The sequence below is a fragment of the Stenotrophomonas sp. SMYL41 genome (assembly GCF_036319965.1).
In the GTDB taxonomy this organism is placed as follows: domain Bacteria; phylum Pseudomonadota; class Gammaproteobacteria; order Xanthomonadales; family Xanthomonadaceae; genus Stenotrophomonas; species Stenotrophomonas maltophilia_R.
Map to the genome: position 1 here is coordinate 264,183 of NZ_JAWIRX010000005.1, position 52,589 is coordinate 316,771.

Consider the following 52,589-nt stretch of genomic DNA (forward strand, 5'->3'; position numbering starts at 1 on the left):
CTGGTCTCCCCGAAATGGTCGAATGATGGCCACCGCCTATGCCAAAAGCGACATCCACCACCCCACGGTCGTCCAGCCCATCACAGGTCAACTAGCGGCACCTGGAGACCCCTTAAGGCACAGACCCGCCAGCATGGCGCCTGCCGACGTACTAGAGGCGGGGAAGCTTCAGGCCAAGTTTCTCAATAGGCCTGGAATGCCAGCGTGGGCGGGGGGAGACCTATTGTGCGCGGTCGTGAACAAGGATGAGGTCACAGTGCGCAACTTGGGCGCGATCTGAGTCGTGCTCGTTGTGTGAATGGCATGTTTGCGCCGACGGAGACAAGCCTGGTCAACGCCGCGTCGACGTCAGCACCTCCAAATGGTCAGGGGAAATCGTCAAGTATGGTCATGGGTCAGCATCCTCAGATACCAAAGAATCGGCTGGTGGAGCGCCAAGGCTTGCGGGCCGCGGCCGATCTATTTGAGCGGCGTCATCACGTCTTCCAAGAAGTGCCGCTGCAACACGACTTTGGGCGAGATGCACTCGTCGACTTTGTCCATGAGGGTGAGATGACAGGCCTATCGATCGGACTGCAGATCAAGTCCGGGGCCTCCTACCGACGGTCGGACGGAGACTACTTCATACCTGTCGGCGCTCATGGCAGTGTATGGCGAGATTCCACGGTACCCATCTTTGGGATCGTCTTCGACCCCGACTGTGGTGGCCTGTTCTGGGCCGACATCACGCGTGTGCTGACGGAGACTACTACGCTTCCAGCGGCGATTCAGGTCTCAAAGGTGCAGCGGTTGGACAGCGCCTTGGGGTATCAGGGGATGCTGGATGCTGTAAAGCGGCACGCGCAGCAGCCCACCAGGGACCTGGGGGCACGCCTGCTCAGCCAGGACCAGGCTACTCAGATCGCGGCCGTTGCCGAGTCTTGGGCGCTTGCCAGACACGCTCCGCATTCTCTGGTACTGCTCAGACGGCTCATCACCGAGCTTTCCCCGGCGGCGACTCGTAACGCCATCTGGCTGCTGGCGCTCGCACTAGGCAATCCGGACGTCTACTACGACAGCAAGACCTGGCTGCCCGCTCATGTTAGAGATCGCTTGAGCAGAGCATTGGGCTTCAGCGCGCAGGAGCTGAAGCATCTGCTTTCCTCTGTAGACGTTGAGGAATGGCAGCGAGGCGGACTGGGGCAGGCGCTAGATGTGATGCTTTTCCATGATCAGGATATTTCGGAGGAGATAGTGCAGATGGCCTGCCGCCAGCTGTCCGCCCAGGGCCTAACTCGCGAGGCTGTTCGTCTGATCGGATCATTCGCATGTCGGCTCAGCGATCCGTCCGGTGCTCTGGACAGACTCTCAGTCCTTCTACCAAACCTTCTTGAGGACCCGCTGATGGTGATGTGGCGCAACGATGTGGCACAAGGATATGGAATTGCGCTGTACTGATCTTGGATAGTCGCGGCTGCGCGTGTTGTCGCCCCAGAGCGTGTTCACTGAAGACGAACTAGGATATGGGGCTGCGAAGGCATAGAATCGCGCTCTCAGAGCTGCCTGGTCGCGTTAGCCATGTCATCCAAGTACATACCAAACACTACCCTGAAGGACGGAAGAGAGGTCTATCTGGAAGCTTGCGATGTTGATTGGTCATCCACAGCTTTCAGCGATCAGGGTCTTGAAGTCGGAAAGGCAGTTTTCACGCCATTGGATGCTGACAACGAGGAGTTCCTTGTCACCAACATCGAGGTGATCGTGGGTTATCAGGGACAGGGCCTTTCCGTAGCGTTGATCAAGGAGTTTGCGTCGGAAACTGGTGCCGGCATATGGTTTGAGAACAGGGTCGGGGTCGCCCTTGACAGCGGGGCCCATCTCACTACCGATGGACAGGGGGTGGCGGCGGCGCTTGTCAAAAAGGGCATTGCTCGCTGGCACTTCCCAGACTGAGACTGTGCCGCCAGTAGCGGCTTTGGGTGTGCCTTGGCCGTACAGCGCTATGCGGCCCTTGCGTGCGCTTGAGTGGACATCTCCTTCCAGCGTCAGGGGCATCAGGATTCGGTGGCCCTACTAAAGGATAGGGCGCACTCGCCGATACCTGCTGGATATCTCTGCTCATTGAGAGCAGTTGAAGGAGAGAGGCTTATCCATGGATAAGACGCAGTTCGATACGCTCCCGCTTGGGCAGAGCGATGAGCCGGAACCGGCCTGCATGAAGTTCGTCTATATCGACGAGAGCGGGCACACGGGCGACCTGGTCAACACCGGTCGGTCGTTCGAGTTCGGTGAGCAGCCTCACTTCGTGCTGGCGGCCGTTGGGCCCATGAGCAGCGAACAGGCGTCCCGATTGCTCGATGACATCGTGGCCAAGCACCGTCTGCATCAAATGCGAGAGCTCAAATCAGAGCTGCTTCACCGGCGCCCTGGAGTCGCGCGCGATCTGGCACGAGGATTGGGGGAGCTGGATATCCCCATTTTCATTGAGGTGGTGGATAAAGCGTTCTATCTGATCGCCTCCATTATCAACTCGCAGATCATTCCGCCAGGGTCGGGTCCTGAGCTTGACGAGGGCGAGGTATACCTGCGAAACCGTCTGGCAGACTACCTCTACGCAAACCTGCCCGATTCAGTGCTAGGGGTCTATGTCGACGCCTGCAAGCTAAGTTCTCCAGAAGCTGTGCGCGCCAGTCTTGTCACCTTGCAGGCATGGGCTGAAGAGGCGGCGCTGGAGGACGACCCAGAAGACCGTCAACTCCTGTACCTGCTGCGCCAGAGCATGGGTCACTCCCTGGAGGTATTCGACTTCGCCATGAAGCACGATCCGCAGGGGCACCACACCTACTTGCCACTGCCAGATGAGGGCAAGCAACACGCGACCTACTGGCTGCTTCCCAACTACTCGTCGCTGACCAATCTATACGCCCGGATCAACAAGTGCTGTGCAGGTCGCCTTTCGGATGTCACCTTAGTGCATGATGAGCAGACGCAGTACGATGAGGTCCTTCGTGCTGCCAAGGCGAAGGTAGAGACCTTTGTCGATACCTCTGGCTATGAGCACCCCGGTGCCGACTACTCATTTGTCGAGCATGCCGGCCTGGCCTTTGAGTCCTCAGCCCAGACTCCCGGGCTGATGATTGCCGATGTCATTGCCGGACACGTCAGGCGGGTCATGCGCGAGCATGCTGCGGAGTCGGATATCCACCCACAAGCTTGGGATGCGTTCCTCCAAGTATGGGACGCCGGTAATCTTGAACGAGGCACAGGCATGAATTTGGTGTTGCCTACGGCGACGGTGGAACGCCTGCATCATCGAGTACTTCTACGCCGCCACGAGCGAGCTCGAGAGACGGTGGCTCCGCACTTACCCAGGTCGAAAAGCGACTCGACGGCCTAGCTCTGTCCAGAATCCAGCACACGCCTTGCGCTCCACCGGCATGGGCGGCTTGGATGCGCCCCGGGGCTCCAGCAGTACTGGCCACCGCACAGAACCTGACGCCGTATCCATTTGCGCTGCTGGTTGCCGGCCCCGCTATCTTCAAGGCTATGTTGCGTCTTGTTGAACGTGGTCCGCAAATTTATGATCCAGAGGACGCCGAAAATCTAAGACGCGCGTCATTTTCAGCGAGCCATCTGGCTCGGCCATACACACCGAAAAAGGGAACACGTTGTGGAATTCAAGAACGATGACGTTGTAGGGATCAAGAAGGCGGACGCGCTCTCCTACATCCGCTCTGAACTGAGCGTGCTCGAGCAGATGGGGAGCAAGGAGGAGTTCCTCAAGTACAAGGCCCGCGTGGAAGGCGAGCTCTTGATGATGCTACGCCTGGGTATCATCAGTAACGCAGAGAGTCAGGCACTGGGCGAAGAGCTATCGCAGGCTCGTGAGCGCGCGGCAGCGAAACTCGGCCAGTAAGCCCGTTCGTCAACTCCTCTGCGCGGGCAGGTGGCCCAGTCTGCGCAGGAAATTTCAGTCACCAGTGCTAGTCGTTGGTGTCCACAGCAAATCCAACACCGCCACAGGGGGAAATGCCATGGCTACGGTTCCAAGTCCTGAGCAGAGTGCACGGAAGATTCTGAAGCTGTTTGTCGAGCACTTCGAGGCTCGAGCGGGGAAGGTCCTGCGTCTGAGCAACTTCAACTCGGTTATTTATGACTACGACATCAAGGCATCAGACTTCAACGACGGCTTGTAGTACGCACTTGAGAAGGAATGGATTGAACACTCGCAGGGGCAGTCCTACATCTTGACACAAGCGGGCTTCGACGAGGCCTGAGTGTCGGTGCCGGGAGGCGGAAGCTCTCATCGCTGCCTATGAGTGCGCGCTACGCCTTGCCGTTGCCGATAGCCGGGGTGCGAGCGGATACTCCGGCTGTCGGCCTTTAGGGTATCGGTGGAGACCGGTCCAGAAGATGGATGTTGTGTGGAGCCGCGTGCGCCTACTCTGTGTTGACCGCCGCGGCGAACCTCTCCATGCTCGCAACCCTTAGCCCGATTGCCATCAGCATGACCAGCGAAACCACCACCAGGACCATCTTCTACTCTTGGCAGAGCGATCTGCCCAATGCGACCAATCGCCAGCTGATCAAGAAACAGCTGCGCTTGGCCATCAATGCTGCCGAAGAAAAGCACTCTGGCCTATCCATTACGTTGGATGAGGCAACTCGCGATACCTCTGGTAGCCAGAACGTTCCGCTGACGATTCTGGAGAAGATACGCAAGGCAGATTACTTCATCTGCGACGTATCTACGATCAACAAGAGCGCCGCACCATCTGACAGGAGGGTGCCCAACCCCAACGTGATTTTCGAGCTTGGCTATGCGGTCGCCATGCTGGGCTGGGGGCGCATCATCCTGCTTGTAAATGAGGAGTTCGGTCCGCTTTCAGATCTGCCGTTTGATATTGATCGGCAACGCGCCTCTGGCTACAAGGCGAGCGAGCCTGTTACCAAGAATCAGAAGGATAGCCTCCTGTCGCTATTGAGCGTTGCTGTTGATACGTTGATCAGCTTGGCACCAGATAAGCCCGGTGCGGAGAAGTCGCCGGAGCAGCTGAGGCGCTCTCGCGACCTGGCCGCGCTGAGAAGGGTGATATCTACGCTTGATTTGAATGTTCTGGATGTTCATATGCAGTGGGCGCCTCGCGTGCTCACATCAGACACGGTGGATATGTATGAGAGTTTCAGCGGCGTGCTTGCGGCAAGCTCGTTTCATCTCCATGACGCAGCGGCTCATGAGCTTCTCATTCAATTCGAAGAGGAATTTGCCGAGACCGTGCGCTACTGGCAGGTCTATCGCCCTGCGCCGGACGGAAGCCGATATTTCTTCTCCAATCCTGGAGATGCGTCTCTTTCCCCAGATCAGGAGATCGTCTGGCAGAAGATCGAAGTCGCGTTGGACCGGATGCGTCTGCTACTTCCGAAACTCCTCAGCCATGTTCGTCACGAGTACGTCGAGATTGACATCTAGGCGACGTAACGGTCGCGGCACTCATTTACCAGCGCAGGAAGCGCCGGCCCAAGGCCGAGCCGAGCGCAGCTATCAGCAGCACGGCCAAGCTGTACCACACAGCGACAAATCCGGCGCCATCGTTCACACAGGCGACTGTATAGCCAAGTGCGCCAAGCGCACCGGCGAGAAGGCCGCATAGTGCGCCTGCCAAGGCGGGGCGTGTTGGAATCGCCTGGCGCAGGATGACCAGGGTGATTGCCAATGGCGGCAGTGACGCCAGCACGATAGTGCCTACGCAGCGTGCTACCGACCAATGCGAGGTTCCAAGCAGTGGATATCCAGAGCCGTCCAGTATCACGCCGACAAGCAGGAGCGCAGTTACCAGGATCAGCAGCTCGGCTCCCAAACGGTCGCCGGGTCGACCGGCACGTTGGACCATTTACTGCCGCCGTCAGAGCCAACAAGGACATGCAGCCTACCTTGAGGGCGAAGAGCCACGTTCCCACCACGCGCTCCAAGTCGGGCCCCCGGTCAACCGGCTCTTGCCCGCGTTCCTGCTCGTCTGCAGTTACGTGGTGATGCAAGTAGAGGTGAAGCAGCAGCCACCAATCTTCCGACGCCCTAGGCGGCCTATAGCTTCGGACGGAGTGGCAATTCCAACCTCTACCGATTGCACACTGGCGGCCTCAAGGCCGCCAGTGCCTTCAAGTCGGGCGCTTGGCCGTGGCTCAGAGGCCTCGCTCGATCAGTGTCGCTTGCAGGGCGTTGTACTGCGCGACGACCGCTGCTGAATCGTAGATCGCCAGCAGTTGCCTCAGCGCCTCCTCCTCGACAGGGCCATGGTAAATGCCCATTTCCTTGAGCCCTGAGAGGGCGGTCAAGAACACTTTGAGCCCAAATCCCTCTTCAGCGACGCCGTCAAAGTACTGATCGAGCATTATGCATGTGGCAAGAAGACGCTGGGCGCCAGGTGGGTGCGTCTGATTGGCCGGAACATCCCAGCTGCGGTCGAGGTGGATACTGTCGATGGCGGCATTTGCGATCACAAGAAGGACAGCACCTGCCTGCTTGATCGCGTCCTGCTCCGATTCATGCCCCGTGGCCAAGCTGTGGGCCCACGCATCCACGATATCAAGCCCATGAAGGATTGCTCGACCATCGGCCGATATCTCCTCGCCGAGCTGAGCCTCCTGCTTTTGGCCGGCAATGCTGTGCACGTTGTGCCGGTCCATTACGTGGCCCACTTCATGACCGAACAGGGCCGCCAAACCAAGCATCTGCGCGGCCTCGCCCAACCTGTTCCGCGGTACGTCAATAGCGTCGTGGAACGGACGCATCCGTTCACTGTTGCTTATCCAATCGTGAGTCGCAAAAAAATTTCCTACGCGCGCGAGCCGAACGCAAGCGCCACGAGTGATGACGATGCTTGAACAGCCATTGAGGGTACTCACAAAGGCGTTCTCGTCGTAGGAGTTTTCAATCCCCCACACGCCGTGAACCTGTGACGAGCGATAGGCAAAAAAGCTGCGGCAAAGCTGATCGACGATGGCAACGGATGTAGAGAGCACCTCATCCGAGCGCGCCTCTTCAGGAGAAACAAACGTCAAATCCGGAAAGAAGTTGACTAACTGTGCATGGCTCTCATCAAAACGCTTAAACATTCCGTGTCCACTCCCTTCTGAGTCTATCGAGTGTTGCGTTGCCATGCTTGGTTCAGCATGGTCTGTAGACCCTGTGGGTCCATGCGGACGGTAAGTCATAGCGCAGGCCAGGTCAAAGTAGAACTGTACGAGTCCAGCAGCGCTGAATCGACAGGGGCGAGTACGCAGCCTGCGGCGCGAATAGGAGAATCTTCCCTCTGCCCAAGCCATGAGGAGAGCTGTAAAGTTCGGCGACGGACAGCCGATAACTCGCAATGCGAAAGTAGGCGAAATGGCGCCCCATCGATCCAGATGGGGCTAGAGATGTTGGGGCGGAGGAGTACCCATGGAAGGCAAAGAACTAGTTGCACTCAGCGGTGCGATCATCGCAGCGATCTTGGCTATCGCCAAGCTGATCGCAGACAAGGAATCGCGCACGTCTGATTTCCGGAAGGACTGGATTGGCTCCTTCCGAAGCGCTCTGGCTGAACTCCTGGGCGAAGCCTATGTTATCTCTGGCCGCATCTGGATTCGGGTTCAGCACGCCCAGGTGGATGCGGAACGCTCGGGAAAGTCCGTGGGCGCTCCGCTGTTGGGCAAGGCTGACACTGAGGTGCTCGAGGAACAGCTGACCAGTCACTGGAACACGTTGAGGAAAGCTCATCGTACGGTGCTGCTACATCTGAACTTTGGGGAGACAGCTTGGGGGCTGCCCTACATTACCCAAGACATCTCAGTTGAGCAGAAGGTGGAGGAGAGGTGGAAGCTTCTGATTCGCAACAGCCAGTTCAGTCCGGCGCAGCAGCCAAGTGACATCTATCAGACCAGCCAGAACGGTAGCCCGTCAGGTGCCGCAGCGTTGCTGGTGTCTGAACTGGAAAGGCTGATCGGTGCAATGCTCGGTCCGTACGAGAAAGTCGGTACCAAGGAGCAGTACGCGCTCATCAAGCGGTCTATTGACGATGCAACGCTACTAGGCAACCTGGTGATCAAGCCGGAGTGGAATCGAATCAAGAAAGGCGAGCGGAACTATCGCAGCGCGATGGGCTTTCTGAAATGTTTCGGCGCAATCGGGGTCATCATCTTGTTGATCGTGAGTGTGGGCGAATCCAAGCCCACAGCGCCTGCCGGCGGCTCCACGATCAACGTCAGTGTGAGCGGCGCGCCACAAGCAATCCGCTCGTCATTGTCACCTACGACTAGCTCGCCTACATCTGGGCTGATGGAGTCTAGTCTTGAGCGGGTGCCTTCGCCGCCTTCTTCGCACGGGTCTTCTTCGCAGAAGCCTTCTTGGCCGCCGCAACAGGGGGCGTCCCGCTGGTCTTACCCGGAGCGTTGGTTACCACCTTCCGAGCCGACTTCGACGAGGCCTTAGCTACTTTCCGCGGGCGAGATTTGCGGGAGGAACTGGGCGGCTTGCCGGCATCGGCGGGCTGCAGAAGGGATTTGAAATCGGCAGAAACATTGCGTGGACCGTCCTCAGGCATGCCAACGGCCAACTTCTTCAGCTCAATGTTCGCTTCCCGGTCGGTGAACTGCTGGTGGAGCTTCTTGATCGAATCAGTGAGGCTCTTTTCAAACTCTTCGTATGCCGGCGGGCATGAGCCATCCAGGAACTCCAGCATCGAGCAGAACCGGGTGGGGAACTCGGTGATCAGCGCCGTGGTGAACTCGTGGATCTGTCGCGGCGTTGGCTTGGGCCTGGCGCTGAGGACATCCTCGGTGACGTGGATTCGTTTTGCCGGCTCAACATCGAGCCAGATTAGCGGATAGGGCGTGCCGTTGAGCACGCCTTTGAGAGCATTGCGTCCGTCGTAGTGAAAGGTGAAGCTGCGGACAGGGAAGGCACCGATTCGGTAGGGATCAAGATCCAAACGTTCGCACTCCATGCTGAGCATGTGCGCAAGTTCCACCGACAACATGAGCTTACGCGACGACGCCGCGGTGCTGACGCGGAAGCCGGTGTCGATCGACTGGCCAATGAAGTCGCGTGTTACCCCAGGCAAGCGTGCCTTGTAGCTGTCGAACAGACTGTCATTTTCCCACTCCAGATCCTCCGTCGGGTCGTTGGAGCGGTCGGCGACATCAGTCTGAGGCGGAGGGTCGTTCTTCGCGCCATCGTCGGTCTTGGTCGGCGCGCCGGTGTGCAGGAAAATCTCCCGATTGCGAATCGGGAAGTCAGCGAGCCAGGCCGAGGACTTGACGTCCAAACCGCTCTTATCGAGCAACTGACGCAGATCTTCCAGGACCTGCAGCCAGATGCTCATGCACATCGTGGCTTCCGAGGGATGGGCGATCTCTTTGGTAAAGAGGACTTCATCACCCACGGTCTTCCACAGCTCGGGAGCGGCGTCGCCAAAGAGCAGCGGGCGTTCTGCGTCCTGATACCTATCCTTGGCCAAAGACCAGCGGAACGCGAAGTAGCGCTCCGCCATCATGTAGAAGGTGCGTACCAAGCGGAACCATTGTTCAGAGCCTTCGCCAGAGCGCTGCTTGAACGCGGTGGAGCCCACAATGTCTGCGCTCAGGAATAGACGCAGTTTTGGCTCAAGCGACTCGCGAACGTCGCCTTTGCTCAGGCCAGACCTCGGCACTTAGGAAAGGCCGAGAGACTGGGCCCTCACGCTCGCTGCGCTGGGCGAAACCTTGAAGTACTCCGCTACCTTCAGCGTGTCCTTCCCAAGTTCTTGGTAGACCCTGCGGAAGGTATCGCTGGGCATCAGGAATGCAGCAGCGAACCAGTTGGCCTCGATCTCAGGTTGGTCCTTTCCATACCGCTGAGCGCGCAGGTGCGTGATGTTCTTCTTGTTCATCTTGTTCTGCACCAGGTAGTGCAAAACAAAGTGACCTATCTCATGGGCGATGGTGAATCGATCGCGCAGGGGACTCGTGTTGAAGGGGATGTTGATGGTGAACTTGCCGTTCTCGATGCGAATCGAGCCAGAATCCGACTCATCCTCGATGAGTTCGCCGTAGACGATCTTACCGCCGAGCTGATGGACGATTGGCTCAATGGGCTGCCCAGGGGAGAAGCCCAGTTCCTTCACCGCATCGGAGGCAAGCGCAGACACCTCGGCACGGTTCCAGCCCAGTGCTTCAGGTTCTTTCCACATTGTCGTCATGACGGTCCCCATCGTTTGGAAATTGTAGCACCCGGTTTTCATTGCAAGTACAACATGCCCCCATCTCCCAGACTGAGACCGGCTGTGGCAGGTCGCCAGCCATGGCGGTCTACCCCGGCTGGGAAGGGGGGGAGGGCAGCCGGGACGGCTGTAGGACATGAAGCAAGCATGCTATTTACAAGCACAATCGGACGTGAAAGGACCAATGTGAAGGGTCCCGAGCGGGGCGTACAACCTGGCACTCAAGCGCCCCGGGCGGGGCAATCCCCGCGAGCGGCTCGCTCCCCCGACAAGGCCTCTCGGATGCGAGCAAAAGTGTCAATTGCGCAACTTTGAGAATGATCCTCAACTGCAAGTTGCAAGTTGCAAGTTGCAAGTTGCAAGTTGCAAGGAGCACGGGGATGGGGAAGGCACATTGGGCGCATGAGAGGCGCCTGGAGCGACTGGGTGTCGCGCCGCTTGCCACGCAGATGACCCTCCAGCCAAGATCGTCCACACCGCAGTCGGATCGCCGGTCAGCCGCCGCATCGGGATCTGACCTCTAGGTTGCGATGGAGCTTGTTGTATTCATGGTGGCCCTGAAAGCGGCAGTTCCAGAGTTGCTCTGCAACAGCAATTTCAACGTTCCCTTCGCAACAGTGCGGATGGGTAGGGCGGAACAGCGTGGATCGTCGGTGACCGACGAACAATGGTGAGCAAGGAGAGAGCCCATGAAGAGAGTGCTGACTGTCGGTATGCAATACACCGGCACCCCGATTGAAGGTGTGGAGTTCGAGCAACTCGGACTTTGCCGATCAGACATCGATGAGGCCAGGGCTGCGTACCCGCTCTATGAGTATGACGTCATCGCTATCAATCCACAGAGCTACAGCCACTTCCTGTTCGGCAAAGAGGGCGTGCACTCTGGCTCAGATCAGGAGCTTCTGGAGCTGAAAGCGGACGACAGAGAGCATGATCTGGACAACGTCTTTGACAGTGTGGACCGCCAGAACGAGCTGGAGGCCGCCATGGCCGTGGGTGCGACCGTGGTCTGGTGCATGGCCGAGCCACGGCGAATGAACTTCTTCGGCTATCGAGAGACGAGCCTGGGGTATCTGGCTCCGGCGATGACAGCCGCGATTCGGCGTGGGGGTCAGATAATCAAGAAGGGAAGGCGAGTGGGTTTCATAGATCCCGATACGCCCTTCGCCTCCTACTTCGGGGACTTGGCCACTCTCGGCGGCTGGAGGATCGCGCTGGAGAACGATCAACCGGGCTTGACTACGATTGCGGCGACGCCGGAGGGTTACCAACTTGGAGCCAGAGTTGAGATCGGTGCAACCACAGGATGGTTGATAACTCCGCCGTTGACGCAGGAAGCGACCAACCGTCTCATCTTGGGCGCTCTGGCCGTGAGCAAGGCGGAGCCAGAAGCCCCCAGGTACCATGGGATATTCCTTAGCCATACCAGTGCCGACAAGCCGTTCGTCAGGAAGCTCAGGCGTGACCTGATGGAAAGAGGCGTGCCAAAGGTCTGGCTGGATGAAGCCGAGATACAAGTGGGGGACTCGCTGATCGCAAAGATTGACGAGGGAATGGTAATGAGCCGATACGTCGGTGTAGTCCTGTCGCAGAAGTCGATCGCTGCGCCTTGGGTCAAGAAAGAGCTTGATGTGGCCATGAACCGCGAGATCAGTAGCGGCGAAGTCGTTGTCCTGCCCATGCTCTTCGAGGATTGCGATATCCCTGCTTTCTTGCAAGGGAAGCTCTACGCCGACTTCTCCAGCGCGGAGAAGTATGAGGAAGGACTGGAGAAGTTGCTGCGGAGGCTGAAGATATGATCAGCAGCTCGGTGGCCGGGACTCCCTCCTCACATCTCGTAGGTGCAATGGAGGCGCTCTGGCAGCTTCCCGACTCCGCGTGGAAGAATCTGACAGAGACCCCCCTCTACGCACAGCTGGTGGACGCGATTGAGCCCTACTGTGCAGACGCGCGGAGATTCTTCGGTGGCATATCCATGTCCTGTGCGCTGGCCGGCCTTGGTCTGCCGTGTGGGTTGCCTGAATCCAAGAAGCACTTGGCGATGACGGCAAGGGAGGCTGCGGAACGGCTACAGGCCGCGCTGGAAGCAACCTGCTTCACGCGAGTCCATCTGATGCCTCTGGATCTTGCAGACGGCCTTCCAAGGGCGTGTTTCGGTAATGCGGTGGTTGGCAGATTGACCAAGGACGAGCTTGCCGAGCTTGTTGACCTTGATCGCATGGAGAGAGTCCATCCAGGAAAGAGCTTTGACCTTGACGAGTTCTCCCAGTTTCAATGGCTGGTCGTGAGGGAACAAGTGTCGATCCGTCGTGGCCCTGAAGGCCGAGAGCTGTTCCGATTCTCGTTCGATCCGAAACAGGACTATGGGCGCATCGAACCTCATCGAGGAAAGTATCCGGAGGCCGTTGAGACGGCACTGTTCTGGCTAGCGCTGGCACCGTGGGAAATTTGGTCAGATGCGCCACACATTGAATGGCGTGGGATGCAGATTCCCTGGTTGTACTCGGTGGACCATGATCTGTTCTCCACCATGAAGCGGCCGCCCAGCTCGGATACCCTCACTTGGGAGGATCGGATCGCCCATGACGCGGAAGGTCGATCGGTCGACATCTCTCAGCCCGTTGCAATGTGGCTGAGAGATGGATCGGCGGACGCTCTTACCGAACATTTCGCGGGCCGCGCCCAGGCGATCGCACAGTTGCCTCAGCTGCAGCTGTTCCAGACACCTGTAGCCCACTTTTTCTGCCGTGCCTTCTTGACTGATGGCATCGACGAATTCATGTCTCATCTTCTTGCCATCGAGGCGGCGCTCGGCCTGCCGTTGGACTACAAGCGTAAGTCCAGCTCGGGCGTCGGCACTCACGATAAGCTTGGGGCGACTGAAAGAGTGTGCGCTCGTTTGGTGGCGCTGCTCGATGAGCAGGCCACCTCCGACTACAGGGAGCTGTTCGAGCTGCGCAGCGAGTTCTTGCACGGTAGATCGATGCAGGCGATCCCGGCCCTTCTGCGAGTTCGGGCCCGTACGCTTGCCAGGCGCGTGGTTGATAGCCTGGTGTTGGCCAACCAGTCCGACCAGGCATTGGTGCGCGATGCCTTCCTGGATGAATTGCTGGATCGGGGTGTGCCTCTGCTACCGGCGAAGAACCAGCGGGCATAGTTCGCAGTTCGGCCAATCCGCACTTGAGGATCGAGAGGTCTAGCTCTCGACTTCAAAGAAGGGTGGCAAACTGGCTCCAGCACAGGTTCTTGGTTCGCGCGATATCGCTAAGTGGCTGGTGCCTCAGGATTGATCCATCCGCCAGCCTCCAAGTGTTGTCGCACCGACGCAAGGTCGCTGAGCCTGCCGCTAGACATGAGCGCCAGCGCTGTTGAACCGTTGAACGCGGGGGCGGCGTTGGGGCGGCGCACCCAAGAATCTGCTTGCTCTGGATCGGAAAAGATCGTGTGCAGCGCACGATAGATGCCGAGCACGTAGCTCACTCTTTCAAGAGTGTCCGGCCAGAGGTCGTCCACATCGCCAGCGTCGATCACCGCGAAGGCGGCGTCCACTGGTTGACCGAGAATCGCCCACTGCTCCAGCTCTGTCAGGGACCAGGCCTCGGCAATCTGAGTGAAGGCTCGCAAGGCAGGTCCTGCAAGCTCGCCATCGGGCGCAGCAATTGGTCTGCTCATGTTCTTCGGCTCTTGGGAAGCAGAATTCCATGCTACCCCCAATTCGAATCGGCGGCTGGCGTTGGAACTCCGACCGAGGACGGGCTGCGGTACCCGCGGCCAGAGTGACAAGCATCTGGCTTAGCCTACTGCTCCAGGAGGGGCCTCAGGATGGCCGCTGCAGGGCCACCGTGCAAAGCAGCAGATCAAAGCGCATCGAAATTCTTAAAGTTGTCGGGCCTGATCGCAAGCTTGCTGCGGGGGCTCGGGGGCTGAACGGGCTTGTCTTCCCGGACGCGCACCGTTCCCTCGACGGCCTCTCTCAGCCGCTTGTCCGCAATGTCGGCGTACTTGCTGTCCAGCTCGGCCCCGATGAATCGGCGGCCGGCAAGGAGTGAGGCGACGCCCGTGGTCGCAACACCTGCAAACGGATCCAGCACGATGTCTCCGGGCAGCGTCATGGAGTTCACCAGTCTGCTGATCAGCGCGACGGGGAACTGACACGGATGATCCAGCTTCTCAACGTGATTCCACTTGACGTTGGGAATGTCCCAGACGTCGCCAGGATTCTTGCCCAGGGGGTTGCCACTTGGAAGTCCCTTCAGCGGCCCCTTGTTCGCAGTCTTCCCTGGATAAAGCTGCGGGACACGCACCGAGTCCAGATCAAAGGGATAGCTGCCACCCTTGGTGTACCAAAGAATGGTCTCGTGTCTGCCGCTGAACCTGCGCTCGCAATGGTAGCCATGGCCGAACGTCCAGATGATTCGATTGCGTAGGACCGGGGGATCGGCGAGCTTGCGCATCGCATCCATGACAAGGTAGTCAAGTGGCATGACCTGACTGTTGTCGACGTGATAACCCACCTGCCAGCAGATGCTTCCGCCGGGCTTCACCACCCGAAGTATTTCCGGAAGGATCTTGTCGTGGGCGAGAATAAAGTCATCGATGGTGTTCCCCGCCTCATACTCTTTCCCCATGCAATATGGGGGGGAGGTCGCGACCAACGAAACGGATTCGTCAGGCAGGGCTCGGAGCAGGTCAACGCAGTCGCCATTCAGTAGCGCGTAGCTGCCCTCCTTGGCGTCCAAATGGCTCCATGCTGCGGTAGCGCGACGATATGGCATGCTCTGCTCCTAAGATCTGCCAGAATTATAGATCTCCCTGTCTTGGGCGCAAGTTACCCGGTCAAGCCCTTGAGGGACAAGGAGGAGGGCTACGCGGGGGTGAAAAAGTCCTCAGAAACCTCGACACAGAGCACCTCCCACCGACCCATGCCCTCGTCCGATGGAACATGGGGAAGCATTTGGCTTGTGGATAGCTGGGCCATCCTGTTCGAGCCCACATCCCACACTTGAAAGTGGAAGTCATCGGCAAGGCGCTTGGCCGTTTCCCACTCGTTTCGGGTCAGGTAGAGCTTGGCCGGGGAGGTGCTAAAGCCTTTGACCTCTAGGTACATCGGATACCAATGGCCATCCCGCTTTGACCAGGAAAGGATGTCATAGCCGGCGGCGTTGGAGTCCAGGGCAGTCCACTGGATCGGAGGATGCCCGGGGAAAGACTCCAGCCGCCTTTGCTCCCTTTCCAAGCTGAGGCGCTCCGCACGTCTGCCTACGTCCATCTTGGCCTGGTTCAACGTACCGTAGGCCAGGCCTGCCAAGTCGTCCCACCAGCTGATGACCGTCTGATCGGGTGCCGCATCCAGCGCGCCCGCCCTCTCAAAACAGGAGCGCAGATCCGCGCCGGCGTCGCTGAGAAACTCCCGCCCCGATCGGAGCTGCCCCAGCCACGGAGGCAGCTGCTTGGCTGTGAGCAGTATGGCCGCTCGATACAAGCCGGGACTGTCCACCAGGTCAGCAGGCAACAGCTCATGCAGCTGGCACGCGCGATCAAGATCAACCCCTTGCCCCTGATGGCTTGCCGCGGCCAAGCGAACGGTGACCTCCCATGGCTGACCCGGCGCCTGAGCGGCCCGCTTGCGCAGTAGCGCCAGCCCAGATACCACCGAGGGCTTTAGAAAGGAGGCCGCGGCGGCCTCCCGGTTCACACCAGATCCTCGTCAGTTGCCGGAGGGGGATTGCCCTCGAGCTCGGCGATGATGTCATCGATATCCTCGGCGTCGAGCTCATCTGCCAGCGATGCCGGAGCGTTTTCCTCGTCCAGGGCAAGATCATTCAGGTCCGGATCCTCCAGGAGCTTCTCCATCGCTCGGATCTTCTGGCCCAGACGCCGGCTAACGGACACGTCGATCGAGCCGATTCCAGCCGGTAGCCGGTTCTGGATGACGTACACCGTAGTGACGACATCGGCCGGCAGCCCCAGTCGGTGAATTCGGTCGATGGACTGGAGGAAGTGGGTCGCGTTGTAGCTACGATCCACGTAGATTGCATCGTGGCAATGCATGTGCAGGCTGATGCCCTCCGAGGCCGCCGCAGGGTTGGCGATCATCACGCGGCAATTGGGATCATTCTTGAAGCGGGCCAGGTTGCCTTGGCGCGTGCTCAGGTCATCTGCCTCACCCATGCCGATTTCGCCATAGATTAGGGCAGGGTTGTGGTGGGCAAGAACATCGCGCAGCTTGCGGACCGTAGAGGTAAAGATGGTCCAGATCAGCACCTTCTTGCCCTCACTGATCAAGCGTTCGGCCAGATCCACAGCGGCTCGAATTCGCCCATTGAGCGCTTCCGCCTGAACTGCTCGCAGCAACCCATTGGCGTTTTGGCTTGCCAAGTCATCGATCGTCTCTGCGACCAGGGTGGGATCGACAGCTGCCTGCAAAAGCCTTACCACAGAGCGTCGGGCCGCGATGAGGGACTGGGATGTCCGCCCTTTCCGAAGCAAGCTCGCCCTAGACCGTAGGTCATCCTTAAGGACAGAGTAGAACGCGCAGTGGGCATCGGAGAGGGTCGCTTGGACAAACTCACGGCGCCTCTCAGGCAGGCCGAGCTGTGTCTTGGTTGTCCGGACATAGAGTCCATCCATCACCTTTCGAGGCTCAGTGCCTGCGGCCACCTTCCAGCCCAACCCGACACCCGGCCACAGGAAATCCAGCTGAGATTGCATGTCCGAGCTGGACTGAGGCATCGGGGTGCCTGTCAAGATGTCGCGCCTCACAGCAAGGTGGGCCATTCGCAGCAAGCTGGCGCCACGAAGTGAGTTGTAACCGGCCTTCATGCGATGCGATTCGTCGAGGACCAAGTGCACTGGGTGGGTGGCAATGAACTGAGCAAAGGTAGCCTCGACCCGCACCAGCTGATCATAGGAGATGAGGAAGCGACGTCCGCCGCCTTCAAGGGCGGCACGGATACGCACCTCGCCATCAACCAGCGGGATGAATTCCTCCATCAGCTCCTCGTCCGCCGTCGGCAGCAAGCACTCCTCTGCGATGCCCTCCCAGGCGGGAAACGCGTTCTTCGGGGCGGCAACGATCAGGATGTCGCCAGGGCTTCGGGCTAGCAAGTGCAGTGCGAACGTAACGGTCGTCTTGCCTGCGCCAGGGACAGAGAAATTGGCTCCATTACGTATGGACAGCAGCGTTGCGAGATTGTCCAACTGGTAGGGCTTGAGCTTATGCGTCTGGTTGTTCCATCCCAGCGCGGTAAGCCTTGCAGCGAGCTCTTGCGCATCAATGGTAGTGCTTCTGCCGCCTGCCTCCTGGGTGGCGCGGAAGTCCCGCATGAACTGCTGGACTCTCTCCCCGGAGGAGTCGTCGGTGGTGAAGCGAAAGCCGTGTGACTTCTGCAAGGTGTGAAGCGCTCTCAGCAGACTAAGTGCTGCTGGCCAATGGACTTCCAGCTCATCGCCGACACTTCTGCTTCCCGCATCCATTTCCTGCGCAACAGCTTTAAGCCTGGTCCAGGCATCGCTAGGGACCCCGGTGCCTCGACGGAACACGCCGCTTCGGTCGACCGTGTTGTACGAAAGAACGATCGCTGGTTGGCTCAATGGGTGCCCCCGGCGCGCTTCTGAAGTCCGATCTCGTTACGGATGCTTTCAATGCGAGCTACGCAGCGATCAAGCAGATCAAGAATTTCAGCATAGGTATCGGTGCCAGCTGAGTTGATGTCGACCTGGGAGAGCTTTCGCTCGGCCGCCTGGACCAACTTGAGCGCGGCCTTGTCTCGGGCCCTGCCTTGCTCAACCGCTGCGAAGGCTACTTCCTCGATGGTACTTATCAGTTGCTTCGCTCTGACCTCATCACCGCGGCCGACCATCAGACTATCGATCAGGGCATCGTAGCTGACAGGGGCTACGCCATCAGCTCCAACTCCGAAGTCGATCTCCAGCACCTCTTCGGACGCATCCTGAAGTGGGGCGAGGTCAACGTCCAACTCCTTGGCCATGTTGGTCAGGAATATCTCGGGGTTGGATTCAATTGCGTTGATGAGCTTGTAAGCGCTATCACTAATGAAGTCGCGATGCTCAATCACAAAGAAGTCGAACTTGCGCGTGGCTTCCCGAAGCTGCGCGTCGTCCTGCTTGGCATAATTTCGCACTACTACTTGGGCAAATGCCTGCTCGGTATCGTCAAGCTTGCTGAAGTCCTGGGGCTTCTCCAGCCAGGAGGCCAGGTAGAGCTCCGCGGCAGTGACCATTGCGGCAGCCCGGTCCAGCTCGCTCCTGCTACGGTTTGTTTGCCGCTCGATCTCTTCATAGGAGTAGTTCGCATCGAGCATGTCTCGCACCGCACGGCCAAGAGCAGTCCAGTTGTAGGGCAGCTTCGTCTCAGGCTGCATCTGCAATGCAATCTCGAGCTCGCGAATTTCCCTCGGAGTGGCCGACGCTGGTAAGACCATGCAGTTGACGTACTTGAACGGATCCGAGCCCTCAGACCTCTGCCCGCGCAGGTCTCGCATTGCCGCCAATCGGCGGTTTCCATTCACTACAATGCCGGTGGCAGAGATGATCAGGTTTTCCGTCTGTTGGCCGACGCGGCCAAGCTCCTGATGGATGGGCTTGATGGTCTCTCCACTCCCGTCCTTTGACTGCTTCAGCAGGATGGCGTGCTGCGCCAGCTGCGACTCGGGATTCTCAGTGTTGCTTACATCAAACAGGCCGTCCTCTTTCTCCCGCTTGGCGATCAGCGTCAGCTGCTGGTCGCGAGTGCGATAGTTCTCCAGGCGATAGACCGGCAACTCGATCGGAACGGCAATGACAGGAAGCTCCATGCCGGCTCGGAACTTGAACTCTTTCTGGTACTGCCGCTTAGCGATAGCTTCTTCAGTCAGATCCCTGATGAGCTCCGTCCGGGCTTCGGGATCCATTACCTTGAAAATGATGCTCACTGCCTTCCCCTGTCGAGTGTGTGCGTGAATCGATCCCCTTAACGGGGCAGCGCGATTGTTGCACACGTAAACTCTGTCCTTGCTGTAGGGAAATTCCTACATGCGGCACTGGATTTCTAACGCTGTCCCAGGCATATGGCGAACGAGCCGTCCCGGCGATACACTCAATGAGTGCATTCGCAACGGGCTGTCATGGGGGATCCGAGGTGAACGAAGTTCTTGCAGCGGACGCCAGTCCGGAAAAGCGACTATTTATCTCCCTGCTGACCAGGGACATCCCCCTGGTCGCGGCGTTTCTTGATCTTGTAGATAACTCCATCAATGCGGCTGCCGAGCCCTACGCGGCTCGGCTGAAGACGGCGCATGACTATCTGAAGCTCAAAGATGACCCAAAGGTAAAGCCATCGGCTTCAATCTCTTTGGAGATTTCTGATCAGTCTGTTGTCATCGTCGACACTGCAACTGGCATCTCGGCTCAGACCGCCAAGGACCACGTGTTTAAATTTGGACGGGGCGATGAGCCAGCAAGCGTAACAGACCGTTTGTCAGTCTATGGCATCGGCCTTAAGCGGGCGATCTTCAAGCTCGGCAACGTTATCCATATGCGGTCTGATCACGTTGATGGAGGCTTTGACCTGGCCTTGAACGTGTCGGAGTGGTCGAAAGTCAAAGGCAGTGAATGGACCTTCAAGATCACCAAGCGAGATCCGGTTCCTGCAGGCGAGACAGGTACGACCATTACCGTCACTGAGCTGTACGACGAAGTAAAGCGGCGCGTCAATGATGGTGTCTTTGACGGGCAGCTGAGAGATGCCATTTCTCGTACCTACTCCTATTACTTGGGTAAGCTGGTCACCATCAGCCTCAATGATGAGCAGGTGGAAGGCACCAGCATCGATCTCAGCGAGAATCACGCCACCAAACAGGTGAAGATCAATGATGTGACCTGCACAATCTCTGCGGGCTTGGGTGTGCCGGTTGCGGGAAAGTATCGCGAGAAGTCTTCTGGTTGGTTCGTCTTCTGCAATGGCCGAGCTGTCGTTTCGGCTGATAAGACCGCACTGACCGGCTGGGGCGGTGGCGCCATTCCCATCTTCCAGCCTAAGCACCGACCGTTCTTGGGGACGGTCTTCTTTGTCGCCGAGGACCCGGAGAAGCTGCCTTGGACGACGACCAAATCGGGAATCAATGAAGACTCTTCGACTTGGCAGACGGCTAAGCGCGAGATGGCCGCCGTCGGGCGCGAGGTCGTGTCTTATTTGGACTCTCGCTACTCCGATGTCGGAACTGAGGTGGATGCCAACGATCTACAGACCGCCTCCGGTCCGGAACGGGTAAGCGTCTTGGCTGCCGCGGTAGCAAAGCCCAAGGCCTTCAAGACGCCTAAGAGAAAGGTGATCCCAACGGTCAAGATTCAGTACGACGCGCTGATGCCTGAGGTTGAGAAGATCGCTAAGCATCTGAAGAAGCCGGGTATGTCGGGATCAGATGTTGGGCGACATACGTTCAACTACTTCCTGCGCAATGAGGTCGGAGAGACCTGATGCCTCGGCCAACCAAGTCTACTGCGCGATTCATTGCTTACGATCTTAGGCCGGCGAAGCAGTCCGAGCGCGGCCTTCTGGTAGATGTGTTGAAGGTTGCGGGTGACTGCGGCATCCCCATTCGTGACTACAAGTACATTGGCATGGGCGCAAATCGCTTTTACGACTTCCTGATGCTGCACAAGCATCTGGGAGTAAAGGCGATGGTGAGCTTGGAGCATGACGCGCAGATGTACGAGAGGGCGATGTACAACGTGCCCTATCGCTTCATCGAAGTTAGAAATGAATCAGTGCTCGGCTTCTTGCAGAACGTTCGGTCGGCGAGGAGGGAGCTGCTGTGGCTGGACTACGATGGAGGCATTGGCCCTGAGGTGGTGGCCGATATCGCATCTGTTGCTACCAGGGCCAAGCCGGGTCACTTCTGCTTTGTCACGGTTTCCGGTCATCCTCCGCGAGTGATTGAGAGTGCCAGCGCAGCGGATCGATTGACTCACCTGCAAGAGAATTTGGGTGATTTCTCAGGGGGCGTGAGGGTTGCCGACACCGAGAAGTCCTCTTTTGCCACAGCGGTCCACAAGATACTGGTTGCTGCTTTTAAGAATGCATTCCCTGGTGATGCAGAAAACGAGTTCGTGTTCCTGCTTCAGGTTGAGTACTCCGACTCGATGCCGATGGTGACTGTCGGTGGTGGGCTGCTGCCGGTGGCCAAGGCGAAGAAGGTGCGCAAGGCGCTGAGCTCTTCGTTGCCGTTTCTTCCTCAAGGATCGATGTACAGGATTAGGTCGTTCCATCTCACCGAGCGAGAGCGGGCGCTGTTTGATAGAGCGGTGACCGGGGACGAGGCGTCGCCTGAGCATGAGACGCTCGAGCTGCTCGGTTTCAAGGAGCCTGATCTCCGCGCCTACTCGGAGTTGGTCAGATACCTCCCAAGGTATGTCGAAGCTGCAGTCTAGATGGCTGAGCGCCCTTGCATTAGAGCGCTTGCCTGCTCGGCGGGCTGATCATGTCGCCGGCAGAGTGGTGGTCGGCTATCAGGCCTTGGGTTGGGCTATTCGCTTGAAGCTCGCGTGCATGGGCTTGGATGGCCGTCGCCTCGGCGCGGCCTTGTAAGTGTCCGAAAAACTGGGGTTGAACCGTTCCCCGAAGAAACGCCGTTAGCTCGCCCTTTGCCGAAGACGCTTCATCTTGAGCATAGCCATTGGGCTAACTGTTGGGCCCATCGCGATTGCGCTCAGTTGGCCATCCAGACCCAGCGCTTTGAGAACGCAGACGAGCGTGTAAACGGTCGAGCCCTGCCCACCCTCAAGCTGCACCAGGGCCCTGCGCGAAATTCCAGCTTTGTCGGCGAGTGCTGCTTGAGAAATGTTGGCGGCAAGCCTCTTGGACCTCAATCGCTTTCCTAGAGCTTCGGCAATTTCGTCGGGAGACTGGACTGGACTGACGTTCATATGCGCGTAATTCCGCTCACAAGGAGCCTGGAGCCCTTATAGTGCGCGCAAATGCGCGCAATATCGATGTGAAAGTTTGAATGAGCCGCCGGCTATCGAATCAGGAGCCTACGAGTCAGATGGCTGACAAGCCGAGTTGCTTTTCTGGGTCAAGTTAAGGTAGCGTGAAGGTCGCGAGGGCTGGGTTGTAGTACCAGCAGCGTGCTGGTGCGGTCCATTGCTCGCAGATAGGTGTTTCATGAGTGCCGTTGGACAACTGCAGACTGCAATTCGCACATTGCACAGTGAATCGGTTGGCTGGGACGACCTGGTTTTCAAGGCTGAATGCGACCGAGTTCGCGCTGAGGCGCAGAAAGCCGCCGAAAACGGGACAGAGGAAGAAGTGCAGGAAGCACTTAAGCTGGTGAAGGCCCAAATTGCAGAGCTCGAAGAGCAGCGAAATTAGGCGCACTAGCGGCCAGTAGGGCTGGCATTGTGATGATCTTAGATGGGCTCCGCCGGACCGGCGGAGCCCATTTTCTTGCGCGATCAACAAGATGAAGACCTCCCGCGAAGCGGTGGGTCCCTTCAGCTATCCAGCATGAATCGCGGTGGCGCGGGAGGTGTCAGATTGGCGACATCGATTTGGGGCATCGTTACCCTGGTGGCAGTAGCCACACTGGCGATCGACGTTGGACTGTGTCGTCTCTGGTCATGTCGTGGGTGACTGTGAGCCCCATTGCGACACCGAGTCAGGGGCACCGTGTATCTGCCTTCCTGTTACCGGGCATCTAGACCCCGGGGATTCACTAATGCCAGTCGCGGCAATTGTGATCTAGTCGCACTAATCGAGAATCGTGACAGCCGCCACCCACCAGCGCCGCCGCACTCGCACTGTGGTGGGGAGAACGGAACGGCCTTTGCCGCCAGCGTCGTGGGTCCAGCCCTTCACCACTCACCGAGGCAATCGCGGCCAGCTGCAACGCCTCGGCTTCCTCGGTGTCCGGCAGCAGGCTGGGCAGGCGTGACGCCAACAGCGTCTTGCCGCAGCCAGGGCTGCCGATCAGCAATAGATGGTGCCCACCCGCAGCAGCGACCTCCAACGCGCGCCGTGCATGCGCCTGCCCGCGCACGTCGGCCAGATCGGGTAGTGGCAACGGCGTCGTGTCCACACGCTCTACTGGCGGCAGCAGGCGTGGGTTCCCCAACCCAGCGCAGCACTCCAGCAACGTACGCGCTACCCGCACATCGGCATGCTCGGCCAGCGCAGCCTCGGCGGCATTGCCCGGCGGCACCACCAGGATGCGCCCGGCTTCGGCCGCCGCAATCGCCGCCGGCAGTGCCCCCGCCACCGGCCGCAGCTCGCCGGTCAGGCCCAACTCGCCCAGGAATTCGTACTGAAGCAGCGACTGCGGATCGACCTGGCCGCTGGCCGCCAAAATGCCCAGTGCAATCGCTAGGTCGTAACGCCCGCCCTCCTTGGGCAGGTCGGCGGGCGCGAGGTTCAACGTGATGCGCCGCTGCGGAAAGTCGAAGCGTGCACAGAGCAGGGCGGCACGCACGCGCTCGCGGGATTCGCGCACGCTGGTTTCGGCCAGTCCGACAATCTGGGTGGCAGGCAGGCCGCCAGAGAGGTGCACTTCCACCCGCACCAGCGGGGCGTCGACCCCGGCGCGGGCACGGCTGTGGACCAGCGCCAGGCTCATATATGGTTTCCTGCGGAGGGACGCTTGATGGTGCGGCAGGTGTTCTGTGGGGGTTATCGGGAATCGCTGGTGAAGCGGCTAGGGGAATTCCGGCGGATAGGTGGAGCGTGTCTTCTTCTGCGGAAACGAGCCTCTGCTATCGAGTAAAGGATGGTCTCCAGCTGGCCGTGCTACTCAAACTGGAGGGCGTCGGCATTGGCCTGGCGGCGGTATGGGGCCAAGCAGATACCACTGCTCATCAGGCACTGACCATTGAAGCGCCCAATCCGTGCCTCTGCCCATGGCGGCTCCGCACTTTCCCCCGGCAACCACCGCGGGCCCTGATCCCGCCAACGCCCGCTCCAGCAGGATCCGGCTCGGGACTTCCTTCAAGGCCAAAGCACTTCGTGGTTGGGCGTGGACGAAATACCGCGATTCTCTGCTCCTGGCCGGCAGCGGAAGTTCAATAGATAGCCGACCAAAGTTAGAGCCAACCCGCTGCGGATTTTTCGGGCAACGTGTCGGACATCTGCCCCGACGCTGCAAGGAGCTTCCCTGCGGCGGATACGACCCGGAAACTGTCCTCGCAGGGTCGAATCCCACAAGCGGAGAGTGGCGCCTCTGATGCGGCCAACTGTGCTGAGACCCCCACTTGACAGGGTTTTCAACTGACCCCAAGCTCATCGCGGGGACGCGCACAATGGAAGTTGCGCAGGGGATGTTATGTCAGAGGGAGACGCGGCACTTTCGTTGCCGGGGGTAAAGCGTGCGCAGGATCAACAGGATCTTGCGTTGCGCGGCCTGGTACTGCTTGCTCAATTTCATGGCATCGCGGCTGACGCCAGTCAGCTGGCGCATGACGCTGGGCTGGGCACTGCCCCCATGGACGAAACAACGTTAGTACTGTTGGCTCGCAAGCTGGGCTTCAAGGCGCGGATGGTGTCGACGCCATCCGCGCGCTTGGCACTGGCCAACCTACCTGCGCTGGCGCTCGGTGAGGATGGTGATGCGTTCATCATTGCCCGCATCAATGGCGATCAGGTGCTGATCCACGATCTGGCCCAGAAGCGCCCGCAGAGCATTGACATGGCAGCGCTCCGGCAACGCTACCGTGGACGCCTGCTGCAGGTCGCATCGCGGGCTTCTGTTCTCGGCGATCTGGCCCGGTTTGATTTCAGCTGGTTCATTCCGGCGGTGATCAAATACCGGAAGATGCTGCTGGAAGTCTTCGTCGTCTCGTTCTTCATCCAGTTGTTCGCGCTGGTCACGCCTCTGTTCTACCAGGTTGTGATGGATAAAGTCCTGGTGCACCGAGGCCTGACAACACTGGATGTGATTGCAATTGGCCTGGTATCGATCGCCGTGTTCGACGTCGTGCTCAGCGGGCTGCGTACCTATGTGTTCGCCCATACCACCAGCAAGATTGACGTCGAGCTTGGTGCCCGGCTGTTCCGGCATGTACTGGCATTGCCGCTGGCGTACTTCGAATCCAGACGTGTCGGCGACACCATTGCACGCGTGCGGGAGCTGGAGAACATCCGTAACTTCCTGACCGGACAGGCGTTGACCTCGGTCCTGGACCTGCTGTTCACCGTCGTTTTCCTCGCGGTGATGTTCTACTACAGCGGCTGGCTGACCCTTATCGTTGTGATCTCGCTGCCGCTCTATGCGCTTGTTTCGGCGGGCATCACTCCCGTGCTGCGCAAGCGCTTGGATGAGAAGTTCGCACGCGGCGCGGACAACCAATCCTTTCTGGTCGAAACCATCAGTGGTATCGGTACGGTCAAGGCCAGTGCGGTCGATCCACGGGTGACACGCACCTGGGACAGCCAGCTGGCAGGATATGTAAATGCCGGATTCGGCGTCACCAAGATCGCGACCGTCGGCCAGCAGAGCGTGCAGCTCGTGCAGAAGCTGGTCAGTGTTGCCATCCTGTTCTGGGGGGCAAAGCTGGTCATTGATGGCAAGCTGTCACTGGGCCAGCTGATTGCCTTCAACATGTTGTCTGGACAGGTCGCCGCGCCGATCATCCGCCTGGCCCAGCTGTGGCAGGATTTCCAGCAGGTGGGCATTTCTGTCCAGCGTCTCGGCGATATCCTCAACACCCGCACGGAACTGCCCGGCAGCCGGATGGCACTACCGCCCATCCGGGGCGACATTACCTTCGAGCAGGTCGGATTCCGCTATCGCCCGGATACCCCGGAGGTTCTTGCCGGCATCGATTTGCACGTGCCGGCCGGGCAGGTCATTGGCATCGTCGGGCGTTCGGGGTCCGGCAAGAGCACGCTGACCAAGCTGGTGCAGCGTCTGTACACGCCCGAGCGCGGACGGGTGCTGGTGGATGGGCATGATCTGGCCCTGGCCGATCCTGCCTGGCTGCGGAGGCAGCTGGGCGTGGTATTGCAGGAGAACTTCCTGTTCAACCGCAGCGTGCGTGAGAACATCGCACTCAGTGATCCGGGCATGCCGCTTGAACAGGTGATCAAGGCGGCGACCCTTGCTGGCGCCCACGAGTTCATCTCGGCACTGCCTGAAGGTTATGACACCAAAGTGGGGGAGCACGGCGCGGGCCTGTCGGGTGGCCAACGGCAGCGCGTGGCGATCGCCCGTGCGCTGATTACCGATCCCCGCATCCTAATCCTGGATGAGGCCACCAGTGCCCTGGACTACGAGTCCGAGCATGCGGTGATGTCCAACATGCGCGAGATCTGCAGGGGCCGAACGGTCATCATCATCGCGCATCGCCTTTCCACCGTGCGCAGGGCCAACCGCATCGTCGTCGTGGACCGCGGTCGCATCGTCGAGAGCGGAACGCACGATGAGCTGCTGGCCCTGTCAGATGGGCACTATGCGCAGCTGCATCGCCTGCAGCAGGGGGCGGCATGAAGCACATCCGTGATGCGGTGGGCGTCTTTGCGGCGCGTTACCTTGCCGTATTCCGTAGCGCTTGGCGGGTCCGCCACGAGATGGATCCGCCTGCGCGCGAGGCAGACGAGCGCGCCTTCCTGCCTGCGCATCTAGAGCTGATTGAGACCCCGGTGTCGCCTACGGCACGGTGGACGCTGCGCATCATCATCGCGTTGTTCTGCGTGGCGGTGCTGTGGGCCAGTTTCGGCAAGCTCGATATCGTTGCTGTGGCGCCCGGGAAAACCGTCGTGGACTCAAGGACCAAGGTGGTGCAACCGGCAGAAACCAGCGTGGTGCGCCGGATTCTGGTGCGTGACGGGCAGGCGGTCAAAGCAGGGCAGGTGCTGATTGAACTCGATGCCACCGCCACCTCCGCCGACGTAGCCAAGGCGGACGATGCGTTGTTGAACGCGCGCATGGCCTCCCTACGCCTGCGCGCCCTCGCCGCGGCCCTGGAAGATGACACAGCGCCGGTATTCCATGTTGATCCGGACCTGCCGGCAGGCCGGGTGCAGGCCGAGCAGGCGCTGGCGCGAAGCCAGTACGAGGCGCTGCAGGCCAAGCGCCACAACCTGCAGGCCTTGATCGCACAGCGCCGCGCGGAACTGGAAACCACGCAGGCCTCGGTGAAGCCGCTGGAGGAGTCGGCACGAATCTCCCGCCTGCGCGCAGACGATTACCGTAGCCTGCTGGAAGGCAACTATGTGGGGCGCCACGACTACCTGCTGCGGGAGCAGGAGCGCATCGCGGGTGAGCGTGATCTTGCCGCGCAGCGCAATCGCGTGCAGGAGATCCGGTCGGCCCAGCGAGCCGCCGAAGAAGAACTGAGGGTGCTGGTGGCCGACTTCCGCCAACAGACCCTGGACGGACTGCGTGAGGCCCAGGAGCAGATCGGGCAGATGGCGCCTGAAGTATCGCGAACAGGGCAGCGCGACCACCAGATGACCCTGCGGGCGCCTGTCGATGGAACTGTGCAGCAGCTGGTCGTGCATACAGTGGGTGGTGTGGTTACTCCGGCGCAGCCCCTGTTGGCCGTCGTCCCCAGCGAGGAATCACTGGAGGTCGAAGCTACCATCCTCAACAAGGATATCGGCTTTGTGCGCACCGGCCAGGCGGTAACCGTGAAGGTGGAAAGCTTCCCGTATACCCGCTACGGCTACCTGACAGGGAAAGTAGTGAGCGTCTCTCACGATGCCATGCAGGACGAGAACCTCGGCCTGGTCTTCCCGGTACGGGTGAAACTCGACAAGGCCACCCTGCAGATCGACGGGGTGCGCGTGCGCATGACCGCAGGCATGAGCCTGAGCGCCGAGATCAAGACCGGGAAACGGCGGGTCATCGATTACCTGCTGAGTCCATTGCGCCAGCATGCAGGCGAGGCGATGCGCGAGCGTTGAGGTCCCTATCACCTGTGGCGGGTGTCGGTACCACTCCACAAACGAGGTCATTCGTGCGAATGCTGCGCTTCCTCCTGCTTCCGCTTCTGGCAGTACTGGCTGCATGTCAGGGTCCTCCCCCTCAGCGTCCCGTGCACGTGATGCTCCGTCCCTACCTGCTGCGACCCGGTGTCGACCCGGCGGGTGACAACGCGGTGGTCGTGAATCTGTATCGCGACAACGGCCGCGTCAAAGATGGGCCGGGCAAAGCGGTGGGGACGCCATGGACGTCCATCCGCCTGCTGATACGCGTCGGTACCACTTTGCCCGCGTCAATGTCGCTTCGCGACGATGACCGTGTCATGGATGAAGGCGCCGGATTCGAGCGTCTGGTTCCAAAGAGCTGGGTGCCTGAACGCGGCATTCTTCGCTTCGAAGGGCCGTGCGCGCATCAAGTGCTGGCGACCCAACGGTCCGGTGACAGCACGGACAAAGGCACCTACTTGGCTGAAATGCAGATGGATGGCATGTATCTACAGTACCTCTACGGCGCGCAATCCCACGCTGACCACCTCCGCTTCGCCGCCTGGGTCTACAACTGGTATGCCGGGCATGCCTGCCCTCCTTCGGAACCTGCCGCTGGGAGCCCGCCCGAACCCGGCACACACTGACCCCAGACGCCACATCCTCTCTCCACGCGCTGCAGGTGCGGCGGGTGGTCCTCGCCTGATCCATCACGCCTTCACTCCATTCACTCTTCACTGCAGCTGTATCAAGGAAGAACATGTCCGGCATTCTCAATCTTGATTCGTCCCAGTGCGCCACGCCTCAGAACTACCGAAACTCAGGCCAGCATGCCGAGGCCTATCGCCACCTGAGAGACCTTGCCCATACCCAGGCACGGGGGTTGGATGCAGCTACCGCTGCAGAACTCAACAAGATGGCGAACTGGTTCAATGCCGCAGGCAAGATCAACGCCAACGATGAATGAGTTCATCCGTGCGGATGCTGCGCCTCCTCCTGCTTCTGCTTCTGACAGCCCTTGCCGCATGCCAGGACCCTCCACCTCAGCGCCCAGTGAATCTGATGCTCCGTCCCTACCTGCTGCGGCCCGGCGTTGACCCGGCTGGTAGCAACGCCGTGGTGGTGCATCTGTCCCGCGACGACGGCCGAGCAAATGAGGGGCCGGATAGAGCAGCGGGAACGCCATGGACGTCCATCCGCTTGATAGTGAGCATCGGCGCCACGCTGCCTGCCTCAATGTCACTTCGAGGCGATGAGCGCGTCACTGATGAAGGCGATGGATTCCAGCGACTGGAACGCGACAGCGGGTCCCAGATGCACAGCATGCTTCGCTTCATGGGTCCCTGCGGACACGAGGTGCTTGCCACCGCATGGTCGAACGACTCGCCGAGCAGGGGTATCTACCGTGCAGAAATGCAGATGGATGGATTGTACCTGCAGTACTCCTATGGCGCGGAGAGCCACGCCGACCATCTGCGCTTCGCGGCTTGGGCATATGCCTGGTACATGGGGGAGCCTTGCTCGCAGCCGACGCAGGACACCGAGAGGGTGTCCTGAGCAGAACGCGCATCGCGCCTGGCGGGCATAACCCCCCTGATGCATTTGCAGTGCACATCGTAATGTCGGGAGTACCCGGGGAATGTACAGATTCACGGCCGAAGTCGTTTCCATAGAGGAAGATGATTGCTGCATCGTAGTTGGCTTGGCCGACAGCTCAACGAATCCCTCTCGTTACGTGATACTGCAGAACGCGAAGGCGTATGACGATCAGGACGAAGAGCTGGGCATGGCGCACGCCCATATCGAGGTCGGTGGAGGTCTTGAGCCTTGCTATGGCGGTCTGGTGCATATCTCTCTGCGGCGGATGGAGCTTGAGCTGTCTCTCTCCGAAGGTGCACAGAGGAAGCTTGGGATCACTGGTGGGATTGCAGTCACACTGAAAACGTTGGACAACGTCAGCAAGCTGGAGGCGGCGTTGCGGAAAATCTGTGTTGCGGAGAGTATTTGGTTTGATCTGAACTCGTCTGGGCGGGATTGAGTTCATGCTGTGCCGCACTTCCTGCGAGAGCCGGGCTGAGCAGGGACAAGAGGCAGCAGGTCCGGACAGGCGGATGTGTTCTGGCCCATTTTCAAAGCCGAGGGAGTGGCATGAAAGCTGACGAATTTGTATCCGCTATCCAGCGCTATGTGCTTGAGTCATCCGTGGAAAGTACGATCTCGAACCTGGCGCATCCACCGGGCCGTCGGGGGGCCCCAGACCTGTTGGCACGGTCTGAATGGTTCAACAGCTTGTCCGCTGTGGAAGCCGACATGTTGCGCGACGTTGCCGGTGAAGCTGCCCGTTCGGCGGTCTTCGGGTTTCTGGCGGTGCTTGATGGCGCCCGTGTCATCGATTCAGAGAAAGGCACCTTTGAGCTTTACCATGTGGGTCGCGAGAAGCGTCTGGTGAATCCGTCTGGCATCGATCTACACGACCTGCTCGAGTAGGTGCGGGCTGTGCGCAGCACTGACATGGAGCGGGGAACTGATGAAACTGAGCTTCGCGGCGGACTGCGACTGGGAGTCGCATGTTGGCAGGATCAAGAGTCATTACGTAGAGCGCTCCGCCACATTCGAGTCCAGGAGCTGCGGGAATGAAGTGGCTTGTGTGGCATTGCTTTTCGTGTGTCGAGATCCCGAGCTGGATTTCAAGCGCAGAGTGCAGTTTCGACGAAAGAAGGCGGAGTTCTATACCGATGTAATGCTTGACCTGCCGACCATCGTTCCGCTCCCGATGAAGGAGAAGATGCGGTATGTCTCCCGCGAATTGCTTGAGCAGTTGGCGGAGCAACTGGGCAGGGTGAAGTTCAAGGACTTCGACCATGCAAGGTTTCTGATGGATCTGAAGGTATGGCTGGAGGACATCGATAGCCGTTACAACGGCCAATCGTCCGGCGCATGGCACTATGCCTCGGGCGAGGCGTCCTAGTCGCTCCGGAAGTCACCAATGCTCACTTGCTGGTCAATTTTCTCAACGGAATGAGGGATCCATTGCAGCGCTATCTTTATGATCTGGATGTAACAGGCAATCTTTCGGCGGGCCGCGATGTCGAGCAGCTGCTCCCCGATCGATATGAGTTGGATCAGCGTGTGATTCGCTTTGTCTCCATTGAGCAGGCCAATCTGAACGCCTGGAGGGTTCGTCTTTGCGAAGTATTTGACAATGGAGCGCCTGGCTTCATCGATGTGTACGAGTTCGAGGCGGTGGATCCGGATCATCCCTTTGGTACCGAGTGGACGTTTGATTCGGTTGACGGCGCCTTGAGGTTCGCGCGGGACGTGCTGAGGACGAGTCAGGGACGCTATGTGAACCAAGGACTGATTCAAGACGAGTACAAGGACCGCTATCATCCGGAATGGTGATGCGCCTCTGGAACGAGTGGGCTATCCGCACATGAGTCAAGAATGCTCTGTGATCATTCTTTCAGATGGATGGACGAAGTTGTCATGAAGACACGCAGACTCATCTGGATTGCGCTGGGTATGTTGCCTGCAGCAGCAGGCTTCCCCGCAGGGAATCCACGCGTGGACTTTGTATCGAAAGCCTTCCGCGATGGAAGTTTCATCCCGCATGTCTACAGCGAGAGGGATGTCCTGCGCCGCTATGGTGATGGCGAGATGGTCGTGGACGCGGCAGGACTGATACGGCGTAGATACCTGGATCCCACTACCCGCTTGGAGGTGCTGATCACCTCCAACCCTGACGTCGCTCCTGAGTTCCGAACCATCGATGAAATCCGCGTTTCATCGATCAGCACGGGGCAACCCGCTGCAGGCAGAACCGAGAGCTTGCGGGGTGTGAAGCTGAGAGGCGTCGCCATGGGTGACCCGGCGTCCAAGGCCGCCAGCGCAGCAGACGGGTATGGCCAGGGGGAAACAGAGAAGGCAACGCTGGGCGGCTTCAAGGTCGAGCGCACCTGCGGGTTCTCGGAAGGCGGATCGAACATATGCTTCTACGTCCGGAATGGAAAAGTGGTCGCAATGGCACTGGGATTCGGCCCCTGAGAGGCTGCTGTGCCCCTTGCGGTGCAGGCGCAGCGCCACTACAAGCGTCGGCCTACGATGGCACTCCAGCGCGGACATGATTGCTGGGAACGGCCTAGCGGTGGCCTGGGCCCCCAAGCAGACACCGCTGCTCATCAGGCACCAACCCATTGAAGCGCCCAAACCGCGCCTCAACCCACGAAGGCCCCGCGCTTTCCACCAGCAATCGCCCCTGGCTCTGGTGCAGATCCAGCCAACGCTCGAAGCTGATGCGCAGGCGTTCGATATCCGGCGCCCGCCACCGTGCATCGGCAGGCATGCGGATCAGCACGCGCGAGGGCGCATTCTCCACGTCCATCACCAGCACGCCCTTGCATCGGATCTCGAAGGACGTTGCCCCGGCATGGTGCGCGTGCAGTTCAAAGCCCTCGTGGGCCTTCGCGGTCACGAAGCCGCGCGCATCACTGTGCAGCAGGCGGTAATCGGCCGGCTGTAGCTTCTGGTAGGCCCACACTTGATCGCCCGCTGGCTCGGGCCACTCCACCCACATCGCGCCGATCACCGCGACGCACACCGCTGCAGCGGCAAGGCCGTGCATCTTCATTCGTCACCCCGCACACAGGCAGAAAGCTCCGCGCCATAAGCGCGGTCAGTCCTTGGGTCGCATCCGCTCGTGGATGAAGGCGGTCAGCGCGAGATCGGCCATCACCAGCCCCTCCATCACCCGGTCGCCCACGTACTGCTCGGGCTCGCCGTTCTGGCGTGTGCGCTCGGCCGCCAGCAGGATCTCCTGCACGATGCGCTGGCCGGTGAGTGCGCAGTCGGCGTCGGACAACTGCATCTGCCGGCTGCGCAGGTGATGCCGTTCTGGCCAAGGCTGGCCGTCGGCCGCAGCGCCTGCGCCGATGGCGTGCAGGATGGCAATGAGGCTGTTGGGGTCCAAGGCCGACGCGTTCGAGCGCGCTTCCTGGATGGGGCGCGGGGGAGGGGAGTGCGGTGTGGTCATGGCGGGCTCCGTGCATGCAGGCGGACGCCGCCACCGATAAAGGTGGCGGACGGGGCGTGGCTCGAAAACCGGTGTGTGATGATCGCCGGCGGGCACGAGGCCCCCACGCCCCGCCCGCCATAGCCGGCAGACGGATTGCCAGCCGGCACCACGCAAGGTGATGCCGGCTGACAAGCGCAAACTTCATCACAACAACGGGTTTTCGAGTCCCGACCACCGATGCACGGTGGCGCAGTAACGATTACCCGCTGTTGTTCGGAATGCCAAGGGGTAGGGTCAATGCCGCCAAATCCCGAGACGCTTTTGGCATTGTCGCATAGCGAGGAAAGCGGCGAGAGCCTTGGCGTGCTTGGCGCAGCGGCACTTCTGGAACGGAGTCGTCAGAACCTTCCGCCAGAGACGCAGGGAGCGGCAAATGCGACAGCATTGGTCCGACGGTCGCTGATGGATGCCGCGTATCTCGCCTTCATGCGTGAGTGACTTTCTGCCTATTGACCCCACGGGGCGCCACGCAGAATCTGACTACCGCTGTAGTCACTCGGAACTGTTCTGCCCGCAGCAGGAAGGTTCTGCGGCGTTTGAACGGACTCCACCCACTGGCGCAGGCCGCTACAAGGATCACTGTATGTGTTACGCCGCAATCGACTTCTTCTGTCTGCGGGTCTGGTCCCGCTTCCGTGGTTCCTGTTCTGGACCAGCGTTGCCGCTGTGTTCGCGCCGGGCTACAACCCGCTCGCACAGCACGCCAGCGAGCTGCTGCAGGCGCCGACGCTCGCAAGCATCTGCGCCAGGATCGCCGCCATCGGCTCTGGCGTAGGCTTCGTGGCGTTTGCCATCGGGGTATGGAGGGAGTCCGGCCGCCGGATTGCCTTGGGCGCGATCTGGTGGATGATCTTTGGCATCTCCATGCTGACCAACGGGCTCTGGCCCATGGGCCATCCGATGCACGGCTTCTACACCATCGGCATCGCAAACATCATTGCACCGACGATGTCGCACATCGAATTGAGCGCGTGGTCTGCCAACCGAAGGGCTTATGCCGTGACTGCTGCGGTGAGCGTCGCGGGGATTGTCTATCTCTGGTTGAACGTGGTGGGAGCGGACCCGGAGGGGTTCAGGGGGCTGACACAGCGCGTGTTCTCGTCGATCAACTCGTTGTGGCCATTCCTGGTTGCGCTGTATCTGCTGCGCAGGGGTTCAAGCGCGCTGAAGGTGCAACCTGCGCACTGATGGATAAGCATGCAGTTGTATGGATGGCTGTTGAGCGTGTGGCTTTGAGATGGGGATGAAGATCTTTCGTCGTCAGCTGATCTACGTTCAAGTGCATCAGGACCACTTCATTGCGCGCGTGGTGGGTGGAGACAGGACCATCCGTCGCCAGTGTCATGCCCTTGGCAATCGCGCGGGCCCGACCAAGGACTTCTCCGTCTTCCGGCCTCAGCTAAAGGAAATCTTCTCGGAACTCACGCTTGGGTTCTCACTTCAAAAGCCATGGGCGCTTCTGCACTTTGATCCGATTGAATATCCGATCACGAAGGAAGAAATCGCTGGGTTCCAGAAGGTTGCCATACGCAGCGGTGTGAGTTTCTGCTTTCTCTCCACGTGGGAGCAGCGGCATGACGACAAGGGTCTCTGAGAATGTTCAAGTAGTGGCCGCCGAGCCTGCCGTTGGGACCGGCTAGGCGCTGGCTTGTTGGCCGGGGCCCGCCGCCCTAGGATCGCCCGTTAGCAAGGGGAAATCTACCAAACTATGTTTTATGGGTAAATCGTATAGCTAGTCCTAGGGTAGCTAGGCAGCCAACAGTCATCACGGCACTCTGAGAGAGGAAATGAAGCCTTCGGAGACTCAGGCGAAGATTGCGGCGAGCCAGCTTCTCATTCTTCTACTCCAAGAGTGAGCGTCTCGTTCGGCACCTTCTCGGGCCGGTTTGCCGCTGGATTTGGCACAGTCCTAGCTCTCCTTACTGTCAATCTAGATACTGTCTCTAAGTTCAACATCGCTGAGCGGTCTAAAATGCGCATCTTCCCTCTTTCTTGTCTCGGCGGCCTTGGCTGTTATAGACAAAATGCTAGCCGCGCTCATAGCGGCTGGTACTACTGCAGCAATTGAAGGTGCAGCACACGACAAGGGTCTCGGGGCGCGACATAGAGATCGACAGGCCACGGCTATTTTCAGAAGTGGAGAGTGCGTTGTTCTGACCGGGCAGTCTGTTTGCCTGGCGAGCTTTCGTCAAGGTACGGTCCGGGGGCTAAGTTTGGACGCATGTACACCAAGGTTGCTCAGGTCCAAGCGTTTGTTATCATCATTCAGGCCGTACTGTCACTGGCTGCCGCAGTCGTCATTGTCCTCAGCTTGGCGGCCTAACATTTGATTCAAGCCGAAGCCGTTTCGCGGGTCGGTTTAATTCCAGAGTCGGCGCCCTAGGAGATTTTCATGGCAGATATAGACGAGACATCACTACAAGTTTTGCTAAAAGTTTCGTTTGAGAATTCCGTTTCGACCGAATCGCTGGTGGCAATACTCAACGCGCTGGAGAGTGCTGCGTACCAAGCGGAAACGGCAGAGCTAAGACAGCTTCGCCGTTCGTTTCCTTCATTGCCAGAAGTGGCAACGGATGCGGCCGCGTATCGGCTGCAGAATGAGAAAGGTCGCGTAGTTCGCTATTCAAGCGCGGATGACGGCTCAATTTTGCTTATAGGCGCAGTCGCTGGACTGTCCTACTACATTCTTGACAAGACACTTGGTCAGACGATCTCAGAAGCTTGGTCAGAGTCCGAGAGCCACGAGAGGCTCAAAGCATTCCTGAAGAAGCGGAGGTTTATCCGTTCACGTGAGGTGGAGCGGCGCATAAAATCTCCTTTGGAGCGCCGTGGCATATATGTCGAGTCTGAGTTCTCAGACGGCCCACAAGGTGAGCAACTGAAGCTTTTTGTTCACGTTCCGGATGAGTCAGGCGCTAACAATTCATTTGAGACGAAACCGCTTCGCGGTTCGGATTAATTCAGGCGCCAAGCGCCCACAGAGAGTCCTCGCAATGTCCGGTCATCACGGAATTCTCATCATTATTCAAGGTCTGGCTGGTTCAGGGAAGTCGCATTTAATACAGTTTTTGAAGTATGACTTCTTGATTGAAGAAAACTTTGCAGTCTCAGATGAATCTGAAGAGAGGAACATAAATGATCTTGCTGCCAACTTGCGCTGCGGACGCCGCTGCATTGTCTCAGAGAGGAAATATCGCTCTAATATAGAGCGGGGAAAATTCATAGCTAAAGTGCTACAAGCCGTTTCCCCGTCACATCCACCGACGATTAAGATCATCTGCTTTGAAAATGATCTAAAAACAGCAAATTACAACTGCGAGAATCGAAGTAACAAGCCCGGAGACATTGGCGGGAGAGCGCATATCATTCAGAACGAATGCGACTCAAAGACGTACGAAATACCGAGTGACGCAATCGTAATTAAAATACATCGCATGTCGACGCAGATCCTGACGCCATCTTCCGGTCCGCCGGAAGTAATATCATTGCGTGGAGTGGGTCGGAAAGACGCATAACAATTCGTTCGAGGCTGACGGCTTGGCCGCCACTTAACTCCAGCTCCGCTGCTGGCCGTTAGCCGACACCGAAGGAGCTTGCAGAATGAAGGGGATTCCCAAAGGGCAGCTGGGTTCCAATGGCAGCATTCGATCATTCCCTGGTAACCCTCCGATTCTTCGGGGACGACCTCCTGCCCGAAGAAGTCAGTGCCTTGCTCGGGGCGACTCCAACCGCATCGCATCACAAGGGCCAGGAACTCAGAGGCAACCAATCAGGCACCGTGCGTATCGCCAGGACTGGAAGCTGGCAACTTGATGCGGAGCGTCGTGAGCCTGAAGATCTGGATGCTCAGATCTTCGAGATCCTCGATCAACTCACCGGAGATCTCACTGTATGGCAGTCATTGGCACGCTTCCGGCCTGATCTGTTCTGCGGCCTTTTCATGGGCAGCAGCAACGATGGTGTCTCGCTTTCGCCTCGCGCGCTGCTCGCCTTGGGGGAGCGCGGCATCGAGCTGGGGCTGGACATCTATGAAGCCGATGAAGAGGTGGGCGACGCCCAATGCCAGCAGGTCATCAATTGATGATCTCGCCACTCCCCGAAGCAACAAACGCCTTCAACTGTCGAACGAACTTGGCGTCATAAAGCTCCCACTCCACAATCTCCCCCACAATCCGCAACGGCTGCGCACTGCGATACGACCGCGTCGGGTTCCCGGGAAACTTCTTGTTGGTCACGTTCGGATCGTCCTCAAACGGCCCGGTCGGCTCCACCACATACACACGCGGCCGCCCTTCACCTCGGGCCATCTCCGCAGCCAACCCGGCGCCCTTGGCAATCGTGGTGAAGTAGATGTGGTTCATCACCACACTGTCGCGATAGTTGGAGCGGAAGCCCGCGCTCAGCAGTTCGCCCACCGCCAGATCAGCGCGGGTGCCGTGGTAGAACGGCCCGGCGACCTGGTCGCAGGTGTCATGCGAAACGGGTGTCCATTCGGTGTCCTGCGCCATCGGCACTGCCCCTGCGTGTCCTCTCCGGATTGACAGGCCGGCGAGTCTACGGCGCCCGGTGGGCCTTGCTGCAAGGCCCCATCCGGGAAATACTCTGTAAACGGGAGGCGCAGTGCGCCTCCTTTTTTCATTCTGCGGCGCCGCGCCCTTCCAGCTCGCGCACGGCGGTTTCCAGCGCGTCCAGCTTCTGGCGGGTCTTCAGCAGCACGGCGCGCTGCACTTCGAACTCTTCGCGGGTGACCAGGTCGAGCTTGGCCAGGCCGGCCTGCAGCGCGCTCTTGAAGGTGGCCTGCAGTTCCTCGCGCGATTCGCGCAGGCCCGGCGGCACCAGGTCGCTGAGGCGACGGGCGAGGTCATCGATTTGGTTCAGGTCGATCATGGGGTGCTCCGTGGGGGTGGGCCCGTGCATCCGGCGCGGGCAGGCCATTCGGGCACAAGGATACTGCTGGCACCCATCGCCCGGACAGGCGGTAGCGGCTTCGCACGGGCCGCGTTCAGGCGCTATCCTCCACGCCGGAAGACAGGAGATAGACGATGAAGATGGTCATGGCGGTGATCAAGCCGTTCAAGCTCGACGACGTGCGCGAAGCGCTGGCCGAGCGTGGGGTCACTGGTATCACGGTGACGGAGGTGAAGGGCTTTGGTCGCCAGAAGGGCCATACCGAGCTGTACCGTGGCGCGGAGTATGTGGTCGATTTCCTGCCGAAGGTGAAGCTGGAAGTGGCGGTGACCGATGACCAGGTTGAGGCGGTGGTTGAGGCCATCGTGAAGGCCGCCGGCACCGGCAAGATTGGCGACGGCAAGGTGTTCGTGTACGACCTGGGCAGCGTGGTGCGTATTCGTACCGGTGAGTTGGACGCGGACGCGTTGTAAGCCGCCGAGAGGGACGTGACCGGCGAGGTTTTGCGTCGCCGGAACGAAGAGCGGTCGAGCAAGCTCGACCCCTACCGGTGAAGCGGGGCGGTGATTACCGACGCTTCGCCCACTTATAGAACCGCTTCCAGCCCTGCCGCACGGCGGCGACCCAACCCGGGTCGGCCATCAGTGCGCCCTGCGCGGCACTCGGGGCCTGGCCGGTCACGCGCTGGCGGATCTTCAGCAGGTTCTTCATGTCGCTGCGGCGCATCTGCCGGCTCAGTGGATTGCGGCGCAGCCAGCGAGGCGCGCGCCAGGCCGAGGTGAAGTCCAGCAGCACCGGCACGCCGCCACTGACCACCACATTGGTGCCATGCAGGTCGTTGTGGGTGATGCCGGCGGCGTGTAGGCGGCTGAGCGCGTGCTGCAGCTGCTCGAACACCTCATTGCCGACGGCCTGTGCGCTGCTGAGCGTCTGGCCGGGAATGAATTCCATGCCCAGTGCCAGACCGCCCAGGGTGCCGAGCAGCGCGGGAGCATGCTTCCAGCCGCCCAGGCGCTGCAGAATGCGTGCTTCACGGCGCACCATCAGCCGCGCGATCAGCGAAACGGGAGTGCCGCGATAGCGGGAATAGTCCTTGATGACCGCCTCGCGCCCGTCCAGGCAGGTGCGGTAGACGTCGGGGGCCAGGAAACGCTCACCGCGCTTGAGCAGCAGCGGGGAGGCGGCGTCATTGCCGCAGGAGGAGGGGGGGAGAGCAGGAAGATACATGTCGGGGTCTCGGACGACCCGGTGGGTGGCGCAAAGCGTCAAGCGAACCGGTGTTACAGGGAGTTACTAAGTTTTCGTTAATTTTAGTACTCGCCAGTTCGCTATTCCACGATTTGTCGGAGAAATGTCGGGGTCGTGGCTGGAACAGTTCGTCACGCAGAATCGGACAATTCTGTCTCACTTACAGGGGCCGCCTCGCTGGATCAATGGGTTGGGCGGGGTTCCGGTCCATTCATCTGCGCCGCGCTGAACGCGACGCACGCCCGGCTTGACCCCGGCGCACGGCCTGCCGACCATAAGCTGTTAACCCGCGACATCGGCGGCCGCCCCCCTCCGGCACGTCCCCGTCCCTGCCGCGTTCCCAACCGGTGCTGGCCGCCTGGCCGTGCGTCGCCCCGTTTCCCGTTCCGGCCGCGGCTGGAGGAAAGTGCTTTGATCATCAAAATCGTCATTGCAGCGCTGTTCGTGGCCTGCGTGCTGTACATCCACTTCCGTGGCAAGGTGCGCGCGCGCTGGTCGCGCCAGCTGCTGGACCACTCCAGTTTCATGGCCCCGATCAACGTGGTCATGTACATGTTCTCGAAGGTGCCGACCACGCCGTTCCTGGACCCGGCCAAGGAGTTCCCGCAGCTGGAGCCGCTGCGCCAGAACTGGCAGATGATCCGCGACGAGGCGCTGGCGCTGCGCGATGCGCAGAAGATCGCCGCCTCCAGCACGTTCAACGATGCCGGCTTCAATTCGTTCTTCCGCCGTGGCTGGAAGCGCTTCTACCTGAAGTGGTACGGCCCGTCGCACCCGTCGGCGAAGGCGATGTGCCCGAAGACCACGGCGTTGCTGGAGTCGCTGCCGGACGTGCGTGCGGCGATGTTCGCGCAGCTGCCGTCGGGCAGCGAACTGCGCCCGCACCGCGACCCGTTCGCCGGTTCGCTGCGCCTGCACCTGGGCCTGGCCACGCCCAACAACGACGGCTGCTACATCGAAGTGGACGGCATCAAGAAGAGCTGGCGCGACGGCGAGTGGATGATGTTCGACGAGACCTACATCCACCATGCGCACAACGAGACGCCGGATGATCGCGTGATCCTGTTCTGCGACATCGCCCGCCCGCTGCGCTTCGGCCTGCCGGGCCTGTTCAACCGTGCGGTGGCGGCCACGCTGCTGGCCGGTGGTGCCTCGCCGAACCTGCCGGGTGACCCGACCGGTGGCGTCAACAAGGCCTTCGGCAGCGTCTACAAGGTGCGCCTGAAGGCCAAGGCGCTGCGCGAGCGCAGCGTGGTGGCCTACCAGCTGATCAAGTGGGGCCTGGTGGTGGCGGTGATCGCGGGTATCTGGGCGCTTTGATCGTTACATGCGGTTGCCGGCCAGCGGCCGGCACTACCGGAACATGAAAAAAACCCGCGCTGTCGCCAGCGCGGGTTTTTCTTTTGCATGGGTGGGTGCCGACCGTTGGTCGGCACGCCTTACTTCAGCGCCGCCTGCACGAACGGCGGGGTCACCAGCACGCCGGTGTGCAGCGCGGCGGTGTAGTACAGGGTGTTGAAGGTCTTGGCGGCCGAGTCGGCCTGGCGGAAGTCGAAGCTGCTGTCGCCCTTGCGCGCCATGGTCACGCTCCACCAGCCGGTGGGGTAGCACGGCTGCGGGAACGGCAGGGTCTTGAACGAGCCGAAGCCGGCCTTGCCCATCTCGGTGCGCATTTCGTTGATCAGGTCCAGCTGCATCAGCGGCGACTCGGACTGCTGCACCAGGATGCCGTCGTCCTTCAGGGCCTTGAAGCAGCTCTCGTAGAAGGCCTTGTTGAACAGGCCTTCACCCGGGCCGACCGGGTCGGTCGAGTCCACAATCACCACGTCCACGCTGCCCGCCGGGCAGTTGGCCATGTAGGCCACGCCGTCGTCGAACAGCAGTTCGGCGCGGGCGTCGTCGTTGGAGTCGCACAGTTCCGGGAAGTGCTTGCGCGCCATCACAGTGACCTGCTCGTCGATATCGCACTGGGTCACGCTCTCCACGCCGGTGTGCTTGAGCACTTCGCGCAGGGTGCCGCAGTCGCCGCCGCCGATGATCACCACGCGCTTGGGTGCGGCATGGGTGAACAGCACCGGATGGCTGATCATCTCGTGGTAGAAGAAGTTGTCCTTGCTGGTCAGCATGATGGCCCCGTCGATGGTCATCAGGTTGCCCCAGTCGGTGGTCTGGAAGATCTCGATCTTCTGGAACGGCGACTGCACCTCGTCCAGCTTGCCGGTGATGCGGTAGCCGATGGCCGAGCCGGTGCGCTCGAAGTGTTCGATGTACCAGTTGTTGCTGTCAGTCATTGGAAAACAGTCCTGTTCGGAGGGGTGGAGCCGGGCTGGCGGGCGGGGCCGCGTGGCACAGATGCCACATCCGGACGGATCGGCCCGTTCAGGTTGAAACCTGTCACGGGCGCGGGCGCGCATGATAACGAACCTGTGGGCATATAGGCGTTATCATGCCCCCCCTTTTATTGCCAACAAGGCCGACTGAAATGACCGATTGGTCCCTCGACCAAGCCCGCAAGACCTACTCGATCCCGCATTGGGCGGACGGTTACTTCGACGTGGATCAGGCCGGGCACATGGTGGTGAGACCGACCGGGGCGGACGGCCCGGTGGTGTCGCTGCCCAAGGTGGTGGACGCGGCCCGTGCGGCCGGCGCCAAGCTGCCGCTGCTGGTGCGCTTCCCGGACATCCTCGGCCAGCGCCTGGGCAAGCTGCAGGCAGCCTTCGGCCAGGCCCAGCAGGACTGGGAGTACAGCGGCGGCTACACCGCCGTGTACCCGATCAAGGTCAACCAGACCCGTGGCGTGGCCGGCACCCTGGCCAGCCATCACGGCGAGGGCTTCGGCCTGGAAGCAGGCAGCAAGCCCGAGCTGATGGCCGTGCTGGCACTGTCGCGGCCGGGTGGCCTGATCGTCTGCAACGGCTACAAGGACCGCGAGTACATCCGCCTGGCCCTGATCGGCCGTAAGCTGGGGCTGCAGACCTTCATCGTCATCGAGAAGCCGTCCGAGCTGAAGCTGGTGCTGGAAGAGTCCAAGGCGCTGGACGTGAAGCCGGGCCTGGGCGTGCGCATGCGCCTGGCCTCGCTGGGCGCCGGCAAGTGGCAGAACAGCGGTGGCGACAAGGCCAAGTTCGGCCTGTCGCCGCGCCAGCTGCTGGACCTGTGGAAGTCGCTGCGTGACACCGAGTACGCCGACTGCCTCAACCTGCTGCACTTCCACATGGGCTCGCAGATCTCCAACGTGCGCGACATCGCCAATGGCATGCGCGAAGCCACCCGCTACTTCGTGGAGCTGTCGCGCCTGGGCGCGAAGATCACCCACGTCGACGTGGGCGGTGGCCTGGGCGTGGATTACGAAGGCACCCGTTCGCGCAGCTTCTGCTCGATCAACTACGGCCTGCATTCCTACGCCAGCAACATCGTGCAGCCGCTGGCCAATGCCTGCGAAGAGTTCGGCCTGACCCCGCCGCGCATCGTGACCGAGTGCGGCCGCGCGATGACCGCGCACCACGCGGTGCTGATTGCCAATGTCTCGGAAGTGGAAGAAGCGCAGGAAGGCCGCGTGCCGGACCAGCACGACGACGAGCCGGCGGCGATCCGCCACCTGCGCGAGATCCACGACGAGCTGGACGTGCGCCCGGCGGTGGAGCTGTTCCAGGAAGCACAGCACTTCCACGCCGAAGGCCTGGCCAGCTATGCGCTGGGCCAGATCGACCTGCCGCAGCGTGCGCGCATCGACGATCTGTTCTACGCCATCGCCCACGGCGTGCGTGCGCGCCTGAGCTACGACGAGAAGAGCCACCGCCCGGTGCTGGACGAACTGAACGAGCGCTTGGTCGACAAGTATTTCGTCAACTTCAGCGTGTTCGAATCGATCCCGGACGTGTGGGCGATCGACCAGGTGTTCCCGATCGTGCCGATCGAGCGCCTGGACGAGACCCCGGACCGTCGCGGCATCATCGCCGACATGACCTGCGACTCGGACGGCATGGTGGAAACCTATGTCGAGAACGAGAGCCTGGACAGCTCGCTGCCGCTGCACAAGATGAAGCCGGGCGAGAGCTACCGCATCGGTTTCTTCATGGTCGGCGCCTACCAGGAAATCCTGGGCGACATCCACAACCTGTTCGGCGATACCGACGCGGTGGAAGTGCTGGCCGATGCCGATGGCTACGCCATCACCCAGCAGCGCCGTGGCGACACCACCGATGTGATGCTGGATTACGTGGGCTACCGCTTGGACGAACTGCGTGCCACCTACGCACAGCGCGTGGCCGAGGCGCAGCTGTCGCCGGAACGCGCGCAGGAGCTGTCCGAAGCGCTGGAAGCCGGCCTGACCGGCTACACCTACCTGTCCGACGAACCGTTGGTGTGAGGTCAACGGGAACGCCGGGCATGGCCCGGCGCTACCGGCCCCGATGAGCGCGCGCGCGATCTTCCACCTGTTCCTGCATGCCGCCGTGCCAGCCCTGCTGGCATGGCTGTTCTGGCGCAAGCGCTTCGCCTCGGCGTGGCTGCTGATGCTGCTGGGCTGGATCATCGACCTGGACCACCTGCTGGCCGATCCGATCTATGCACCGAACCGCTGCAGCATCGGGTTCCATCCGCTGCACACCGCACCGGCCATCGCGGTCTATGCCGGGCTGTGCGTGCCGAAGAAGACGCGGCTGGTAGGCATCGGTCTGATCATCCATATCGTGCTGGACGCGATTGACTGCTGGTGGATGCATCACCGTTGATGCTGGGTGCGTGTCGACCAAGGTCGACACCTACCGGGGGCGCGTGAACCGGTAGCGCCGGGCCATGCCCGGCGAGCGCAGCGGTGCGTCACGCCACCGGCAACCACAACGTCGCACGCAGGCCCGGCTGCGCATTTTCCAGCGCCACGCGTCCGCCATAACTGGCGGCGATATCCCCGACGATCGCCAGGCCCAGGCCGCTGCTGCCCTCGCGCTCATCCAGCCGCACGCCACGCTGGGTGACCCGTTCCAGCGCGTCTGCAGCCAGCCCGGGGCCGTCGTCGCGCACTTCGATGCGCAACTGCGCTTCGCTGGTTTCCGCTTCGACAGTGACCTGCTGTTTCGCCCAGCGCCCGGCGTTGTCCAGCAGGTTGCCGAGCATCTCTTCCAGGTCCGCACTGGCGCCGGCGAACTGCAACGCCGGATCGATATCTGCCGCCGCGAACGCAATGCCACGTTCACCATGCACGCGTGCCATCAGCCGGCACATTGCCTGCGCGACTGCCGCCACGTTGGTGCGCTGGCGATGGTCGGCGGCCAGCCCTGCGGCCAGGTAACGGTCGACGCTGGCCTGCATGCGCGCACTCTGCTCGCGCACGGTGGCACGCCAGTGCGTGCCGTCGCCGTCCGCTTCGGTGGCCAATACGCTCAGCGGGGTCTTCAGCGCATGCGCCAGATCCTGCGCGCTGGTGCGTGCGCGCGCGACCATGCGTTGCTGGTGCTCCAGCAGCGCGTTGAGTTCTTCACCCAGCGGTGCGACTTCCGCGCCCAGTTCCTGCGTGTCGATGCGCTGCGCATCGCCGCGCCGTACCCGTTCCAGCTGCGCACCGAGGCGGTGCAGCGGGCGCAGGCCGAAGTGCACCTGGCTGGCCAGCACTGCCAGCCACGCCGTGACCAGCACACCCAAGGCGATGGCGGTGCGCTTGCGGAATGCAGCGACATCCGCATCCAGCGCGCTGCGGTCGGCGGCGACCACGGCCACGAACGGTTCGCTGGCGCGCGGCAGGCGCACCTGCTGCACGCGCGCGCGCAGGGATTGCTGCAGCGGCCCGGCCAGATTGCGCGTGGCCGGACCGGCGGCCGTGGCCGGCAGGGTTTCATCCCACAGCGAGCGTGACTGCAGCAGCACGTGCCCATCGGCACCGGCGATCTGCCAGTAGGCACCGGAGAACACGCGCTGGAAGCGTGCGTCATTGGGCTCCTGGCGCAGGCGCAGCTGCCCGTCCGCGTCCACTTCGGCCTGCGCCAGCAGGGTCAGCATGTCCTGCTGCAGTTCGTGGTCGAGGCGGTCACGCGCGCTGCGCTTGAACAGCTCGCCCAGCAGCGCGCTGGCCAGCAGCGAGACCAGCAGCAGGCCGACGCCGCCAGCCAGCAGCAGGCGCCGCCGTAGCGATGGTTGCCGTTTCATGGTGCGGCCAGCCGCCAGCCCTGGCCGCGCACGGTCTGGATCAGATCGGTGCCGAGCTTGCGGCGCACGCGTCCTAGCAGCACGTCCAGTGCGTTGGAATCCGGGTCATGGCCGCCGTCGAACACCTGTTCGCCCAGCCGATCCCGGCCGATCACCTGCCCACTGTGGTGGATGAAGTAGCTGAGCAGGCGGAACTCCTGCGGACTCAGCGACAGCGCCTGCCCATCCAGTTCGAACCGGCCGGCGTTGACGTCCAGTTGCAGCGGGCCGCAGTGCAGGCGCGGGCTGGCGTGGCCATGGCTGCGGCGGATCAGTGCGCGCAGGCGCAGCACCAGTTCGTCGGCCTGGAAGGGTTTGGTGAGGTAATCGTCGGCACCGGCATCGAAGCCGGCCAGCTTGTCGTGCCAGCGCCCGCGTGCGGTCAGCACCAGCACCGGAAAGCTGCGGCCATTGCCGCGCCAGCGCTCGATCACGCTCAATCCGTCCAGCCCGGGCAGGCCCAGATCGACGATAGCCGCCTGCAGGTCCTCGATCTGGCCGATCTCCTCGGCGTCGCGACCGTCGGCAACCACGTGCACTACGTAACCCGCCTGTTCCAGCAGGGGCAGCAGGCGCTGTGCCAGCGCGGCATCGTCTTCGGCCAACAGGATGCGCATCAGTCGTCGAGCTCCGTCTTCAGCAGCTTTCCGCTGCGCGCATCATAGTCCAGCTCCACCACCACGCCGTCGCCGCGCAGGATCTCCACTTCGTAGACGCCGTCGTCCAGCTCCACTTCCAGCAGCTGGCCGGGGAAGCGCTTGAGGGCATCGCGCACCACGCTTTCCAATGGCACGTAGTGGCCCTGTTGCACGGCGCGGCGCGCGACCTGCTGCGCCGGATCCTGTGCGGGCGCGGCGGTGGTCGGGGCGTTGGCCAGGGCCAGCAGCAGGGGCAGGGTGGAGAGCATCTGGGCGCAGGGAGGGCTGTAGGAACAGGTGTGAGTGTGCCGCTGGTGACTAACAGCGGGCTAACAGTGTCGGCTAAGGCGCTGTTAACCACGGGGCGCATTGTGGCGTTGCCGGGATGGTCCGGCCACGAACACGAACAGGAGAACCCCATGTTGAAGTCGCTCACCCTCGCCACCGTTGCCCTGCTGGCCATCGCGCCGGCCGTACAGGCCGCACCGCTTGGCATGGCCCAGGTCGAACAGGCCCTGCGCAAGGCCGGTTACACCCAGATCCACGAGATCGAACACGATGACGGCCTGTGGGAAGCCGATGTGAGCCGCGCCGACGGCCGCTTCAGTGAGGTCTACGTGGACCCGAAGACCGGCGAGATCTTCGATGAGCACAGCAAGCGCGCACTGTTGACCACCGAGCAGGTGCTGGCACGGGCACAGGCGCATGGCCTGCGCGAGATCCATTCGCTGGAACGCGATGGTGCGACCTGGTCGCTGGAAGCCCGCAATGCCCGCAACCAGAAGGTGGAGGTGCGCCTGAGCGGTTATGACGGCCGTATCCTGCACAGCGAACGCGATGGCTGGCTGGATTGATTCGCGTGCCGGTAGGTGCCGGCCGCTGGCCGGCACAGAGCGCAGCGCTCGACACCCACGGGCACATGCAACGGTAGTGGCCGATCCAGGTCGGCCCGTATCCCGCGTGCGGCGTTACCAGCCGTACGGCGGCGGGTAATCCCAGCCCGGGCCGCGGCCGTAGTAGCCGCCATACGGGCCGAAGAAGCCCGGGCCCTTGCCTTCACTCACGTGGATGTTGAGGTTGACCCCGTGGGTCTTGCCTTCATCGGTGGTGTAGTTCTTGCTCAGGTTCAGCGTGGCCGCGTTGTAGTGGCTGTTGCCGCCATTCTTCGAATAACCGATGCCGGTGGTGAAGCTGCCGGACACCTTGACCTTGTCGTCGGTCACGTCGGCGATCCTGGCGTCGTCGTGCACGCGCGGGCCGCTCTTGTCACCGTAATAGGTGCCGGGCGGGTCCTGCTGCAGGGCCGGGTCGTTGAGGTAGCGCATCGGCGCCTGCGGCAGCGTCAGGTCCAGGCCAGCGGCCTGCGGCGCAGTGGCGCCAGCGGCAGACTGGGCCAGCACGGTTCCCGGCAGGGCCAGGCACAGCAGCAGGGTCAGGGGGCGGATCATGACGGCGCTCCAGCGGACAGGTGGCCGCGCAACACGCGGCGGTACAGGCCGACGCTAGCAGGGGTTGCTTGAATGATGCCTGTCGGCGCCCGCCTGTGGTAGGGCCGGCCTCTGCCCGGAGGCGGTCACAACCGCGCGAACCCGAACAGACCTTCCAGCGCATGCTTGCGCCGCTCGATCCGGGCCCGCAGCAGCTGAGCGCCGATCATCGAGTAGGTGATGCCGTTGCCGCCGTAGGCCATGGCGAAGTGCACCCGCGGGCCCCACTGCGCGTGGGGGCCGAAGAACGGCAGGCCGTCGGCGGTTTCGGCGAAGGTGCCGGCCCAGGAGAAGGCGGGCACCGGGTCCAGCCGCGGGAACCAATGCAGCAGCTGCTTCATCAGCTTGTCGGCCTTCCGCTCTACGCGCCGGTCGCGGCGGGCCGGGATATCGATGGCGTCGTCCAGCCCGCCCACCAGCAGGCGACGGTCGCCGGTGGCGCGCAGGTACAGGTAGGGGCGTGCGCTTTCCCACACCATCGTGTTGCGCAGGCGGCCCAGCACGCCCGCATCGATCGGGTCGGTGATGAAGGCGTAGCTGCTGCGGTTGCGTGCGACCCGCTGCTGCAGCCAGGTCTGGTTTGCATAGCCCATCGCCAGCACGACATGGCGGGCGTGGATCGTGGTACCGGCCTCGGTAAGTGCGGTTACGCCGCGGGGGCTGGGCGTGAGCGTGTGCAGCACTGTGCGGTCGTGCACCTGGCCGCCGCGGCGGCGAACCCGTTTGAGCAGGCCGTAGGTGAGGCAGTAGGGATCGACCCGCGCCGCCTGGCGGGTGAGCAGGGCACCGCCCGCATCCACGTCGAAGCGCTCCTGCAGCGCCTCCGGGCCCAGCCAGCGGGCATCCAGGCCGATGCTGCGCCGCGCTTCGCCCTCGGCCATCAGCCGTGGCACGTCGCGGTGGCGGCTTGCCAGGTACAGGCTGTCCATCTGCCGGAAGTCCACATCCTTCAGCCCACGCGCGACTTCGCCCAATGCCGGGATCGCCTCGGCGCAGGCATGGTAGGCCAGAGCGGCAGCATCGTGGCCATAGCGTTGGGCCAGTTCCAGCAGATGGGTGTCGATCTCATACTGAAGCAGCGCGGTGCTCGCGGCCGTGCTGCCCCAGCCGATGTCGCGCTGCTCGATCACGGCCACGTCGTGCCCATGGTGGGACAGCTCGTCGGCGATCAGCGCACCGGTGATGCCGCCACCCACCACCAGCACGTCGCAGCGCAGGTCCTGCTGCAACGGCGGGAAGGCGTGGATCAGCCCGTTGCGCACCGCCCACCACGGGTAGCCACTCTTCAGGTCCATGGCCGTGTGCTGCTCAGGCGGTGGGATTGCCGGTGTGCGGGGTCTGGATCAGTTCGGACAGATCGAAGCCCTGCAGGCGGGCCGCCGCTAGATAATGGTCCTGCACGGTCGCGTCCAGGTGCGGCTCGCGCGCCAGCAGCCACAGGTACTTGCGATCCGGGCTGCCGACCAGCGACACACTGTAGTCCGGGGCGATCTGGATCACCCAGTAGTCGCCCTTGGCGAACGGCAGCCAGCGCAGGCCCTTGGGCAGGAAGCTCACTTCCAGGCGCGCGCTGTCGTTGTCGATGGCGCAGGCCTCGCCACTGGCCTCTTCGATCTCGCCGTCCATTCGGCAGCGGTTGGTGACGCCGACGTTGCCGTTGTCGAGCAGGGTGTAGTGCGCCGACACGTCGGTGCAGCCCTCCGGCTCGTGGCGCATCGGCAGGCGGGCGATCTCGTACCAGGTGCCCAGGTAGCGGGGCAGCTTGAGGTCGGCGACGGTCTTCAGCGGCGGGTGGTCGGTCATCGGCGGTCGTGGCAGGGGTGGGCCTCCACGATGCCGATGGCCTTGCCATGGGCGGGTGAAGCCGGGGCGATGGCCGTGTCCAGAACGTTCCGTCGCCCCGGCGGAGCGCCCGTTGTCACCGGCGTGGCGGTATCCTGCTGCCAGCGCCGTGTTTTCCTGATCCAACCGAGGTGGAGGTGCCGATGTACCAGGTGATCCTGTTGAAGAGTGAATCCGCGTTCGCGCGCGAACAGTGGCCGCAGGTCGATGACCTGGTCGACTACGAAGGGGTGAGTTACAGCCTGCGTGCCGGCCCGCGCCAGCCCTTGCCGACCGACCACGACTGGCACCCGGTGGCGGTGTATGCGCCCGATGAGATCACCGAGGAAGAGTTCCAGGACTGGTACGCGCTGCAGCAGCCGGCCGTGGAAGAGCTGCGCCTGAAGTACTGATGCGCGACGCTGCCGGGGCCGCCCATCCGCCCTTGACCGCCTCTGCCGTATAGTCGCGCGCAGGCGCGGTGGTCCGCGCGAACCGGTGTGGCTGGCGTGTCTTCTTTCCTGCAATCGATCCGTGCACGGGGCCCTTGGCTGGTCCTGCTGCTGTGCAGCGTCTTCCTGCTGTCCGCGCCGGTGCTGGCACAAGATGAGGACCCCACGCCCAAGCAGCAGCTGGCGGATATCGATGTGAAGCTGAAGGAGGTCGACCGCAAGCGTGGTGATGCGGCCGCCATCGAGACGCTGGCGATGCTGTCCGAGAATGCCTCGCAGGCACGGCGCGATGCCGAGGCGCTGGAAAAGGCGCTGCAGCCGCAGCTGGATCGACTCAACGAACAGCTGGCGCAGCTGGGCACGCCTGCCGAGGGCACCACCGAGCCGCCCGAACTGGCGGCACAACGGCGCACCATCAACAAGCAGCGCGACGGCCTGGCCGCGTCCGTAGCGCAGGCCAAGACCAGTGCCGTGCGTGCCCAGCAGCTGGCAGCCGACATCGACCAGCAGCGCACTGCGCAACGCGCCGAAGACATGGGGAAGAAGGTCGCCTCGCCGTTGTCTCCGGCACTGTGGAGCAAGGTTGCCGAACGCCTGCCGATCGATATCGCACGCGTCGCGCCGTTGGCCGAGCAGGGGCGCGATACGTTTGTCGCTGGCGTCCGGGCCAATGGCTGGGGCACACCGTTGCTGGGCCTGGTGGCCGCGCTGGTGATGATGTTCCCGCTGCGGCTGTGGCTGCGCAGGCTGGGCCGGCGCTTTGCGGAGTCCGAGCGCGCGCCGGACGGTCGCCTGCGCCGTTCCGGCCTGGCCATGTGGCTGCTGCTGGTGGGCACGCTGCTGCCGGGCTATGCGGTGGTGGTGTTCATTGCCTCGCTCAACGCCGTCGATGCGATCGCCCCGCGCCTGCAGAACGTGGCCGACGGCGTGCAGCAGGCGACCTTCGCCGCTGCGTTCATCGCCGCGCTCAGCGCCTGCCTGCTGGTGCCCAATCGCCCGTCGTGGCGGTTGTTGAACCTGGATGACACCGCCGCGCTGAAGCTGCGCAAATATGCGTGGGGCGCCGCAGCGCTGGCCTGGTTGAGTACGGTGCTGGTCGCCCTCGATCAGGCCACGCGCACCAGCGATGTGACCACCGTGGCGCTGGACGGAGTGATCGCGCTGACCTACCTGGGTCTGATCATGGCGATGCTGGTGACACTGGCGCGCCTGCACCGACGGCAGACCGCCGAGGCCGAGGCCAAGCTGGAGGCACAGGCCGACGGGCTGACGGCGAGCACGCCGGTGCGGCGCAGCAGCTGGCTGGTGCTGGCGCGCGTGGCGGGCAACATCGCGGTGGTGGCTGCGATCATCGCCACCCTGCTGGGCTACGTGAATTTCGCCAAGTTCGTGAACCAGCAGCTGATCGGCGGCAGCATTGTGGTGATGGCCGCGATGCTGTTGTTCAAGTTCGTCGATGACTTCAGCACGTGGCTGCTCAACGCGGACAGCAAGGTCGGCCAGACCATCCTGCTCAGCACTGGCCTGAGCGTGTCGAGGCTGGAGCAGGCGGGTGTTCTGCTGTCTGCGATGTTGCGTACGCTGGTGGTGCTGGTCGCGCTGCTGGCCCTGGCCGCACCGTTCGGCAACGTCGGCACGATCGTCGAACGCGTCGCCTCGCTGGCCAACGGCATCGAGATCAACAAGGACCTGACGCTACAGCCCGGCCGTATCGTCACCGGCGTGCTGGTGCTGCTGGTGGGCATGGGGCTGACCCAGCTGTTGCAGCGCTGGCTGACCGACACCTATCTGCCCAAGACCGAGCTGGATCTCGGCGCCCGCAATTCGATCAGCACGATTGCCGGCTACGTCGGCATCATCCTGGTGGGGCTGTGGGCGCTGACCGCGATGGGCCTGAACCTGAAGAACCTTGCGCTGCTGGTCAGCGCGTTGTCAGTGGGTATCGGTTTCGGCCTGCAGGCGATCATCCAGAACTTCGTATCGGGCCTGATCCTGCTGGCCGAGCGTCCGGTGAAGATCGGCGACTGGGTGAAGCTGGGTGACCAGGAAGGCGACATCCGCCGCATCAACGTGCGTTCGACCGAGATCCAGGTCGGCGACAAGTCGACCCTGATCGTGCCCAACTCCGAGCTGATCACCAAGACCATCCGCAACATGACGATGGGCAACAACCAGGGCCGCATCCAGATCCAGTTCGCGGTACCACCCAGCACCGATGTCGGCAACCTGCGCCAGGCGCTGCTGGATGCGTACACCGCGCACACCAACGTGCTGCAGCAGCCGGTGCCAACGGTCTACATCGACAGCATTGCCGGCGGGCAGATCACCATCAACAGTTTCGCGTACGTGGCCAGCCCGCGGCAGGTGTACGGAACCCGCAGCGATCTGTACTTCAGCCTGTTGCAGATCCTGGCGGAGCGGAACATCCCGCTGTCGACCCCGACCGACATCCACATCACCCGCGATCCGCAGGAGTAGGGGTTTCTTTGCAGGGCTGCGCCCTGCGCCCGCTACAGGCCGGAGCAACGGCAACAGCAACAGCGTGCAATCCGTGGGATGGCGGGGCGGTGTCGGAGTGCGGGGACGCCGTAAATCCGTCCATGGAGGCTTGGCAGCCGCATCCATGCGGCTGACACCCCGCACTCCGACACCGCCCCACCTCTGACAGATT

Annotated in this window: 55 protein-coding genes and 1 pseudogene (1 of these 56 only partly in view); 33 read left to right on the top strand and 23 right to left on the bottom strand. The window is 61.4% G+C overall.

Features of this window, described 5'->3' with window-relative positions; translation table 11 throughout:
* From V3B30_RS08530 to V3B30_RS08555, 6 genes are all read left to right on the top strand, one after another.
* Nucleotides 1-280, top strand: the 3' portion of a protein-coding gene (locus V3B30_RS08530; protein WP_049444032.1) for a hypothetical protein. 335 nt of this gene lie to the left of the window's left edge; only the last 280 of its 615 coding nucleotides appear in the window; its start codon lies off the left edge, out of view; its stop codon occupies nucleotides 278-280.
* A gap of 23 nt (nucleotides 281-303) precedes the next feature.
* Entirely contained in the window at nucleotides 304-1,437 is a 1,134-nt protein-coding gene (locus V3B30_RS08535; protein WP_134709230.1) for a DUF4365 domain-containing protein, read from the top strand.
* Between the two features lie 120 nt (nucleotides 1,438-1,557).
* Nucleotides 1,558-1,932: a hypothetical protein gene (locus V3B30_RS08540; RefSeq protein WP_134709229.1), complete on the top strand. Its 375-nt coding sequence runs from the start codon at nucleotides 1,558-1,560 to the stop codon at nucleotides 1,930-1,932.
* A 199-nt stretch (nucleotides 1,933-2,131) separates the two neighbouring features.
* Entirely contained in the window at nucleotides 2,132-3,376 is a 1,245-nt protein-coding gene (locus V3B30_RS08545; protein WP_049444027.1) for a DUF3800 domain-containing protein, read from the top strand.
* 273 nt (nucleotides 3,377-3,649) lie between these two features.
* Nucleotides 3,650-3,895, top strand: a complete 246-nt coding sequence (locus tag V3B30_RS08550) for a hypothetical protein (RefSeq protein WP_019661575.1) — start codon at nucleotides 3,650-3,652, stop codon at nucleotides 3,893-3,895.
* A gap of 558 nt (nucleotides 3,896-4,453) precedes the next feature.
* Nucleotides 4,454-5,449: a TIR domain-containing protein gene (locus V3B30_RS08555; RefSeq protein WP_161798600.1), complete on the top strand. Its 996-nt coding sequence runs from the start codon at nucleotides 4,454-4,456 to the stop codon at nucleotides 5,447-5,449.
* A gap of 25 nt (nucleotides 5,450-5,474) precedes the next feature.
* Here the strand turns inward: V3B30_RS08555 and V3B30_RS08560 are convergent, their stop codons facing one another.
* The 4 genes from V3B30_RS08560 to V3B30_RS08575 all read right to left on the bottom strand — a co-directional run bounded on the left by V3B30_RS08560 (nucleotide 5,475) and on the right by V3B30_RS08575 (nucleotide 10,193).
* The gene (locus V3B30_RS08560; RefSeq protein ID WP_080347480.1) at nucleotides 5,475-5,870 is read right to left on the bottom strand and encodes an NrsF family protein; all 396 of its coding nucleotides are present in this window, start codon (nucleotides 5,868-5,870) and stop codon (nucleotides 5,475-5,477) included.
* Between the two features lie 289 nt (nucleotides 5,871-6,159).
* The gene (locus V3B30_RS08565; RefSeq protein ID WP_262084309.1) at nucleotides 6,160-7,092 is read right to left on the bottom strand and encodes a M48 family metalloprotease; all 933 of its coding nucleotides are present in this window, start codon (nucleotides 7,090-7,092) and stop codon (nucleotides 6,160-6,162) included.
* A 1,208-nt stretch (nucleotides 7,093-8,300) separates the two neighbouring features.
* Nucleotides 8,301-9,584 carry a hypothetical protein gene (locus tag V3B30_RS08570; protein WP_134709227.1) on the bottom strand — a complete coding sequence of 428 codons (1,284 nt, stop codon included), beginning with the start codon at nucleotides 9,582-9,584 and terminating at the stop codon, nucleotides 8,301-8,303.
* Nucleotides 9,585-9,665: 81 nt separating this feature from the next.
* Nucleotides 9,666-10,193 carry an ImmA/IrrE family metallo-endopeptidase gene (locus V3B30_RS08575; RefSeq protein ID WP_026347207.1) on the bottom strand — a complete coding sequence of 176 codons (528 nt, stop codon included), beginning with the start codon at nucleotides 10,191-10,193 and terminating at the stop codon, nucleotides 9,666-9,668.
* Nucleotides 10,194-10,903: 710 nt separating this feature from the next.
* On the opposite strand from V3B30_RS08575, the gene V3B30_RS08580 reads away from it, so the two are divergent.
* On the top strand, nucleotides 10,904-12,013 hold the full coding sequence (locus V3B30_RS08580) for a toll/interleukin-1 receptor domain-containing protein (protein ID WP_049444018.1): 1,110 nt from the start codon (nucleotides 10,904-10,906) through the stop codon (nucleotides 12,011-12,013).
* A gap of 47 nt (nucleotides 12,014-12,060) precedes the next feature.
* Nucleotides 12,061-13,371 carry a hypothetical protein gene (locus tag V3B30_RS08585; protein ID WP_134709226.1) on the top strand — a complete coding sequence of 437 codons (1,311 nt, stop codon included), beginning with the start codon at nucleotides 12,061-12,063 and terminating at the stop codon, nucleotides 13,369-13,371.
* A 107-nt stretch (nucleotides 13,372-13,478) separates the two neighbouring features.
* On the opposite strand, the gene V3B30_RS08590 is transcribed toward V3B30_RS08585, so the two are convergent.
* The 5 genes from V3B30_RS08590 to V3B30_RS08610 form a co-directional block, all read right to left on the bottom strand.
* On the bottom strand, nucleotides 13,479-13,886 hold the full coding sequence (locus V3B30_RS08590) for an MbcA/ParS/Xre antitoxin family protein (protein WP_026347205.1): 408 nt from the start codon (nucleotides 13,884-13,886) through the stop codon (nucleotides 13,479-13,481).
* A 185-nt stretch (nucleotides 13,887-14,071) separates the two neighbouring features.
* The gene (locus V3B30_RS08595) at nucleotides 14,072-14,989 is read right to left on the bottom strand and encodes a site-specific DNA-methyltransferase (RefSeq protein ID WP_134709225.1); all 918 of its coding nucleotides are present in this window, start codon (nucleotides 14,987-14,989) and stop codon (nucleotides 14,072-14,074) included.
* An 89-nt stretch (nucleotides 14,990-15,078) separates the two neighbouring features.
* Complete coding sequence (locus V3B30_RS08600) at nucleotides 15,079-15,909, bottom strand: DUF3883 domain-containing protein (protein WP_019661564.1); 831 nt, start codon at nucleotides 15,907-15,909, stop codon at nucleotides 15,079-15,081.
* Nucleotides 15,906-17,807 (bottom strand): DEAD/DEAH box helicase, encoded by a 1,902-nt coding sequence (locus V3B30_RS08605; RefSeq protein ID WP_049444014.1) that lies wholly within the window; start codon nucleotides 17,805-17,807, stop codon nucleotides 15,906-15,908. The genes V3B30_RS08600 and V3B30_RS08605 overlap by 4 nt, the downstream gene beginning before the upstream one ends.
* On the bottom strand, nucleotides 17,804-19,147 hold the full coding sequence (locus V3B30_RS08610; protein WP_049444012.1) for a hypothetical protein: 1,344 nt from the start codon (nucleotides 19,145-19,147) through the stop codon (nucleotides 17,804-17,806). Before V3B30_RS08610 ends, V3B30_RS08605 begins: the two co-directional genes overlap by 4 nt.
* A gap of 206 nt (nucleotides 19,148-19,353) precedes the next feature.
* Between V3B30_RS08610 and V3B30_RS08615 the strand changes: the two genes are divergently transcribed.
* Both V3B30_RS08615 and V3B30_RS08620 read left to right on the top strand, forming a co-directional pair.
* On the top strand, nucleotides 19,354-20,691 hold the full coding sequence (locus V3B30_RS08615) for an ATP-binding protein (protein ID WP_019661561.1): 1,338 nt from the start codon (nucleotides 19,354-19,356) through the stop codon (nucleotides 20,689-20,691).
* Nucleotides 20,691-21,644 carry an O-methyltransferase gene (locus V3B30_RS08620; protein WP_019661560.1) on the top strand — a complete coding sequence of 318 codons (954 nt, stop codon included), beginning with the start codon at nucleotides 20,691-20,693 and terminating at the stop codon, nucleotides 21,642-21,644. The genes V3B30_RS08615 and V3B30_RS08620 overlap by 1 nt, the downstream gene beginning before the upstream one ends.
* 201 nt (nucleotides 21,645-21,845) lie before the next feature.
* Here the strand turns inward: V3B30_RS08620 and V3B30_RS08625 are convergent, their stop codons facing one another.
* Entirely contained in the window at nucleotides 21,846-22,139 is a 294-nt protein-coding gene (locus V3B30_RS08625; RefSeq protein WP_049444010.1) for a helix-turn-helix transcriptional regulator, read from the bottom strand.
* A gap of 238 nt (nucleotides 22,140-22,377) precedes the next feature.
* Here V3B30_RS08625 and V3B30_RS08630 point away from each other — a divergent pair, with 238 nt between their 5' ends.
* The gene (locus V3B30_RS08630) at nucleotides 22,378-22,584 is read left to right on the top strand and encodes a hypothetical protein (RefSeq protein ID WP_152682135.1); all 207 of its coding nucleotides are present in this window, start codon (nucleotides 22,378-22,380) and stop codon (nucleotides 22,582-22,584) included.
* A gap of 397 nt (nucleotides 22,585-22,981) precedes the next feature.
* Here V3B30_RS08630 and V3B30_RS08635 read toward each other — a convergent pair.
* Nucleotides 22,982-23,824, bottom strand: a pseudogene (locus tag V3B30_RS08635) (magnesium chelatase domain-containing protein); the annotation flags it as partial.
* A gap of 702 nt (nucleotides 23,825-24,526) precedes the next feature.
* Between V3B30_RS08635 and V3B30_RS08640 the strand changes: the two are divergent.
* From V3B30_RS08640 to V3B30_RS08685, 10 genes are all read left to right on the top strand, one after another.
* Nucleotides 24,527-26,689 carry a type I secretion system permease/ATPase gene (locus V3B30_RS08640; RefSeq protein WP_262084310.1) on the top strand — a complete coding sequence of 721 codons (2,163 nt, stop codon included), beginning with the start codon at nucleotides 24,527-24,529 and terminating at the stop codon, nucleotides 26,687-26,689.
* On the top strand, nucleotides 26,686-28,107 hold the full coding sequence (locus V3B30_RS08645) for an HlyD family type I secretion periplasmic adaptor subunit (RefSeq protein WP_262084311.1): 1,422 nt from the start codon (nucleotides 26,686-26,688) through the stop codon (nucleotides 28,105-28,107). The genes V3B30_RS08640 and V3B30_RS08645 overlap by 4 nt, the downstream gene beginning before the upstream one ends.
* Before the next feature lie 140 nt (nucleotides 28,108-28,247).
* Entirely contained in the window at nucleotides 28,248-28,757 is a 510-nt protein-coding gene (locus V3B30_RS08650) for a hypothetical protein (protein ID WP_262084312.1), read from the top strand.
* Nucleotides 28,758-28,870: 113 nt separating this feature from the next.
* Entirely contained in the window at nucleotides 28,871-29,077 is a 207-nt protein-coding gene (locus V3B30_RS08655) for a hypothetical protein (protein ID WP_157804661.1), read from the top strand.
* A 95-nt stretch (nucleotides 29,078-29,172) separates the two neighbouring features.
* Nucleotides 29,173-29,667: a hypothetical protein gene (locus V3B30_RS08660; RefSeq protein WP_262084313.1), complete on the top strand. Its 495-nt coding sequence runs from the start codon at nucleotides 29,173-29,175 to the stop codon at nucleotides 29,665-29,667.
* An 82-nt stretch (nucleotides 29,668-29,749) separates the two neighbouring features.
* The gene (locus V3B30_RS08665) at nucleotides 29,750-30,148 is read left to right on the top strand and encodes an Imm10 family immunity protein (protein WP_262084314.1); all 399 of its coding nucleotides are present in this window, start codon (nucleotides 29,750-29,752) and stop codon (nucleotides 30,146-30,148) included.
* Between the two features lie 110 nt (nucleotides 30,149-30,258).
* On the top strand, nucleotides 30,259-30,597 hold the full coding sequence (locus tag V3B30_RS08670) for a hypothetical protein (RefSeq protein WP_262084315.1): 339 nt from the start codon (nucleotides 30,259-30,261) through the stop codon (nucleotides 30,595-30,597).
* Nucleotides 30,598-30,637: 40 nt separating this feature from the next.
* A complete protein-coding gene (locus V3B30_RS08675) occupies nucleotides 30,638-31,078 on the top strand; it encodes a hypothetical protein (RefSeq protein ID WP_262084316.1) in 441 nt (146 codons plus the stop codon).
* A 26-nt stretch (nucleotides 31,079-31,104) separates the two neighbouring features.
* A complete protein-coding gene (locus V3B30_RS08680; protein WP_262084317.1) occupies nucleotides 31,105-31,512 on the top strand; it encodes a hypothetical protein in 408 nt (135 codons plus the stop codon).
* 84 nt (nucleotides 31,513-31,596) lie between these two features.
* A complete protein-coding gene (locus V3B30_RS08685; protein WP_262084318.1) occupies nucleotides 31,597-32,154 on the top strand; it encodes a hypothetical protein in 558 nt (185 codons plus the stop codon).
* Nucleotides 32,155-32,248: 94 nt separating this feature from the next.
* On the opposite strand, the gene V3B30_RS08690 is transcribed toward V3B30_RS08685, so the two are convergent.
* A complete protein-coding gene (locus V3B30_RS08690; RefSeq protein ID WP_262084319.1) occupies nucleotides 32,249-32,737 on the bottom strand; it encodes a cold-shock protein in 489 nt (162 codons plus the stop codon).
* A gap of 45 nt (nucleotides 32,738-32,782) precedes the next feature.
* Complete coding sequence (locus V3B30_RS08695; protein ID WP_262084320.1) at nucleotides 32,783-33,139, bottom strand: hypothetical protein; 357 nt, start codon at nucleotides 33,137-33,139, stop codon at nucleotides 32,783-32,785.
* A 627-nt stretch (nucleotides 33,140-33,766) separates the two neighbouring features.
* Here V3B30_RS08695 and V3B30_RS08700 point away from each other — a divergent pair.
* The 5 genes from V3B30_RS08700 to V3B30_RS08720 all read left to right on the top strand — a co-directional run bounded on the left by V3B30_RS08700 (nucleotide 33,767) and on the right by V3B30_RS08720 (nucleotide 37,262).
* Nucleotides 33,767-34,369, top strand: coding sequence for a DUF998 domain-containing protein (locus V3B30_RS08700; RefSeq protein WP_262084321.1), 603 nt, complete (start codon nucleotides 33,767-33,769; stop codon nucleotides 34,367-34,369).
* Between the two features lie 55 nt (nucleotides 34,370-34,424).
* The gene (locus tag V3B30_RS08705) at nucleotides 34,425-34,775 is read left to right on the top strand and encodes a hypothetical protein (protein WP_262084322.1); all 351 of its coding nucleotides are present in this window, start codon (nucleotides 34,425-34,427) and stop codon (nucleotides 34,773-34,775) included.
* Between the two features lie 798 nt (nucleotides 34,776-35,573).
* Nucleotides 35,574-36,140: a hypothetical protein gene (locus V3B30_RS08710; RefSeq protein WP_262084323.1), complete on the top strand. Its 567-nt coding sequence runs from the start codon at nucleotides 35,574-35,576 to the stop codon at nucleotides 36,138-36,140.
* Between the two features lie 34 nt (nucleotides 36,141-36,174).
* A complete protein-coding gene (locus V3B30_RS08715; RefSeq protein ID WP_329809648.1) occupies nucleotides 36,175-36,696 on the top strand; it encodes a hypothetical protein in 522 nt (173 codons plus the stop codon).
* A 119-nt stretch (nucleotides 36,697-36,815) separates the two neighbouring features.
* Complete coding sequence (locus V3B30_RS08720) at nucleotides 36,816-37,262, top strand: DUF4279 domain-containing protein (protein WP_262084324.1); 447 nt, start codon at nucleotides 36,816-36,818, stop codon at nucleotides 37,260-37,262.
* Here V3B30_RS08720 and arr read toward each other — a convergent pair.
* Both arr and V3B30_RS08730 read right to left on the bottom strand, forming a co-directional pair.
* On the bottom strand, nucleotides 37,255-37,689 hold the full coding sequence (gene arr / locus V3B30_RS08725) for an NAD(+)--rifampin ADP-ribosyltransferase (protein WP_262084325.1): 435 nt from the start codon (nucleotides 37,687-37,689) through the stop codon (nucleotides 37,255-37,257). The two genes, V3B30_RS08720 and arr, sit on opposite strands and share 8 nt — an antisense overlap.
* Before the next feature lie 127 nt (nucleotides 37,690-37,816).
* Entirely contained in the window at nucleotides 37,817-38,068 is a 252-nt protein-coding gene (locus V3B30_RS08730; protein WP_005419983.1) for an accessory factor UbiK family protein, read from the bottom strand.
* A gap of 155 nt (nucleotides 38,069-38,223) precedes the next feature.
* Here V3B30_RS08730 and V3B30_RS08735 point away from each other — a divergent pair, with 155 nt between their 5' ends.
* Nucleotides 38,224-38,562 (top strand): P-II family nitrogen regulator, encoded by a 339-nt coding sequence (locus tag V3B30_RS08735; protein ID WP_005411374.1) that lies wholly within the window; start codon nucleotides 38,224-38,226, stop codon nucleotides 38,560-38,562.
* Between the two features lie 94 nt (nucleotides 38,563-38,656).
* Here V3B30_RS08735 and V3B30_RS08740 read toward each other — a convergent pair whose 3' ends face one another.
* A complete protein-coding gene (locus V3B30_RS08740; protein WP_262084326.1) occupies nucleotides 38,657-39,316 on the bottom strand; it encodes an RIO1 family regulatory kinase/ATPase in 660 nt (219 codons plus the stop codon).
* A gap of 435 nt (nucleotides 39,317-39,751) precedes the next feature.
* Between V3B30_RS08740 and V3B30_RS08745 the strand changes: the two genes are divergently transcribed.
* Nucleotides 39,752-40,657 (top strand): aspartyl/asparaginyl beta-hydroxylase domain-containing protein, encoded by a 906-nt coding sequence (locus tag V3B30_RS08745; RefSeq protein ID WP_024957655.1) that lies wholly within the window; start codon nucleotides 39,752-39,754, stop codon nucleotides 40,655-40,657.
* Between the two features lie 119 nt (nucleotides 40,658-40,776).
* Here V3B30_RS08745 and speE read toward each other — a convergent pair whose 3' ends face one another.
* Nucleotides 40,777-41,628, bottom strand: a complete 852-nt coding sequence (speE, locus tag V3B30_RS08750) for a polyamine aminopropyltransferase (RefSeq protein ID WP_032127130.1) — start codon at nucleotides 41,626-41,628, stop codon at nucleotides 40,777-40,779.
* 191 nt (nucleotides 41,629-41,819) lie between these two features.
* Here speE and speA point away from each other — a divergent pair, with 191 nt between their 5' ends.
* A complete protein-coding gene (gene speA / locus V3B30_RS08755; protein WP_012512349.1) occupies nucleotides 41,820-43,709 on the top strand; it encodes an arginine decarboxylase in 1,890 nt (629 codons plus the stop codon).
* A gap of 43 nt (nucleotides 43,710-43,752) precedes the next feature.
* The gene (locus V3B30_RS08760; RefSeq protein WP_049417052.1) at nucleotides 43,753-44,073 is read left to right on the top strand and encodes a DUF6122 family protein; all 321 of its coding nucleotides are present in this window, start codon (nucleotides 43,753-43,755) and stop codon (nucleotides 44,071-44,073) included.
* 88 nt (nucleotides 44,074-44,161) lie between these two features.
* Here the strand turns inward: V3B30_RS08760 and V3B30_RS08765 are convergent, their stop codons facing one another.
* From V3B30_RS08765 to V3B30_RS08775, 3 genes are read right to left on the bottom strand one after another with little or no spacing between them, the layout of a single operon-like run.
* Nucleotides 44,162-45,481 carry a HAMP domain-containing sensor histidine kinase gene (locus V3B30_RS08765; RefSeq protein ID WP_262084327.1) on the bottom strand — a complete coding sequence of 440 codons (1,320 nt, stop codon included), beginning with the start codon at nucleotides 45,479-45,481 and terminating at the stop codon, nucleotides 44,162-44,164.
* Nucleotides 45,478-46,137, bottom strand: coding sequence for a response regulator transcription factor (locus V3B30_RS08770; protein ID WP_262084328.1), 660 nt, complete (start codon nucleotides 46,135-46,137; stop codon nucleotides 45,478-45,480). The genes V3B30_RS08765 and V3B30_RS08770 overlap by 4 nt, the downstream gene beginning before the upstream one ends.
* Nucleotides 46,137-46,427 carry a PepSY domain-containing protein gene (locus V3B30_RS08775; RefSeq protein WP_262084329.1) on the bottom strand — a complete coding sequence of 97 codons (291 nt, stop codon included), beginning with the start codon at nucleotides 46,425-46,427 and terminating at the stop codon, nucleotides 46,137-46,139. Before V3B30_RS08775 ends, V3B30_RS08770 begins: the two co-directional genes overlap by 1 nt.
* Nucleotides 46,428-46,577: 150 nt before the next feature.
* Here V3B30_RS08775 and V3B30_RS08780 point away from each other — a divergent pair, with 150 nt between their 5' ends.
* Nucleotides 46,578-47,012, top strand: a complete 435-nt coding sequence (locus tag V3B30_RS08780; protein WP_100474294.1) for a PepSY domain-containing protein — start codon at nucleotides 46,578-46,580, stop codon at nucleotides 47,010-47,012.
* A gap of 114 nt (nucleotides 47,013-47,126) precedes the next feature.
* On the opposite strand, the gene V3B30_RS08785 is transcribed toward V3B30_RS08780, so the two are convergent.
* From V3B30_RS08785 to V3B30_RS08795, 3 genes are all read right to left on the bottom strand, one after another.
* Nucleotides 47,127-47,606: a hypothetical protein gene (locus V3B30_RS08785; RefSeq protein ID WP_087923863.1), complete on the bottom strand. Its 480-nt coding sequence runs from the start codon at nucleotides 47,604-47,606 to the stop codon at nucleotides 47,127-47,129.
* Nucleotides 47,607-47,731: 125 nt separating this feature from the next.
* Nucleotides 47,732-48,940, bottom strand: coding sequence for an FAD-dependent oxidoreductase (locus tag V3B30_RS08790; protein ID WP_262084331.1), 1,209 nt, complete (start codon nucleotides 48,938-48,940; stop codon nucleotides 47,732-47,734).
* A 13-nt stretch (nucleotides 48,941-48,953) separates the two neighbouring features.
* A complete protein-coding gene (locus V3B30_RS08795; protein ID WP_262084332.1) occupies nucleotides 48,954-49,448 on the bottom strand; it encodes a lipocalin family protein in 495 nt (164 codons plus the stop codon).
* A gap of 182 nt (nucleotides 49,449-49,630) precedes the next feature.
* On the opposite strand from V3B30_RS08795, the gene V3B30_RS08800 reads away from it, so the two are divergent.
* Together V3B30_RS08800 and V3B30_RS08805 are read left to right on the top strand one after the other, a co-directional pair.
* Entirely contained in the window at nucleotides 49,631-49,879 is a 249-nt protein-coding gene (locus tag V3B30_RS08800) for a hypothetical protein (protein ID WP_005414723.1), read from the top strand.
* A gap of 87 nt (nucleotides 49,880-49,966) precedes the next feature.
* The gene (locus V3B30_RS08805) at nucleotides 49,967-52,396 is read left to right on the top strand and encodes a DUF3772 domain-containing protein (RefSeq protein WP_262084333.1); all 2,430 of its coding nucleotides are present in this window, start codon (nucleotides 49,967-49,969) and stop codon (nucleotides 52,394-52,396) included.
* Nucleotides 52,397-52,589 lie beyond the last annotated feature (193 nt).

Coding starts and splice junctions, on each gene's coding strand:
- V3B30_RS08695 (WP_262084320.1), bottom strand. CDS start 33,139: ATGACCACACCGCACTCCCCTCCCCCGCGCCCCATCCAGGAAGCGCGC.
- V3B30_RS08705 (WP_262084322.1), top strand. CDS start 34,425: ATGAAGATCTTTCGTCGTCAGCTGATCTACGTTCAAGTGCATCAGGAC.
- V3B30_RS08590 (WP_026347205.1), bottom strand. CDS start 13,886: ATGAGCAGACCAATTGCTGCGCCCGATGGCGAGCTTGCAGGACCTGCC.
- V3B30_RS08625 (WP_049444010.1), bottom strand. CDS start 22,139: ATGAACGTCAGTCCAGTCCAGTCTCCCGACGAAATTGCCGAAGCTCTA.
- V3B30_RS08670 (WP_262084315.1), top strand. CDS start 30,259: ATGAAAGCTGACGAATTTGTATCCGCTATCCAGCGCTATGTGCTTGAG.
- V3B30_RS08795 (WP_262084332.1), bottom strand. CDS start 49,448: ATGACCGACCACCCGCCGCTGAAGACCGTCGCCGACCTCAAGCTGCCC.
- V3B30_RS08650 (WP_262084312.1), top strand. CDS start 28,248: ATGCTCCGTCCCTACCTGCTGCGACCCGGTGTCGACCCGGCGGGTGAC.
- V3B30_RS08555 (WP_161798600.1), top strand. CDS start 4,454: ATGCTCGCAACCCTTAGCCCGATTGCCATCAGCATGACCAGCGAAACC.
- V3B30_RS08770 (WP_262084328.1), bottom strand. CDS start 46,137: ATGCGCATCCTGTTGGCCGAAGACGATGCCGCGCTGGCACAGCGCCTG.
- V3B30_RS08765 (WP_262084327.1), bottom strand. CDS start 45,481: ATGAAACGGCAACCATCGCTACGGCGGCGCCTGCTGCTGGCTGGCGGC.
- V3B30_RS08790 (WP_262084331.1), bottom strand. CDS start 48,940: ATGGACCTGAAGAGTGGCTACCCGTGGTGGGCGGTGCGCAACGGGCTG.
- V3B30_RS08730 (WP_005419983.1), bottom strand. CDS start 38,068: ATGATCGACCTGAACCAAATCGATGACCTCGCCCGTCGCCTCAGCGAC.
- speE (WP_032127130.1), bottom strand. CDS start 41,628: ATGACTGACAGCAACAACTGGTACATCGAACACTTCGAGCGCACCGGC.
- V3B30_RS08640 (WP_262084310.1), top strand. CDS start 24,527: ATGTCAGAGGGAGACGCGGCACTTTCGTTGCCGGGGGTAAAGCGTGCG.
- V3B30_RS08780 (WP_100474294.1), top strand. CDS start 46,578: ATGTTGAAGTCGCTCACCCTCGCCACCGTTGCCCTGCTGGCCATCGCG.
- V3B30_RS08675 (WP_262084316.1), top strand. CDS start 30,638: ATGAAACTGAGCTTCGCGGCGGACTGCGACTGGGAGTCGCATGTTGGC.
- V3B30_RS08740 (WP_262084326.1), bottom strand. CDS start 39,316: ATGTATCTTCCTGCTCTCCCCCCCTCCTCCTGCGGCAATGACGCCGCC.
- V3B30_RS08620 (WP_019661560.1), top strand. CDS start 20,691: ATGCCTCGGCCAACCAAGTCTACTGCGCGATTCATTGCTTACGATCTT.
- V3B30_RS08585 (WP_134709226.1), top strand. CDS start 12,061: ATGGAGGCGCTCTGGCAGCTTCCCGACTCCGCGTGGAAGAATCTGACA.
- V3B30_RS08800 (WP_005414723.1), top strand. CDS start 49,631: ATGTACCAGGTGATCCTGTTGAAGAGTGAATCCGCGTTCGCGCGCGAA.
- V3B30_RS08630 (WP_152682135.1), top strand. CDS start 22,378: ATGAGTGCCGTTGGACAACTGCAGACTGCAATTCGCACATTGCACAGT.
- V3B30_RS08655 (WP_157804661.1), top strand. CDS start 28,871: ATGTCCGGCATTCTCAATCTTGATTCGTCCCAGTGCGCCACGCCTCAG.
- V3B30_RS08720 (WP_262084324.1), top strand. CDS start 36,816: ATGGCAGCATTCGATCATTCCCTGGTAACCCTCCGATTCTTCGGGGAC.
- V3B30_RS08715 (WP_329809648.1), top strand. CDS start 36,175: ATGTCCGGTCATCACGGAATTCTCATCATTATTCAAGGTCTGGCTGGT.
- V3B30_RS08560 (WP_080347480.1), bottom strand. CDS start 5,870: ATGGTCCAACGTGCCGGTCGACCCGGCGACCGTTTGGGAGCCGAGCTG.
- V3B30_RS08735 (WP_005411374.1), top strand. CDS start 38,224: ATGAAGATGGTCATGGCGGTGATCAAGCCGTTCAAGCTCGACGACGTG.
- V3B30_RS08540 (WP_134709229.1), top strand. CDS start 1,558: ATGTCATCCAAGTACATACCAAACACTACCCTGAAGGACGGAAGAGAG.
- V3B30_RS08580 (WP_049444018.1), top strand. CDS start 10,904: ATGAAGAGAGTGCTGACTGTCGGTATGCAATACACCGGCACCCCGATT.
- V3B30_RS08575 (WP_026347207.1), bottom strand. CDS start 10,193: ATGACGACAATGTGGAAAGAACCTGAAGCACTGGGCTGGAACCGTGCC.
- arr (WP_262084325.1), bottom strand. CDS start 37,689: ATGGCGCAGGACACCGAATGGACACCCGTTTCGCATGACACCTGCGAC.
- V3B30_RS08660 (WP_262084313.1), top strand. CDS start 29,173: ATGCTCCGTCCCTACCTGCTGCGGCCCGGCGTTGACCCGGCTGGTAGC.
- V3B30_RS08565 (WP_262084309.1), bottom strand. CDS start 7,092: ATGTTTAAGCGTTTTGATGAGAGCCATGCACAGTTAGTCAACTTCTTT.
- V3B30_RS08645 (WP_262084311.1), top strand. CDS start 26,686: ATGAAGCACATCCGTGATGCGGTGGGCGTCTTTGCGGCGCGTTACCTT.
- V3B30_RS08685 (WP_262084318.1), top strand. CDS start 31,597: ATGAAGACACGCAGACTCATCTGGATTGCGCTGGGTATGTTGCCTGCA.
- V3B30_RS08595 (WP_134709225.1), bottom strand. CDS start 14,989: ATGCCATATCGTCGCGCTACCGCAGCATGGAGCCATTTGGACGCCAAG.
- V3B30_RS08690 (WP_262084319.1), bottom strand. CDS start 32,737: ATGAAGATGCACGGCCTTGCCGCTGCAGCGGTGTGCGTCGCGGTGATC.
- speA (WP_012512349.1), top strand. CDS start 41,820: ATGACCGATTGGTCCCTCGACCAAGCCCGCAAGACCTACTCGATCCCG.
- V3B30_RS08710 (WP_262084323.1), top strand. CDS start 35,574: ATGGCAGATATAGACGAGACATCACTACAAGTTTTGCTAAAAGTTTCG.
- V3B30_RS08760 (WP_049417052.1), top strand. CDS start 43,753: ATGAGCGCGCGCGCGATCTTCCACCTGTTCCTGCATGCCGCCGTGCCA.
- V3B30_RS08775 (WP_262084329.1), bottom strand. CDS start 46,427: ATGCTCTCCACCCTGCCCCTGCTGCTGGCCCTGGCCAACGCCCCGACC.
- V3B30_RS08665 (WP_262084314.1), top strand. CDS start 29,750: ATGTACAGATTCACGGCCGAAGTCGTTTCCATAGAGGAAGATGATTGC.
- V3B30_RS08785 (WP_087923863.1), bottom strand. CDS start 47,606: ATGATCCGCCCCCTGACCCTGCTGCTGTGCCTGGCCCTGCCGGGAACC.
- V3B30_RS08545 (WP_049444027.1), top strand. CDS start 2,132: ATGGATAAGACGCAGTTCGATACGCTCCCGCTTGGGCAGAGCGATGAG.
- V3B30_RS08535 (WP_134709230.1), top strand. CDS start 304: ATGTTTGCGCCGACGGAGACAAGCCTGGTCAACGCCGCGTCGACGTCA.